56 protein-coding genes (2 of these 56 only partly in view) are annotated in these 55328 nt (G+C 67.9%); 36 read left to right on the top strand and 20 right to left on the bottom strand.

The window, feature by feature from the left end; genetic code table 11:
* The 4 genes in view from tssK to tagF are tightly spaced (at most 53 nt apart) and all read left to right on the top strand, a layout consistent with a single transcriptional unit that may run on beyond the window.
* On the top strand, nucleotides 1-1084 hold the 3' portion of the coding sequence (tssK, locus tag QM732_RS13335; protein WP_415656616.1) for a type VI secretion system baseplate subunit TssK. 260 nt of this gene lie to the left of the window's left edge; only the last 1084 of its 1344 coding nucleotides appear in the window; its start codon lies beyond the left edge, outside the window; it ends in the stop codon at nucleotides 1082-1084.
* Between the two features lie 12 nt (nucleotides 1085-1096).
* Nucleotides 1097-2407, top strand: coding sequence for a DotU family type VI secretion system protein (locus QM732_RS13330; RefSeq protein ID WP_415656615.1), 1311 nt, complete (start codon nucleotides 1097-1099; stop codon nucleotides 2405-2407).
* Nucleotides 2408-2438: 31 nt separating this feature from the next.
* On the top strand, nucleotides 2439-5999 hold the full coding sequence (gene tssM, locus QM732_RS13325) for a type VI secretion system membrane subunit TssM (protein WP_415656614.1): 3561 nt from the start codon (nucleotides 2439-2441) through the stop codon (nucleotides 5997-5999).
* 53 nt (nucleotides 6000-6052) lie between these two features.
* Nucleotides 6053-6718, top strand: coding sequence for a type VI secretion system-associated protein TagF (tagF, locus tag QM732_RS13320; protein ID WP_415656613.1), 666 nt, complete (start codon nucleotides 6053-6055; stop codon nucleotides 6716-6718).
* A 40-nt stretch (nucleotides 6719-6758) separates the two neighbouring features.
* Here the strand turns inward: tagF and QM732_RS13315 are convergent, their stop codons facing one another.
* From QM732_RS13315 to nirK, 3 genes are read right to left on the bottom strand one after another with little or no spacing between them, the layout of a single operon-like run.
* Nucleotides 6759-7322 carry an SCO family protein gene (locus tag QM732_RS13315; RefSeq protein ID WP_415656612.1) on the bottom strand — a complete coding sequence of 188 codons (564 nt, stop codon included), beginning with the start codon at nucleotides 7320-7322 and terminating at the stop codon, nucleotides 6759-6761.
* Entirely contained in the window at nucleotides 7319-8041 is a 723-nt protein-coding gene (locus QM732_RS13310; RefSeq protein WP_415656611.1) for a formylglycine-generating enzyme family protein, read from the bottom strand. Before QM732_RS13310 ends, QM732_RS13315 begins: the two co-directional genes overlap by 4 nt.
* Nucleotides 8041-9495 carry a copper-containing nitrite reductase gene (gene nirK, locus QM732_RS13305; RefSeq protein ID WP_415656610.1) on the bottom strand — a complete coding sequence of 485 codons (1455 nt, stop codon included), beginning with the start codon at nucleotides 9493-9495 and terminating at the stop codon, nucleotides 8041-8043. Before nirK ends, QM732_RS13310 begins: the two co-directional genes overlap by 1 nt.
* 137 nt (nucleotides 9496-9632) lie before the next feature.
* Between nirK and QM732_RS13300 the strand changes: the two genes are divergently transcribed.
* The 3 genes from QM732_RS13300 to QM732_RS13290 all read left to right on the top strand — a co-directional run bounded on the left by QM732_RS13300 (nucleotide 9633) and on the right by QM732_RS13290 (nucleotide 10715).
* Complete coding sequence (locus tag QM732_RS13300; RefSeq protein WP_415656609.1) at nucleotides 9633-9851, top strand: hypothetical protein; 219 nt, start codon at nucleotides 9633-9635, stop codon at nucleotides 9849-9851.
* A gap of 11 nt (nucleotides 9852-9862) precedes the next feature.
* Nucleotides 9863-10408, top strand: a complete 546-nt coding sequence (locus tag QM732_RS13295) for a 2'-5' RNA ligase family protein (protein ID WP_415656608.1) — start codon at nucleotides 9863-9865, stop codon at nucleotides 10406-10408.
* 91 nt (nucleotides 10409-10499) lie between these two features.
* On the top strand, nucleotides 10500-10715 hold the full coding sequence (locus tag QM732_RS13290) for a hypothetical protein (RefSeq protein WP_415656607.1): 216 nt from the start codon (nucleotides 10500-10502) through the stop codon (nucleotides 10713-10715).
* On the opposite strand, the gene QM732_RS13285 is transcribed toward QM732_RS13290, so the two are convergent.
* The 6 genes from QM732_RS13285 to pxpB are packed head-to-tail and all read right to left on the bottom strand — an operon-like array spanning nucleotide 10702 to nucleotide 15688.
* Entirely contained in the window at nucleotides 10702-11688 is a 987-nt protein-coding gene (locus tag QM732_RS13285; RefSeq protein ID WP_415656606.1) for a DUF72 domain-containing protein, read from the bottom strand. The two genes, QM732_RS13290 and QM732_RS13285, sit on opposite strands and share 14 nt — an antisense overlap.
* On the bottom strand, nucleotides 11688-12653 hold the full coding sequence (locus QM732_RS13280; RefSeq protein WP_415656605.1) for a DUF979 domain-containing protein: 966 nt from the start codon (nucleotides 12651-12653) through the stop codon (nucleotides 11688-11690). Before QM732_RS13280 ends, QM732_RS13285 begins: the two co-directional genes overlap by 1 nt.
* Nucleotides 12650-13357 carry a DUF969 domain-containing protein gene (locus tag QM732_RS13275; RefSeq protein ID WP_415656604.1) on the bottom strand — a complete coding sequence of 236 codons (708 nt, stop codon included), beginning with the start codon at nucleotides 13355-13357 and terminating at the stop codon, nucleotides 12650-12652. Before QM732_RS13275 ends, QM732_RS13280 begins: the two co-directional genes overlap by 4 nt.
* Before the next feature lie 2 nt (nucleotides 13358-13359).
* Complete coding sequence (pxpA, locus tag QM732_RS13270) at nucleotides 13360-14094, bottom strand: 5-oxoprolinase subunit PxpA (RefSeq protein ID WP_415656603.1); 735 nt, start codon at nucleotides 14092-14094, stop codon at nucleotides 13360-13362.
* Nucleotides 14079-15017: a biotin-dependent carboxyltransferase family protein gene (locus QM732_RS13265; RefSeq protein WP_415656602.1), complete on the bottom strand. Its 939-nt coding sequence runs from the start codon at nucleotides 15015-15017 to the stop codon at nucleotides 14079-14081. The genes pxpA and QM732_RS13265 overlap by 16 nt, the downstream gene beginning before the upstream one ends.
* Nucleotides 15014-15688: a 5-oxoprolinase subunit PxpB gene (pxpB, locus tag QM732_RS13260; protein WP_415656601.1), complete on the bottom strand. Its 675-nt coding sequence runs from the start codon at nucleotides 15686-15688 to the stop codon at nucleotides 15014-15016. The genes QM732_RS13265 and pxpB overlap by 4 nt, the downstream gene beginning before the upstream one ends.
* A 36-nt stretch (nucleotides 15689-15724) precedes the next feature.
* On the opposite strand from pxpB, the gene tadA reads away from it, so the two are divergent.
* The 13 genes from tadA to QM732_RS13195 all read left to right on the top strand — a co-directional run bounded on the left by tadA (nucleotide 15725) and on the right by QM732_RS13195 (nucleotide 31735).
* The gene (tadA, locus tag QM732_RS13255; RefSeq protein WP_415656600.1) at nucleotides 15725-16291 is read left to right on the top strand and encodes a tRNA adenosine(34) deaminase TadA; all 567 of its coding nucleotides are present in this window, start codon (nucleotides 15725-15727) and stop codon (nucleotides 16289-16291) included.
* Nucleotides 16291-17238, top strand: a complete 948-nt coding sequence (locus QM732_RS13250) for an LD-carboxypeptidase (RefSeq protein WP_415656599.1) — start codon at nucleotides 16291-16293, stop codon at nucleotides 17236-17238. The genes tadA and QM732_RS13250 overlap by 1 nt, the downstream gene beginning before the upstream one ends.
* A gap of 113 nt (nucleotides 17239-17351) precedes the next feature.
* A complete protein-coding gene (locus tag QM732_RS13245; protein ID WP_415656598.1) occupies nucleotides 17352-19586 on the top strand; it encodes an ABC transporter substrate-binding protein in 2235 nt (744 codons plus the stop codon).
* Nucleotides 19586-20569, top strand: a complete 984-nt coding sequence (locus QM732_RS13240; protein WP_415656597.1) for an ABC transporter permease — start codon at nucleotides 19586-19588, stop codon at nucleotides 20567-20569. The genes QM732_RS13245 and QM732_RS13240 overlap by 1 nt, the downstream gene beginning before the upstream one ends.
* Nucleotides 20566-22005, top strand: coding sequence for an ABC transporter permease (locus tag QM732_RS13235; RefSeq protein ID WP_415656596.1), 1440 nt, complete (start codon nucleotides 20566-20568; stop codon nucleotides 22003-22005). The genes QM732_RS13240 and QM732_RS13235 overlap by 4 nt, the downstream gene beginning before the upstream one ends.
* Nucleotides 21998-23830 (top strand): dipeptide ABC transporter ATP-binding protein, encoded by a 1833-nt coding sequence (locus tag QM732_RS13230; protein ID WP_415656595.1) that lies wholly within the window; start codon nucleotides 21998-22000, stop codon nucleotides 23828-23830. The genes QM732_RS13235 and QM732_RS13230 overlap by 8 nt, the downstream gene beginning before the upstream one ends.
* Before the next feature lie 251 nt (nucleotides 23831-24081).
* A complete protein-coding gene (locus QM732_RS13225; RefSeq protein ID WP_415656594.1) occupies nucleotides 24082-26760 on the top strand; it encodes a TonB-dependent receptor in 2679 nt (892 codons plus the stop codon).
* Nucleotides 26761-26832: 72 nt separating this feature from the next.
* The gene (locus QM732_RS13220; RefSeq protein WP_415656593.1) at nucleotides 26833-27534 is read left to right on the top strand and encodes a 2OG-Fe(II) oxygenase; all 702 of its coding nucleotides are present in this window, start codon (nucleotides 26833-26835) and stop codon (nucleotides 27532-27534) included.
* Nucleotides 27535-27926: 392 nt separating this feature from the next.
* A complete protein-coding gene (locus QM732_RS13215) occupies nucleotides 27927-28571 on the top strand; it encodes an ABC transporter substrate-binding protein (RefSeq protein WP_415656592.1) in 645 nt (214 codons plus the stop codon).
* Nucleotides 28572-28648: 77 nt separating this feature from the next.
* Nucleotides 28649-29482, top strand: coding sequence for a MotA/TolQ/ExbB proton channel family protein (locus QM732_RS13210; RefSeq protein WP_415656591.1), 834 nt, complete (start codon nucleotides 28649-28651; stop codon nucleotides 29480-29482).
* A gap of 34 nt (nucleotides 29483-29516) precedes the next feature.
* On the top strand, nucleotides 29517-29945 hold the full coding sequence (locus QM732_RS13205; protein ID WP_415656590.1) for an ExbD/TolR family protein: 429 nt from the start codon (nucleotides 29517-29519) through the stop codon (nucleotides 29943-29945).
* Nucleotides 29946-29960: 15 nt separating this feature from the next.
* Nucleotides 29961-30398, top strand: coding sequence for an ExbD/TolR family protein (locus tag QM732_RS13200; RefSeq protein WP_415656589.1), 438 nt, complete (start codon nucleotides 29961-29963; stop codon nucleotides 30396-30398).
* 83 nt (nucleotides 30399-30481) lie between these two features.
* Nucleotides 30482-31735 carry a hypothetical protein gene (locus QM732_RS13195; protein ID WP_415656588.1) on the top strand — a complete coding sequence of 418 codons (1254 nt, stop codon included), beginning with the start codon at nucleotides 30482-30484 and terminating at the stop codon, nucleotides 31733-31735.
* 154 nt (nucleotides 31736-31889) lie between these two features.
* Here the strand turns inward: QM732_RS13195 and QM732_RS13190 are convergent, their stop codons facing one another.
* The 7 genes from QM732_RS13190 to QM732_RS13160 form a co-directional block, all read right to left on the bottom strand.
* Nucleotides 31890-32648 (bottom strand): 3-hydroxyacyl-CoA dehydrogenase, encoded by a 759-nt coding sequence (locus QM732_RS13190; RefSeq protein WP_415656587.1) that lies wholly within the window; start codon nucleotides 32646-32648, stop codon nucleotides 31890-31892.
* A 104-nt stretch (nucleotides 32649-32752) separates the two neighbouring features.
* Nucleotides 32753-33406 carry an adenylate kinase gene (adk, locus tag QM732_RS13185; protein WP_415656586.1) on the bottom strand — a complete coding sequence of 218 codons (654 nt, stop codon included), beginning with the start codon at nucleotides 33404-33406 and terminating at the stop codon, nucleotides 32753-32755.
* Nucleotides 33407-33518: 112 nt separating this feature from the next.
* Entirely contained in the window at nucleotides 33519-34256 is a 738-nt protein-coding gene (gene kdsB / locus QM732_RS13180; protein WP_415656585.1) for a 3-deoxy-manno-octulosonate cytidylyltransferase, read from the bottom strand.
* Complete coding sequence (locus tag QM732_RS13175; RefSeq protein WP_415656584.1) at nucleotides 34253-34477, bottom strand: Trm112 family protein; 225 nt, start codon at nucleotides 34475-34477, stop codon at nucleotides 34253-34255. The genes kdsB and QM732_RS13175 overlap by 4 nt, the downstream gene beginning before the upstream one ends.
* Nucleotides 34477-35451: a tetraacyldisaccharide 4'-kinase gene (lpxK, locus tag QM732_RS13170; protein ID WP_415656583.1), complete on the bottom strand. Its 975-nt coding sequence runs from the start codon at nucleotides 35449-35451 to the stop codon at nucleotides 34477-34479. Before lpxK ends, QM732_RS13175 begins: the two co-directional genes overlap by 1 nt.
* Nucleotides 35452-35485: 34 nt before the next feature.
* Nucleotides 35486-35902, bottom strand: coding sequence for an ExbD/TolR family protein (locus QM732_RS13165; RefSeq protein WP_415656582.1), 417 nt, complete (start codon nucleotides 35900-35902; stop codon nucleotides 35486-35488).
* 19 nt (nucleotides 35903-35921) lie between these two features.
* Nucleotides 35922-36539: a MotA/TolQ/ExbB proton channel family protein gene (locus tag QM732_RS13160; RefSeq protein WP_415656581.1), complete on the bottom strand. Its 618-nt coding sequence runs from the start codon at nucleotides 36537-36539 to the stop codon at nucleotides 35922-35924.
* Between the two features lie 373 nt (nucleotides 36540-36912).
* Between QM732_RS13160 and xseA the strand changes: the two genes are divergently transcribed.
* Both xseA and QM732_RS13150 read left to right on the top strand, forming a co-directional pair.
* On the top strand, nucleotides 36913-38214 hold the full coding sequence (xseA, locus tag QM732_RS13155; RefSeq protein ID WP_415656580.1) for an exodeoxyribonuclease VII large subunit: 1302 nt from the start codon (nucleotides 36913-36915) through the stop codon (nucleotides 38212-38214).
* A 59-nt stretch (nucleotides 38215-38273) separates the two neighbouring features.
* The gene (locus QM732_RS13150) at nucleotides 38274-38855 is read left to right on the top strand and encodes a superoxide dismutase (RefSeq protein ID WP_415656579.1); all 582 of its coding nucleotides are present in this window, start codon (nucleotides 38274-38276) and stop codon (nucleotides 38853-38855) included.
* A 46-nt stretch (nucleotides 38856-38901) separates the two neighbouring features.
* On the opposite strand, the gene QM732_RS13145 is transcribed toward QM732_RS13150, so the two are convergent.
* Nucleotides 38902-40116, bottom strand: coding sequence for a polyhydroxyalkanoate depolymerase (locus QM732_RS13145; protein WP_415656578.1), 1215 nt, complete (start codon nucleotides 40114-40116; stop codon nucleotides 38902-38904).
* Nucleotides 40117-40220: 104 nt separating this feature from the next.
* Between QM732_RS13145 and QM732_RS13140 the strand changes: the two genes are divergently transcribed.
* Nucleotides 40221-40958 carry a glutathione S-transferase family protein gene (locus tag QM732_RS13140; RefSeq protein WP_415656577.1) on the top strand — a complete coding sequence of 246 codons (738 nt, stop codon included), beginning with the start codon at nucleotides 40221-40223 and terminating at the stop codon, nucleotides 40956-40958.
* Between the two features lie 17 nt (nucleotides 40959-40975).
* Here the strand turns inward: QM732_RS13140 and QM732_RS13135 are convergent, their stop codons facing one another.
* Nucleotides 40976-41416, bottom strand: a complete 441-nt coding sequence (locus QM732_RS13135) for a cupin domain-containing protein (protein ID WP_415656576.1) — start codon at nucleotides 41414-41416, stop codon at nucleotides 40976-40978.
* A gap of 148 nt (nucleotides 41417-41564) precedes the next feature.
* Between QM732_RS13135 and QM732_RS13130 the strand changes: the two genes are divergently transcribed.
* The 9 genes from QM732_RS13130 to QM732_RS13090 are packed head-to-tail and all read left to right on the top strand — an operon-like array spanning nucleotide 41565 to nucleotide 49131.
* Nucleotides 41565-43778, top strand: a complete 2214-nt coding sequence (locus tag QM732_RS13130) for a heavy metal translocating P-type ATPase (RefSeq protein ID WP_415656575.1) — start codon at nucleotides 41565-41567, stop codon at nucleotides 43776-43778.
* A 7-nt stretch (nucleotides 43779-43785) separates the two neighbouring features.
* Entirely contained in the window at nucleotides 43786-43935 is a 150-nt protein-coding gene (gene ccoS / locus QM732_RS13125; RefSeq protein ID WP_415656574.1) for a cbb3-type cytochrome oxidase assembly protein CcoS, read from the top strand.
* 46 nt (nucleotides 43936-43981) lie between these two features.
* Nucleotides 43982-45427: a cytochrome-c oxidase, cbb3-type subunit I gene (gene ccoN / locus QM732_RS13120; RefSeq protein ID WP_415656573.1), complete on the top strand. Its 1446-nt coding sequence runs from the start codon at nucleotides 43982-43984 to the stop codon at nucleotides 45425-45427.
* Nucleotides 45428-45437: 10 nt separating this feature from the next.
* The gene (gene ccoO, locus QM732_RS13115) at nucleotides 45438-46061 is read left to right on the top strand and encodes a cytochrome-c oxidase, cbb3-type subunit II (RefSeq protein ID WP_415656572.1); all 624 of its coding nucleotides are present in this window, start codon (nucleotides 45438-45440) and stop codon (nucleotides 46059-46061) included.
* A gap of 12 nt (nucleotides 46062-46073) precedes the next feature.
* Complete coding sequence (locus QM732_RS13110) at nucleotides 46074-46205, top strand: cbb3-type cytochrome oxidase subunit 3 (RefSeq protein ID WP_415656571.1); 132 nt, start codon at nucleotides 46074-46076, stop codon at nucleotides 46203-46205.
* A complete protein-coding gene (gene ccoP, locus QM732_RS13105; RefSeq protein WP_415656570.1) occupies nucleotides 46202-47119 on the top strand; it encodes a cytochrome-c oxidase, cbb3-type subunit III in 918 nt (305 codons plus the stop codon). The genes QM732_RS13110 and ccoP overlap by 4 nt, the downstream gene beginning before the upstream one ends.
* A 5-nt stretch (nucleotides 47120-47124) precedes the next feature.
* Nucleotides 47125-48561 carry a cytochrome c oxidase accessory protein CcoG gene (gene ccoG, locus QM732_RS13100; RefSeq protein WP_415656569.1) on the top strand — a complete coding sequence of 479 codons (1437 nt, stop codon included), beginning with the start codon at nucleotides 47125-47127 and terminating at the stop codon, nucleotides 48559-48561.
* A gap of 16 nt (nucleotides 48562-48577) precedes the next feature.
* The gene (locus QM732_RS13095; RefSeq protein WP_415656568.1) at nucleotides 48578-48841 is read left to right on the top strand and encodes a hypothetical protein; all 264 of its coding nucleotides are present in this window, start codon (nucleotides 48578-48580) and stop codon (nucleotides 48839-48841) included.
* Nucleotides 48838-49131, top strand: coding sequence for a hypothetical protein (locus tag QM732_RS13090; protein WP_415656567.1), 294 nt, complete (start codon nucleotides 48838-48840; stop codon nucleotides 49129-49131). Before QM732_RS13095 ends, QM732_RS13090 begins: the two co-directional genes overlap by 4 nt.
* Here QM732_RS13090 and QM732_RS13085 read toward each other — a convergent pair.
* The gene (locus QM732_RS13085; RefSeq protein ID WP_415656566.1) at nucleotides 49094-50413 is read right to left on the bottom strand and encodes an NAD(P)/FAD-dependent oxidoreductase; all 1320 of its coding nucleotides are present in this window, start codon (nucleotides 50411-50413) and stop codon (nucleotides 49094-49096) included. The genes QM732_RS13090 and QM732_RS13085 overlap by 38 nt on opposite strands.
* A gap of 208 nt (nucleotides 50414-50621) precedes the next feature.
* Between QM732_RS13085 and QM732_RS13080 the strand changes: the two genes are divergently transcribed.
* The 4 genes from QM732_RS13080 to QM732_RS13065 all read left to right on the top strand — a co-directional run bounded on the left by QM732_RS13080 (nucleotide 50622) and on the right by QM732_RS13065 (nucleotide 54866).
* Nucleotides 50622-52088, top strand: a complete 1467-nt coding sequence (locus QM732_RS13080) for a sensor histidine kinase (protein WP_415656565.1) — start codon at nucleotides 50622-50624, stop codon at nucleotides 52086-52088.
* Nucleotides 52078-52536 (top strand): hypothetical protein, encoded by a 459-nt coding sequence (locus QM732_RS13075; protein ID WP_415656564.1) that lies wholly within the window; start codon nucleotides 52078-52080, stop codon nucleotides 52534-52536. The genes QM732_RS13080 and QM732_RS13075 overlap by 11 nt, the downstream gene beginning before the upstream one ends.
* Before the next feature lie 178 nt (nucleotides 52537-52714).
* Nucleotides 52715-54067 (top strand): sigma 54-interacting transcriptional regulator, encoded by a 1353-nt coding sequence (locus QM732_RS13070; protein WP_415656563.1) that lies wholly within the window; start codon nucleotides 52715-52717, stop codon nucleotides 54065-54067.
* A gap of 469 nt (nucleotides 54068-54536) precedes the next feature.
* The gene (locus QM732_RS13065; protein ID WP_415656562.1) at nucleotides 54537-54866 is read left to right on the top strand and encodes a BON domain-containing protein; all 330 of its coding nucleotides are present in this window, start codon (nucleotides 54537-54539) and stop codon (nucleotides 54864-54866) included.
* Nucleotides 54867-55001: 135 nt separating this feature from the next.
* On the opposite strand, the gene fnr is transcribed toward QM732_RS13065, so the two are convergent.
* Nucleotides 55002-55328, bottom strand: the end of a protein-coding gene (gene fnr, locus QM732_RS13060; protein ID WP_415659380.1) for a fumarate/nitrate reduction transcriptional regulator Fnr. Its footprint extends 411 nt past the window's final position; the window shows 327 of its 738 coding nt (coding positions 412-738); its start codon lies beyond the right edge, outside the window; its stop codon occupies nucleotides 55002-55004.

Here is a 55328-nt window from a genome sequence, read left to right as displayed (position 1 = left end):
GGACGTGCCGCCGGACTTGAACGGCGAGCTGGTCTGCCTGGTTGCGCCGCTGGCCCGTACGGGAGCGACCGAGGTGGACTTCGGCACCACACCCAGCGGCGGATCGCCGCTGCGCTACAGCGTCGTCGATGCCGAGCTGCGCGACGCCGCCAACGCCGCCGACGACCCCGAGCCCGTGCAGCTCGGCGCGGTCAACTTCCGGCTGGTGCGTCAGCGCGACGCCAGCGATGCCTATGCAGTGCTCGGCGTCGCGCGCGTGCTGGAGCGGCGTGGTGACGGTACGGTGGTGCTAGATCGTGGCTACATCGCGCCTCAGACGCGCATCGATGCCAGTGCCCAGCTGTCGGCCACCGCGGCCCTGCTGCACGGCCTGGTGCAGCAGCGCGCGCGCGAACTTGCCGCGGGCATGGGGCAACTGGGCCACGGTGTGTCTGAGGTGGCGGATTTCCTGACGCTGCAGATCCTGAACCGTGCCGAGCCGCTGCTGCGCCAGTACGCTGGCGCGCCCAGTGTCCATCCCTGGTCTGTGTTTACTGCGCTGCTGCAGTTGGCTGGCGAACTGGCCACGTTGTCGAGCCCGGAGCGCCACCCACCCGAGTACCCCATTTACCGTCACGACGACCTGCAGAACGTCTTCTTGCCCGTGGTGCGCGATCTGCGGGACTACCTGTCCGCCGTTATCGAACGCCATGCGGTCCAGATCGAGTTGAAGGACCGCAACCGCGGCGTGCACACGGCAGTCGTCCAGGATGGCGAGTTGCTACGCAGCGCCGGCTTCGTGCTGGCGGTGCGCTCGCAACTGCCCGCCGAGCAGTTGCGCCAGCGTTTCCCGGCGCAGGCCAAGCTGGGGCCGGCAGACCGCATCAAGGACATCGTGAACCTGCAGCTGCCGGGTATTGCGATGCACGCGTTGCCGGTGGCGCCGCGTCAGTTGCCCTATCACGCAGGTAGCAGCTACTTCGAGGTTGAACGTCAGGGCGAGCTCTGGAAACAGTTCGAGCGAAGCGGCAGCATCGTGCTGCATGTCGCGGGTGACTTCCCCGGCCTGGAGCTGGAGCTCTGGGCGCTGCGCCAGGGTGCATGAACGGTGGCATCAATGGCGACCGATCCGTCCTCCTTCACTGACCCCTTCGCCTCGCTGGAGCCGACTACGTTCGTGCGCCCGCGGCCCGGTGGTTGGGCCGCCGGGCCAGGCACCGAGGCCGCGCCGCCCCAGGCACCCGAAGAAGATGCGCCACCTGATCATGGCCTGAACCCGCTGCTGGCGCTGGCCAACCGCCTGCTGCTGCTGGTGCCGCCGCTGCGCGCCAGCCAACGAATGTCTGACCCGGCGGCGCTGCGCGCCAGCCTGGCGCAGGGCATCCGCGACTTCGTCACAGCAGCCCAGCGGCAGGGCATCGCGCCTGAGCGCGTGATGGCGGCGCGCTATGTGCTGTGCACCTTGCTCGACGAGGCCGCTGCTGACACGCCCTGGGGCAGCGCAGGCGTCTGGGCCCGCCACAGCCTGCTGGCAGAGTTCCACAACGAGGCCTTTGGCGGTGAGAAGCTGTTCCAGCTGATGGCCTGGCTGGCTACCAACCCGGCCGCCAACCTGGACTTGCTTGAGCTGATCTATGCCGCGCTGGCGCTGGGATTCGAAGGGCGCTACCGCGTCATCGACAACGGCGCCGTGCAGCTCGAGGCGGTGCGCGCCAAGCTGGCGCAGATCATCCGTCAGCAGCGCGGTGCCTACCCGGCGGCGTTGGCCCAGCACTGGCAAGGCCAGCCGGCGTTGCAGCGTCGGGCGCTGTCCTGGCTGCCGTTGTTGCTGAGTGCCACGCTGGCGGTATTGCTGCTTGGAGCGGCTTATGCATTCTTCGTGAAGTCGCTCGCCGAGCGTGCCGATCCGGTGTACGCGCGCATCCAGTCGCTGCGCCTGCCGCCGCCCGTTGCCACCGTCAGCCAACCGGCACCGCAACCGCGGCTGGCGGTGTTCCTCCAGCCCGACATCAAGGCTCAGCTGGTGGCGGTGCGCGACGAGGTGGACCGCAGCATCATCACGATCCGAGGCGACGGCCTGTTCGCGCCAGCCAGCGCCAGTCTGCAGCCCGACCGTGAGGCGCTGATGCAACGCATCGCCGCGGCCCTGGTGCGCGTGGGCGGTAGCGTGCTGGTAACCGGGCATACCGACAACACGCCCATCCGCACTGCGCGCTTCCCGTCCAACTGGCACCTGTCGGAGGAGCGCGCGCGCGCGGTGCGCAGCCTGTTCATCGACGCCGGCCTGCCGGCCGAACGCGTGCGTGCCGAGGGGCGTGCCGACGGCGAGCCGGTGGCCGCCAACGACGGCGAGGCGCACCGGGCATTGAACCGACGCGTCGAGGTCACGCTGTTCGCTCCGCCGTCGGGCGCTGCGGCATCCCGTTGACGCGGTTGCACGAGACGCGACGAGAGGCGCCATGATCCGCAAGCTGCTGGCCTGGATCTTCAACCGCTGGACCCTGCTGTTGCTGCTGGTGCTGGCGCTGCTCGCCGGGGTCTGGCTGGTCGGGCCGCAGGTGGCCGTGGGGGAATGGCATCCGCTGGACACGGCACGGGCTTGCTGGATCGTGACCGGCATCATCTTGCTGGTTGTCGTGGCGCTGCTGGGCTGGCGCTGGTGGCAGGCACGGCGTGGCAATGCCAGGGTGATCGAGCAGCTCGCTGCTGCACCTCCCGGCGGGGAGGCCGTCGAGAGCCCCGACATGCTGGCGGTGCGCCAGCGCTTCGAGGGCGCGCTGGGCAGCTTGCGTCAGCAGCGCTTCGGCGCGGCCGCGGGTGGTGGCTGGTGGCGGCGCCTGACGGCCCGGCTGGACGGGCAGTACTTGTATGAGCTGCCGTGGTACCTCATCATCGGCGCGCCCGGTGCTGGCAAGACGACCGCGCTGCGCAATGCGGGGCTGCGCTTCCCGCTCGCAGAGGACCTGGGTGACCAGGCGGTGCGCGGCGTTGGGGGCACCCGTCAGTGCGATTGGTGGTTTGCGGACCAGGCCGTGCTGATCGACACCGCCGGCCGCTTCACCACCCAGGACAGCGACCAGGCCAATGACCGCGCCACCTGGGCCGGCTTCATGGCGCTGTTGAAGCGCTCGCGCCCGCGGCAGCCGCTCAACGGCGTGCTGGTGGTCGTGTCGGCCACCGATCTGCTGGCTCGCGGCGAGGCGGAGCGTCAGCGGCACGCCCAGCTCGTGCGGGCGCGCGTGCAGGAGCTGCACGAGCAGCTCGGCATCCGGCTGCCCCTCTACGTGCTGGTTACCAAGTGCGACTTGCTGGCTGGCTTCGGTGACTACTTTGCCGGCATCGACAAGGAGTTGCGTGCCGCGCCCTGGGGCTTCACCTTCAACATGCAGCCGCAGGCGTTCGCGCAGGCGCTTGGGCCGGAGTTCGATGCGCTGCTGGCGCGTCTTGACGAGGGCCTGATCGACCGTCTGCAGGCAGAACCCGACCCGCAGCGCCGGGCCCGTATTTACGGCTTCCCGGCACAGTTCGCCAGCCTGAAGGCACCGGTGGCAGACTGGGTGCAACGTGTCTTCGCCCCCTCGGCCTTCGAGGCGGACCCGATGCTTCGCGGCGTCTATTTCGTCAGTGGTACCCAGGAGGGCACACCTATCGACCGCGTGCTGGGCGCCGTCGCGCGGCGCTACCGCATGGAGCAGGCCGTGCTGCCGCCCCAGCGCGCCAGCGGGCGCAGCTACTTCCTGGAGCGGCTGCTTGGCGAGGTGGTGTTCGCCGAGCAGGGGCTGGCCGGCACGCGCAGGGCCTGGGAGCGCCGGCGCGGCCTGCTGGCCGGCGCCGGGTATGCGGCCATCGGGGCGCTCTCGGTGCTGGCGCTGGGCGCCTGGTTCGTCAGCTGGCGCAGCAACGGGGCCTACATCGAAGCCGTGGCGTCGCGCGTCGAGGAGGTGCGCCGCCTCGTGCAGCAGACCCCCAATCGTGCCGACCCTGACCTCAACCCGCTGCTGCAGGCGCTGGACGCGACGCGCAGCCTTGCCGAGGCTGGGGGGGATCCGCAGTCGCCGCCGCTGTCGCAGGGCTTCGGCCTGTACCAGGGGCGCAAGCTGGACGGCGCGGCCCGCACAGCCTACGAACGCATGCTGCGCGACGCCGTGCTGCCGCGGCTGGCCTTGGGCTTCGAGCGTCAGCTCAAGACCGGCGAACATCCGGAATCGCAGTACGAGGCGCTGAAGTCCTATCTGATGACCTACGACCTGCAGCACTTCGACGCGGAGGCGCTGCGCCAGCAGGTCGAAGCCGACTGGGACGCCGGCCCGGGCCGTGATCAGGCCCCCGCGGAGCGCGCCGCACTGAGCCGCCATCTCGCGGCCTTGCTGGCCCAGGGGCCAGCGGTGTCGCCGCTGGAGCAAGACAAGGCGCTCGTTGAACTGGTGCGCAGGCAGCTCGCCGCCGTGCCGTTGCCGGAGCGCGTCTACAACCGCATTCGCCAGCGCGGCCTGGGTGAGGAGTTCCCTGAGTTCACCGTCGCCAAGGCGGCCGGGCCCAATGCAGAACTGGTGTTCGAGCGCGTGAATGGCCAGCCGCTGACGCGGGGCGTCTCCGGCCTCTACACCTATCGGGGTTACTACGATGGCTTCCAGAAAGTCGTGGGCGACGCGACCGCACAACTGGCTGGCGAGAAGACCTGGGTGCTGGGCCTGCCGTCTGGCGCACCGGGGCTGCCGGGAGAGGACCGCCTCGTCAATGACGTGCGGCGCCTGTACCTGCTGGACTACCGCGACCGCTGGAAAGACCTGATCGCCAGCGTCCGGCTGCGCCCCATCACCTCGACCGATGCCGCCATCGAGCGTGTGCGTTTCCTGTCCGCAGCGGACAACCCGCTGGTGCCGCTGATGAAAGCCATCTCTCGCGAGACCACCTTGCTGGCCGGCCAGGACGCGCTTGGCACCGCCCGCCTCGCCGCCGAGAACCAGGCCCGGGCGTTGCGGGACCGGGTGCTGGGCAAGTTCGGCACCAAGCCCGCGACACTGGGGGCGCCCGGAGAGCGCATGGAGAGCATCGTTGACGACGAGTTCGCCTCGCTGCGCCGCGTCGTCACGGCGCCCGAGGGTGGCAAGCCACCCATCCAGGCCACGGTGGAGCAGCTAGGACAACTGCAGGTCGTGTTGATCACAGCCAAGCAGGCCGCCGCCGGCGGCGCCGCACCACCGCCCAGCCCCTTGCCCACGCAGATGAAGGCGGATGCCGCCGGCATGCCTGAGCCGGTGCGCTCGCTGCTCAACACGCTGGGTGACGCCAGCGCACACGCCACCTCGGCGCAACTGCGCGAGACGCTGGCGCGGGAGGTGCGCTCGCAGGTCGGCGAGTTCTGCATGCAGGCCGCACGCGGGCGCTATCCGCTCGATCCCTCGTCCACGCGCGACGTGACGCCTACCGACTTCGCACAGTTGTTCGGCCCCGGCGGGCGTTTCGACGCGATGCAGCAGAAGCTCGCCGCCTACATCGACACCAGTACCCGGCCATGGAGCTTCCGTCCTGTGGACGGTACGCCACTGGGCCGCGATGTGGGCAGCCTGCCGCAGTTCCAGAACGCGCAGGCCATCCGCGAGGCGTTCTTTGCTGGCGGCAACGTGCCGGGCATGCAGCTCACGTTCAAGCCTGTGGAGATGGATCCGCAGATCCGCCAGTTCCAGCTCGACGTTGACGGCATGATCGTCAAGTACGAACACGGCCCTCAACTGCTGCAGACTGTGCGCTGGCCGGGGCCGCGCGGCAGCAACCTGGTGCGCGCCAGCGTCGAACCCATGAGCGGCAGCGCGCTCGCCGCCGAGGGGCCTTGGGCACTGTTGCGGCTGTTCGACCGCGTCGACCGTGTCAGCATCCAGTCCGGCAGCGCGCCGGAGAAATTCCGAGCAATCTTCGACTTCGATGGCCGCAAGGTCAGCTTTGACGTGACGGCCGCCAGCGTGCGTCACCCTTTCCGCATGAAGGAGCTACACGGCTTCTCATGCCCGAACGGGCTTTGACATGAGGCTGTGCCGCAGATCTTGCCGTCGCGTCGAATGCACCGGGTGCGCGCATGACTGACGACGCCCCAGGTTGGTACGGGAAGCTTGCGATGTTGGGTGACTTCGCATCGCGCAGGTTGGCAGCGGACTGTGTGGTGGCCTGCGACCGGTGGCTGGCCGAGTGCGTGCTGGGCAGCCAGCGCGCACTGGGCGAGCAGTGGCTGTCACGCTACCTCGCCGCGCCAGCGTGGCGCTTCGCCTGGGCGCCTGGCGTCATGGACCAGCGCTGGTGGTTCGGCGTGCTGATGCCCAGTTGCGACAACGTCGGTCGCTATTTCCCGCTGCTGGTTGCTCAGCCGAGGGCGGCGCCGCCGGCCGATCGCATCTCGCTGGACCATCTCGACCTGTGGTGGGCACAGTTGGTGGACGCAGCGCTGGCGACGTTGGCACCCGGCGCGACGCTGGAGTCCTTCGAGGCTGCGCTGGAAGCGCTGCCGCCCTGGCCGGGTGCGCTGCCTGTCGTGACGCGAGCGCTGCCCGCCGCGGCCGGACGCGAGGCGTACGCGGTGGCGCAGGGCGCGGCGCTGGCTGGTGTCGTCCGTGGACTGGCTGCTGCGGCCTTGCAGCAGCGCCTGGCCGGTGGCAGCTTCTGGTGGTCGTGCGCGCAGGGGGACAGCGAATGTGCGCTGTTGCCGGGCCTGCCCGCGGCTGACGGGTTTGCAGCGATGCTCGCGTAGCGCGGGAAGCGTGGCTCGCGCAGGCCGCGCCGCGACGGATTCAAGGCTTGGCTGGCGCGGTGAGTTGCCGGCGGATCGCGCCGACGACCCGGGAGTCAGCGCCTGCCAGCATGGCGGTCCGCGCCGCGATGCGACCTTCGCCGTCGAGCAGGATGAGCTCCGCACTGTGATTGAACTCGCCATCGGGCAGGGCGCGGTACTGGAACTTGAGCAGCGCGGCGATCTTGCGTACGGTGGCGGGATCAGTGCGGGCCAGCGTCCACTGGGAGGCGTCCAGGCTGCGCTCCCTGGCCAAGCTCTCCAGCTTGGCGGGTGTGTCGCGTGCGGGGTCGAAGCTGATCAGCAGTACCTTGACGCGCTTGCGCTCCGTCTCGCTCAGCTCGGCTTGCGTGTCGCGTGCGGCGTCGATGAGCATGGGGCAGACGAACTGGCAGGATGTGTAGAACATGCTGACCAGCACCGGCTGGCCGCGTGCGATATCGAGCTTGACGGTACGACCGCGCTGGTCGGTGAGCGTGGCGTCGAGCTGGTAGACGGAGTCTCCAGGCAGGGCGACGGCCAAGCTTGCGAGCCATAGCCAGGCGCAGGCGAGCAGTCGTTTCATCGCGGGATCTCCTGTGCACAGCGAAAGCCCAGGCTGCCGGTGCTATCGGCGGCGCTGAGCGATGAAAGCAGGGCGATGCGCATCAGCACCGCATAGTTGCGGCGGTCCTGCAGGTCGATGGCGCCGGCACCGCAGAACTTGAGCCGGTCGGGGTCACCGGCGCTGCGGCTGTCCGCATTGACGAGCAGGGCGTTGAAATCGTCCACCCATTCCCACACCAGGCCGTGCAGGTCGCGCACGCCATAGACATTGGCCTGGCCGCCCACCGCCGGCAGCGGCCCGCTGGCGGGCCGCGCGTACCAGCCGAGGATGCGGGCGAGCCAGGCGGGGTCGTCGCGCGCATCGATTCGCGTCGGGTCGGCAGCCGCTGCATACTCCCATTCGTACCAGGTCGGCAGCCTCCCGCCCTCGGCTTCGCAGTACGCCTGAGCCGCAAACCAGCTGACCTCGGTCACCGGCGCCGAGGCGTCGTCCAGCTCATGCTGCAAGTAGCCGGCGCCCGCGAACACCGCTGGCGCCCGGCCGGGCTTCCACTCGGGGTGGCTGGCGAGGAAGCGGCGGAACTCCGCGCGGGTGACAGGCGTCTCGCGCAGCTTGAAGGCGGCCACCTGCGTCGGCTCGCGGTCGGTATCACGAGCCAGCACGCTGTTCAGCGTGCCGGCCGGCAGCGCCACATAGGCCGCACCGGCTAGCCCGATCAGCGCGGTGGCGACGCCCATCAATGGCCTGCCTGGTTGGCCGAGGCGGGCTTGGCCGAGCGTTGCTTCTTGACTTCCGCGGCCGAGATGCTGCCGCCCGGGTTGCCCCAGCTGTTCAACACATAGGTCAGGATGTTGGCAACCTCGTCATCGTTGAGCTGGTTCATGGGCGGCATGACGGAGTCGTATTCCTTGCCGTTGACCTTGACCTTGCCGGACAGGCCGTGCAGCACGACATCGATGGCGCGCTTTGGATCCTGGCCCAGCCAGTCGGATTTGGCCAGCGGCGGGAACACGCCGGCCAGACCCGCGCCGTTGGCCTGGTGACAGACCGAGCAGGTGCCGGCGAAAAGCTCGCGCCCAGCAGCGATCTGATCCTGCGGCGTCAGCGTGCCGGTGGCGGCGGCCTGCGTTGCTGTGGCCACGGCCTTCAGGTTGGGGGCGGCGCGGTCACCGAGGTAGACCGAATCGACTTCCTTGCCCGAGTAGATCGCCTTGTCCTCGGGGCCGTCGACCTTCAGGATGGCAAGGGCTCCCTTGTTGAACGCGCGGAAGATGGAGTGATCCACCAGCACGTAGCTGCCGGGAACCTTGGTCTTGAAGTCCACGATGGCGGCACCGCCAGCGGGGATCAGCGTCGTCTGCACGTTCTTTTGTGCCAGCGTGCCCCCCTCGAAGCGCACGTTGTCGAAGATGGCGCCGATGACGTGGAAGCTTGACACCAGGTTGGGCCCACCGTTGCCGACGAACATGCGCACGGTTTCGCCGGTCTTGGCCGTCATCGCGCGCTCGCCGGTCAGGGCGCCTTCGGCGCCGTTGAACAGCACATAGGTCGGACGCTCGTCGATGGCCTTCTCCATGTCGAAGGGCTGCAGGCCCTTCTCGCGGTATTTGCCCGTCGTGTAGAAGTCGCCCTGCATGACGTAGTACTCATGGTCCACCTTGGGCAAGCCCTGGGGCGGTTCGACGAGGATGAGGCCGTACATGCCGTTGGCCACGTGCATGCCCACGGGTGCCGTCGCGCAGTGGTAGACGTAGATGCCTTCGTTGAGCGCCTTGAACGTGAACTGCGATTCGTGGCCCGGTGCCGTGAAGCTGGAGGCAGCACCGCCGCCCGGACCGGTCACGCCGTGCAGGTCGATGTTGTGCGGCATCTTGCTGTTCGGGTGGTTCTTCAGGTGGAACTCCACGGTGTCGCCCTGGCGCACGCGAATGAAGCTGCCGGGCACGGTGCCTCCGAAGGTCCAGAAGGTGTAGCTGACACCCTCGGAGATGGACATCTCCTTCTCGATAACCTCCAGCTCGACGATGACCTTGGCCGGCGACTTGCGCGCTGTGGGCGGCGGCACAAGGGGCGGGCTGGTCAACTGGGCGCGGACGACCGGCAGATTGCTGCCGGTCGGGGCGCTGTGCGCAGGTGCGCTCGCCACTACCCCAGTGGCAAGGGTGGCGAGCAGCAGCAGTCGCTCAAGCATCGGAGTCTCCTTGGTCTCTGGTTGCGGGGGGCAGGCTAGGGCGGTCCGCCCGGTATTGCCTTGCGCAAGATCAAGTTTGTTGACGCGCGTGCCGACGGCTATGCTCACTCCGCCCGTCACACTCCCAAGTACTTGGCATGCGCGCAGCTTTCAGCCTCCTCGCCCTCGTCGTCGTTGCGGCCATCGTGCTGACGCTGGCCAAGAAACAGGCCACGGCGCTGAAGCCGCCAGCGGCAGGCGCTTCCGCCGCCGGCACGACGGTGCCGCAGCCCCAGGCCGTCGGCCAGCAGGTGCAGAGCAGCATCGATGATGCGGCCCGGCGTGCAGCCGAGGCCGCGTCGGCCGCGACGAACTGAGGCCGGGGCCTGTGCCCGGCCACAAGCTCTTCTTCGCACTGCGGCCGGACGAGGAGACGGCCGAGCGCATCGCCCGCGTCGTCACAGTCGAGCACGAGGCGCGCGGTCTGCAGGCCCGGCTGCGGCCCAGCCGCATCTTCCACATCACGCTGCATTACTTCGGCTATTTCGATGGTGAGCCCGACGAACGAGTCGTCGAGCTGGCCAGCCGGGCCGCCGGCGAGCTGTCTTGGCCGGCCTTCGACCTGGGCTTCGACCGCTTCATGAGCTGGGGTGGTGAGCGTGCAGCCAAGCACCCTTTCGTACTAACCGGTGGCCAGGGCCTGGAGGCCGTTCGCGAGCTGCGCGACGCCCTGCTCCAGCGCCTGGTTGCCCACGGGCTGGCGGCGCCGGAGCGCGACTACGAGCCGCACTTGACGCTGCGCTACGACAAGCGCGCCGCGCCCGCGTGGGAGATCGCGCTGCGCGGATGGATCGCCAGCGAGTTCGTGCTGGTGAAGAGCCCCCAGGGCCTGACGCGACACGACGTCATTGCGCGTTGGCCGTTGCAGGCCTGAGGCCCGCTCCTACAAGCGGTGCCGCTTCCTGCCGACCGCGGCGTCGGCTGAGCATTGCCATCATGAACCGTCCGTGCAAGGAGATTCGGCCATGATCATCAAGCCCCTGATCGCACTCATCGCCACTTCGGCCCTGGCTTTGAAACTGCTCCAGCATATGGGCCGCAGTCAGCGGCAGCGCCGCGTGCGCCACGAGCGCCGTCAGCATCGCGACGACGTCGGCCGTTGGGAGGCCGAGGGTGGCAATCTGCCGCCGGCCGGGCCGGTGGGCGAGGCACCGCCCAGGCGTCGCGTCAGCCGTCGATGACGGCCTGGGCCAATGCCCGTACGCTCAGCGGCGCGGAGCCTTCCGCCTTGTTGGATATGGTGACGAAGGCATCCTGGCCCGCACCCGCCGTGCCGCGAATGACACGCGCCAACTCGGCGCGGGTGTCCGGGTCGGGGTCCAGCATCTTGTTGAATTCCCCGTAACGCTTCTCGGCATCTTCATAGCCATAGGGGCCGTGCAGGCGATTCAGGTTCCAGCGCACCACCAAAGGTCCGGGCCACAGCGCGCGCAGCAGCGGTAACTGCTCCGAGACCGGTGGCAGCTTGGGGTGCAGGCCCAGGCAGTAGCGCGCACCGGCGTCGCGCAGCAATGCGACGAGATCGGCCGTCAGCCATGCCGCGTCGCGCACCTCCACGGCGATGACGCCGGCCGGCGGTTTTGGCAGGCCTAGCAGCAGCGCATGTAGCAGGTCGAACTGCTCATTCATGCGTGCCAGCCGCTGGGCGGGCAGGGGACTGAGCTGGAAGACCAGGGCACCTATCGTCCGGCCCAGGCCCTCGTAAGCCGGGGCTATGAAGTCCTGCAGTGCCGTCGTGGGGTCCAGGAACAGCGGGTTGGGCTGCTGGCCGCGGCCGTCCTCGCTGCGCAGTAGTGAGTCCGTCACGAGGCTGGGCGCCTTCACCGTGAAACGGAAGCCCGCCGGCACTTGTTCGGCATGGCGCTGGAACTCCGCTGCTGCCAGCGGCCGGTAGAAGCCGCGGTCGATGCCTACGGCGCGCAGCAGCGGATGTGCAGCGTAGGCGGGGAGGCCGGTCTTGGACAGCGTGGCCTCGCCGTGCCGGCCGGTCCAGACCAGACCTTGCCATCCGGGGTAGCTCCAGGTCGATGTGCCCAGGTGCACATGGGGCGACAGCGCGGCGGCTAGCGCCAGGTCCTCGGGCGCGGGCCGCATGGGCAGCACGCCGCGCGGGCGTTTGGCGGGCAGTTCGCCGCCGAAGAGTTCGTCCTGCATCAAAACATGAGGAGTTTCAGCAGCACGAGGTTGACGCCCAACACGGCCAAGGCCGTGGGCCACTGTGCACGGATGACGGCGTTCCTGTCCTTGAGCTCCAGCAGCGCGGCTGGGATGATGTTGAAGTTGGCGGCCATGGGCGTCATCAACGTGCCGCAATAGCCACAGAACATGCCGATGGCTGCCATCACCGCAGGGTTGCCATGGTGCATGCCCAGCAAGATGGGAATGCCTATGCCCGCGGTCATGACCGGGAAGGCCGCGAAGGCATTGCCCATCACCATCGTGAACAGCGCCATTCCCAGCCCATAGGCGACGACGGCCATCCACGGGTTGTCGACAGGCAACGTGGTCGTCGCGATGCTGGCCACAGCCTTGCCTACGCCGGCATCCGTGAAGAGCAGGCCGAGCGTCGCCAGCATCTGCGGCAGGATGACGGCCGGTCCCATCGTCTCCAGCAGCCGGCGCGACTCGTGCAGGGCTTGAACCGGGCGCTCGCGCGTCATGCGCAGGGCGGCTACAAGGCCAACGAGGGATCCCAGGCCCACGCAGACCAGCGTCAGGTGCCGGGTTTCGATCAGTAGCAGGCTGCCGACATGCACCTCCTTCAGCGTCAGGCTGCCCACCAGCGCCAGCGTGGAAATGGCGAGGATGGGCAGGAAGAGCCTGTTGCCATGCCGGCTCGCGCTGGCTTGGCGCTCAACCGGCTCGCGAAGCGCGTGTCTGCCGATGCCGACGCCGCCCAGGCCGCCCAGTGCCGCGAGCGCGACGACGATGAGGCCGGCACTGATCGGCGGCAGCCAGTCGCCTGCGAGGTAGATGACGGCGTACAGGCCCCAGAACAAGCCACTGGTCCAGCGCCGCGGATTGCTGCGGTCGCGCCAGGTCAGCGCTGCAATGGCGGCCAGCGCCAGGCCCACCAGCAGCGTGAACTGGTCGAGATTGAGCAGCGATGGGGGCGTCATTTCTCCTCCCTGGCGCAGGCGTGGGCGATGTCCCGGGGCAGGCGATGATCCAGGTGGATCAGGCGCGCTGCGTGGATGAGGAAGGCGGCGATGGCCGTCGGGATGCCCCACAGCGCGATGTGCAGCGGGTCTGTGACGATGCCGTTCTCGGCCAGGAAGGTCTGCATCAGCACGATGGAGCCGAAGGCAACGAAGATGTCCTCGCCGAAGAACAGGCCCACGTTGTCCGTCGCTGCGGCCATGGCCTTGCAGCGGTCGCGCACCGCTTGCGGCAGCGGACCGTGGACTTTCTCCGCGGCGGCCTCGGTCATCGGCGCCACCAGCGGTCGCACCATGGGCGCGTGGCCGCCCAGCAGCGTCAGGCCCAGCGCTGCGGCGCCCTCGCGGACGAACAGGTAGACCACCAGCAGCCGGCCCGCAGTGGCTGAGCGGATGTCGGCGATCCAGGCCTGGGCACGCTCGCGCAGGCCGTGGCGTTCCAGCAGGCCGATGACGGCCAGGGGCAGCAGCAGCGTCAGCGGCAGGTTGCGTGTCTTCACGAAGCCGCTGCCGAGCTTGGCGAGGATGAGGTCCAGCGGAAGCCTGGCCGCAAGGCCCGTGGCGATGCCTGCCGCCGTGACGACCAGCACCGGGTTGAATCGCAGCACGAAGCCGATGATGACGACGGCGACGCCGATCAGTGGCCAGAGGGAGGCATCTTGCATGTTCAGGTGCGCAGCTCGACGCCGGCGTCGGTGAGGGCTTTGTGTATGGCGTGGGCGAAGGTGAGGGCGTGCGGGCCGTCGCCGTGCAGGCAAAGGGTCTGGGCCTGCAGCGGGACGGTCTCGCCGGAGACGGCGATGACGACGCCGTCGCGCACCATGCGCAGCGTGCGGGCGACGGCCTCGTCGACATCGTCGACGAGGGCGCCGGGCTGGCTGCGCGGTACCAGGCTGCCGTCGGCTCGGTAGCCGCGGTCGGCGAACACCTCGGCCACCGCGCGCAGGCCGGCACGTTCGGCCGCCCGGAGCAGTTCGCTGCCGGCCAGACCGTACAAGGCGAGGCCGGAGTCGACAGCGCGCACGGCCGTGGCAACGGCGTCGGCCAGTGCCGGATTGCGCGCGGCCTGGTTATAGAGGGCGCCATGGGGCTTGACGTGATGCAGCCGCCCCCCGGCCGCGCGTACTAACGCGTCCAGCGCACCGATCTGGTAGATCAGGTCGGCACGTACGTCGGCCGGGTCCAGCTGCATCTCGCGGCGGCCGAAGTGCTCGCGGTCGGGGTAGCTCGGGTGGGCGCCCAGCGCAACGCCGCGCGCCAGCGCTGCGACAACGGTGGATTGCATCAGCCGCGCATCGCCCGCATGCCAGCCACAGGCGATGTTGGCGGAACTGACGAGGGTCAGCAGTTCGGCGTCGTCGGGCGCGCCTTCGCCGAGGTCGGCATTCAGATCGACATGCATAAGGCAGTCCTCAGTTGGTCCAGCCTGGCCTGGCGCTCGCGCAGCGCCGCGACGGCCTCATCCACGCCGCAGGGTATGAAGCGCAGTGTGGCGCCCAGGCGCAGCTGTGCGAGCTTCCACAGGTCGGCGCGGATGACGACGGCGATCTTGGGATAGCCGCCGGTGGTCTGTGCATCGGCCAGCAGCACGATGGGCTGGCCAGCCGGAGGTACCTGGACCACGCCCGGCAGCACGCCATGCGAGGCCAGCTCGCCGCCGTGCGCGCGCTGCAACTCGGGGCCGGCGAAGCGATAGCCCATGCGGTTGCTCTGTGGTGTCAGCCGCCAGTCGGTGGCCCAGAACGCTGCGCGCGCGGTGGCTGGGAAGTCGTCGTGCTCAGGCCCGGGTAGCGCGCGCACGGTGGCGTCCCAGTCAGGCGGCGCCAGGCCGATGCGGCGCGAGGGCAGGTCGGTGGATGGTGCTGGCTGCACGGGCAGCCGGTCGCCGTCGCGCAGCGCCCGGCCATTCAGCCCGCCAAAGCCCGCCTTGAGGTCGGTACTGCGCGAGCCCAGCACCGGTTCGACGGCGATGCCGCCCGAAATGGCCAGGTAGCTGCGCATGCGCCCATGTGGCGCGGCAATCCTCAGCGTCTGGCCGGCCAGCACAGGCTGGCGCCACCCGGGCCGCAGCGCGCGGCCGTCCAGCAGGGCATCGGAATCGGTGCCGGTGACGGCGATGCAGCAGTCTGCATCGAAGCGCAGCGTGGCGGGGCCTAGCGTGAACTCCAGTCCGGCGGCGTCGGGTGGGTTGCCCACGAGCAGATTGCCGTGGATCAGCGCCAAGTCGTCGAGCGCCCCACAGCGGCTGATGCCGCGGTCGCGCCAGGCCTCGCGGCCGAGATCCTGCACGGTGGTCAGCGGACCGGCCCGCATCACTTCGATCATGGCAGCTCGGTCATGGCAACCCGGTCTGTGGGCTCGGGCACGAAGCGCACCCGGTCGCCGGGCGCCAGTAGCGTCGGCGGCTCGGACAGGGGGGCGAACAGGGACAAGGCCGTACGGCCGATGAGCTGCCAGCCCCCGGGCGTGGCCAGCGGATAGATGCCCGTCTGAGCACCACCTATGCCGACGCTGCCAGCAGGCACGCCCACGCGCGGCTCGGCACGGCGTGGCGTGTGCAGGGACTCGTCCAGGCCGCCGAGGTAGGCGAAGCCGGGCTGAAAGCCGATGAAGTAGACGACGTACTCCGCTGCGGTGTGGCGGCGCACCACCTCGTCGGTCGACAGGCCGCAGTGTGCGGCGACGTTGGCGAGGTCGGGGCCGTCCACGCCGCCATAGCGGACCGGGATGTCGATCCGGCGGCCGAGCCGGTGGGCGCGCAGAGGCCGGCCCCATAGTGCGCGGACGGTGTCCTCCAGGTCGGCGACCTCGGTCTGCAAGGGGTCGAAGAGCAGCGTCAGGTTGTTCATGCCCGGGACCAGCCCCTGCACGCCGGCCACTTTGGCGAGATCGGCGGCCAACTGCCAGAAACGCTGCTGCTGCGCCAGTGACGCGGGCGGCGGCAATGTGCAGCACAGCGCCGCTTCGCCGAGAGGGTGGACGGCCAGGGTGGTCATTGGCGAGAGCATGCCATGGGTAAACTGCCGGCCCTGATGACCGAGCCCCTCTTCACGCCCGCCGACGAGTACGCGATGCGTCTTGCGCTGGACCAGGCCCACAACGCCTGGCTGGTGGGCGAGGTGCCGGTGGGGGCCGTCATCACGCGTTCCACGCCCGAGGGGCCACAAGTCATTGCCACCGGCTACAACCGCCCCATCACGACGCATGACCCGACGGCCCATGCCGAGATCGTCGCGTTGCGCCACGCCGCCACGTTGCTGGAGAACTACCGGCTGCCGGAGTGCGAGCTCTACGTGACATTGGAGCCTTGCGCGATGTGTGCGATGGCGTTGATGCATGCGCGCTTCAAGCGCGTCGTGTTCGCCGCGCGTGATCCCAAGACGGGAGTGGCCGGCTCCGTCATCGACCTGTTCGGCCACGCGCAGCTCAACCACCATACGCGCATAGAAGGTGGGCTGATGGCCGAGCCCGCAGCCCAGTTGCTGCGGGACTTCTTCAACGAGCGCCGCGAGGCCGCGCGTGCGCGCCGCGCACGCAATGCCGAATCAGGTCAGGGCCTGATCCCGACCGGCGAAGCCACGCACCTGGACGAATCCTGATGTCATCCCTCACGTTGTTCACGCCGGCCGGCGCCGTCGCCAAGGCCGAGAACCTGAAGCGTGCCGCCAAGCGGCTGGCGCAACTGGGTTTCGAGGTCAGCATCGATGCTGACGCGCTGTCCAGGCACCAGCGTTTTGCCGGTGACGACGCGACCCGCCTCGCGGCCCTGCATCGCATTGCTGACGCGGCGCCGTCGGTGGCGCTGGCCACGCGCGGCGGCTACGGCCTGACCCGGCTGCTGGATCAGATCGATTGGGGCCGCATCGCGCACAGCGTCGAGCACGGCACGCGCTGGGTGGGGTACAGCGATCTGACCGCGCTGCAAAACGGCTTCATCGCCCGCCACAAGGGCCTGGCCATGTGGTCCGGCCCGCTGGCCTGCGATGACTTCGGCCGCAGCGATGCGGATGGCGGCGTCGACGAGGTCACGCGCGACTGTTTCCTGGAAGCCATGAGCGGCGCGCTGGAGGCTGTTGGCTTTCGGGCGCCGACCGCCGACTTCGACGGCCTGGAGGCGCGCGGACGACTGTGGGGCGGCAACCTGACGGTGCTTTGCTCGCTGCTGGGCACGCCGCACTGGCCCAAGGTCAAAGGCGGCATCCTGTTCCTGGAAGACATCAACGAGCATCCCTACCGTGTTGAGCGCATGCTGCTGCAGCTGCAGCAGGCTGGGGTCATCGACGCGCAGGCGGCCGTGCTGCTGGGCGACTTCAGCGGCGCAGCCAAGTCCCCGCTTGACCGTGGCTATGGCATCAAGGATGCAGTCGCTGCGCTGCGCGGCCGTACCAAGACGCCGGTGCTCACCGGCCTGCCCTTTGGCCATGTGCGCACCAAGGTCTGCCTGCCGGTGGGGGCGACGGTCGAGTTGTACGTGCAGGGCCGCGAGGCCATCCTGGGGTGGCAGTCGGACGCGCGGCTGGCCCACGGCCACCATCACCATCACTGAAGACACCCCGGGTTTCCACAGCGCCTTCGCTGCGCTGTCCAGGCGGGTTGTCCGTCTATGATTCCTGCCACCGCCCCGGCTCCGCCGGGGCGTCGTGTTTTGAGGGTGCTTCGGTGGCGGGAATCGGCAGGGGGTGGATCGGGCAGAGTCTGGGCGCGCTGGCGCTTGCCCTGCTGGCCGGCTGCAACAACAGCCCCTATCCCCATGGCGCCGAGCGGGAAAACACGCTCTACATGGCTTTCGCCGAGCGCTCGCCGCGTTACCTGGACCCCACGTCCTCCTACACGGCCCCCGAGAGCACCTATACCTACGAAATCACCGAGCCGCCCTACGGTTATCACCCGCTCAAGCGCCCCTACACGCTGATCCCGCGAGCCGCCTCCGAGCTGGCCAAGCCGTACTTTCTGGACGCCCAAGGCCGTCGCCTGCCCGACGATGCGCCCGATGAGCAGATCGCGCAGGCGGTCTACGACATCCCCATCCGCGCGGGCCTGAAATGGGCGCCGCATCCGGCCTTCGCCACGGACGCGGCGGGGCATTACCGCTACCACCACCTCAGGCCCGGCGAGCTGGGCGACAAGCGTAGCCCCTTCGAGTTCGACCATCTGGGCACGCGCGAGGTGGTGGCCGAGGACTTCGTCTACGCGCTCAAACGCCATGCCAGCCCGCGCATCGAGGCACCAGTGGCGGCGGTGTTCTCCGAGCATGTACTGGGCCTGCGCGACTACATGGCACTGCTCAAGCGTGAGAGCGACAAGCAGTTGGCAGGACTGCCCGAGAACCTGGCTGACAAGCCCTTTCTGGACCTGCGCCGCTGGCCGCTGGCCGGCGCCGAGGCGGTGAATGATCACCTGCTGCGTATCCGCCTGAAGGGCCGCTATCCGCAGTGGCAGTACTGGCTGGCCACGGCCTTCGTGTCGGCCATTCCCTGGGAGGTGGACGCCTTTTACTCCCAGCCCGGCATGGCCGCCAACTCGTTGACCTGGAACCAGTGGCCGGTGGGCAGCGGCCCCTTCATGATGACGGAGTACGTGCAGGACCGTCGGCACGTGATGAGCCGCAACCCCAACTACCGCGTCGAGACCTACCCCTGCGACGGCAGCCCCGGTGACGCCGAGGCCGGACTGCTTGCCGACTGTGGCAAGCGGGTCCCCTTTGTGGACAAGATTGTCGCCACCAACGTCAAGGAAAAGGTGCCCATCAAGGAGCTCTTCAAGCAGGGCTATCTGGACCTGCCCGAGATGGACCGCGCCGACTGGGGTGTCAACCTCGCCGTGGATCGCGACGACTCGGACGATGTGCATGCATTCTTCGAGCAGCGCGGCTTCCAACTGCCGATGGCTACCGACATCAGCAACTGGTATCTGGGCTTCAACTGGCTGGACCCGGTCATCGGCAAGGGCGACACGCCAGAGCAGCAGCGGCGCAACCGGGCGCTGCGCCAGGCCATCTCCATCGCCATCGACTGGGAGGAGGGCTATGGCCGCATTTTCCGCGACAAGGGTGGCGACGCGGCGCAGGGACCTATTCCTCCCGGTGTGTTCGGCTCCAAGGAGGGCCAGCCCGGTGAGTACAACCCGGTCACCCACCGTCTCGTCAACGGCAAGCCAGTGCGGCGGCCCATCGAGGACGCGCTGCAGCTGATGGTCGAGGCCGGCTATCCCGGCGGCCGCGACGCGAAGACCGACAAGCCGCTGGTGCTGAACTACGACTTCCAGCGCGTCATCACGCCCGAGCTCAAGGCCGAGAACGACTGGATGGTGCGTCAGTTCGCCAAGCTCGGAATACAGCTGGACATCCGCGCAACCGATTTCAACCAGTTCCAGGAGAAGATCCTCAAGGGCAAGCACCAGATCTTCTGGTGGGGCTGGTTCGCCGACTACCCGGATGCCGAGAACTTCCTGTTCCTGCTCTATGGTCCCAACAGCAAGAGCCTGCACGAGGGCGAGAACACGGCCAACTACGCCAGCCCTGAGTTCGATCGCCTCTACCGCAAGCTGCAGTCGCTGGAGGACGGGCCCGAGAAGGCCGCCGTGATGGCGCAGATGAACGACATTGCGCGCCAGGATGCGCCCTGGGCGTGGGGCTACTGGAGCTATTCCGGCCTGGCCTTCCAGCGCTGGGTACACAACGGCAAGCCGGGCGTTGTTGTGCGCGACCGTGCGCGCTGGCTGCGCGTGGACGTGGACGAGCGCGCGCGCAGCATCGCTGCGTGGAACCGCCCGGTCTGGTGGCCGCTGCTGGCGCTGGCGGCCGGGGCGCTGGCCGTTCTTTTCGCGACGCGGCGCGCCTGGCGCGCCCGCGAGGCCGCCACGGCGCTGGCGCCCGTCGCGAAAGGGGCGCGCTGATGCTTGGTTTCGTGCTGCGTCGCCTGGGCTATGGCCTGGCCATCCTTGTCGGTGTCAACCTCTTCACCTTCGTCCTGTTCTTCTCGGTCAACACGCCCGACGACATGGCGCGGCTGAACATCGGTGGCAAGCGCGTGACACAGGAGCAAATCGACAAGTGGAAAGTCGAGCGCGGCTATGACAAGCCGCTCTACTACGACGCCAGCAAGGTCGGTACGGAGCGCGTGACGCACACCATCCTGTGGGAGCGTTCGGTCAGCCTGTTCGCGCTGGACTTCGGCAGGAGTGATGCGCGCCAAGCCGTCAACATCGGCCACGAGATCAAGGTGCGCATGGGTGTGAGCCTGCAGCTGGCGCTGCCCCTATTCATCCTGCAAGTCATCGTCAGCGTCGCCTTTGCACTGCTGCTGGTGTTCTTCAGGCACAGCCGCATCGACTTCTGGGGCGTCGTGCTGTGCGTGCTGATGTTGTCGATCAGCAGCCTGTTCTACATCATCGTGGGCCAGTTCCTGTTTGCCCGCGTGCTCAAGCTGGTGCCGATGAACGGCTTTGCGCCGGGGCTGGATGCCATCAAGTTCCTCGCCTTGCCCATTCTCCTGTCGCTGCTGAGCCGGCTGGGCGGCGAGGCGCGCCTGTACCGCGCGATGTTCCTGGAGGAGATGGGCAAGGACTATGTGCGTACCGCGCGCGCAAAGGGCCTGTCCGAGGGGCGAGTGCTGAGTCGGCATGTGCTGCGCAATGCGCTCATCCCCATCATCACCAGCGCCGGCAGCTACCTGCCCTATGTCTTCCTGGGCAGTCTGGTGTTCGAGAGCTTCTTCGGCATCCCGGGCCTGGGCGCCTTCGTCATCGAGGCCATCACGGGCCAGGACTTCGCCATCGTGCGCACGATGGTTTTTCTCGGCGCGCTGCTCTACATCGCGAGCAATGCGCTGATCGACATCGCTTACACGTGGGTGGATCCCAGGGTGCGGCTGCAATGAAGTTCGTCCTCCTGTGGACCGACCTGGCGCTGTGGCTGCTGACTGCTGCCGTGCTGGCCTACGTCTGGCGCGTGAAGGCCCAGGTCCATCTGCGTGCGACTTGGCGCCGCGTGCTGCGCGACCCGGTCGCGGCCTGCGCCGGCGTCGTCATGGGGCTTTTCCTGCTCGTCACGCTGGTGGACAGCCTGCACCTGCGCCGCGCGCTACCGACGACGGACGGCAGCACGGTTTACGACACGCGCACGTTGTCCGTGCTGGACCTGCTGCTGCAACGCCAGATCGCCATGCGCGAGGTCAGCTACTCGCTGCCGCTGGGCACGCATGGCTTCAACAAGGAGAGCAGCGTTGGCGCGAATGGTGAGGTGCATCGTGCCTACCCGCGCCTGCAGTTCGGCGGCGCCCATCTGGCGGACCCGGCTATGCAGTGGACCGCGGACGTCGCGACCCGCGCTGGCGTTGGTTTGCTGGGCGGCCTGGCACTGGCCGTGGCGCTGGTTGCGCTGACCGCGGCAGGCCTGGCCCGGCAGCACGACGGTTGGCGGCATGCACTGGCCGATCTGGCGGCCGACCGCACGCTCTACCCGTTGCGCGCCATCCTGCTCACGCTGGCCGTCATCCTCTTGCTGGCCGGCCCGGTCATCGCGCTGATGCCGCATTACCACGTGTTCGGCACGGACCGCACTGGAAACGATGTGCTGGTGCAGGCGCTCAAGAGCGTGCGCACAGCCTTCGTCATCGGCGCGCTGTCCACGCTGGCGACGCTGCCGTTGGCGCTGCTGCTGGGTGTGCTGGCCGGCTACTACAAGGGCTGGGTGGATGAAGCCATTCAGTACGTCTACACGACGCTCAGCTCGGTGCCCAACGTGCTGCTGATTGCGGCCTGCGTGTTGATGGTGCAGGTGTTCTTCGACAAGAACCCGGAGTTGTTCGAGACAGCGGCAGAGCGCTCGGACGTGAAGATGCTGATGCTCTGCCTCATCCTCGGCCTGACCGGCTGGGCCGGGCTGTGCCGCCTGGTGCGTGCCGAGACGCTGAAGCTGCGCGAGCTGGACTATGTTCAGGCCGCCACGGCCTTCGGCGTGGGCGACCTGCGCATCATGGCTCGTCACATCGTGCCCAACGTCATGCACCTGGTGCTGATCACGGTGGTGCTGAGCTTCTCCGAACTCATCCTCTACGAGGCCGTGTTGACCTACATCGGCGTTGGCGTGGACCCCCTGATGAACAGCTTCGGCAGCATGATCAATCTCGCGCGCGCCGAGATGTCACGTGATCCGGTGGTCTGGTGGAGTTTCGCGGCAGCCTTCGGTTTCATGGTGGGGCTGGTGCTGGCTGCCAACCTGTTCGCCGACGGCGTGCGCGACGCCTTCGACCCCAAGGCGCGCTCGGTCCGGCCGCGCATCTTCCCGCGCAGGAAGGCGGCCGCGGATGCTTGAGATCGCAGATCTCCAGGTGGAGCTGGATGCCGACGCCGGTCTCGTGAAGGCCATTGCAGGCATGCGGCTCGCCCTGTCGCGCGGCGAAACCTTCGCGCTGGTGGGGGAGAGCGGTTGCGGCAAGAGCATGACGGCGTTGGCGTTGATGCGACTGCTGCCCGAGAACGGCCGTGTGGCTGGTGGCGCCGTGCGGCTGGACGGGCAGGATCTGCTGGCCCTGCCCGAGGGGCGTATGCGCGATGTGCGGGGTAGCCGCATTTCGATGATCTTCCAGGAGCCGTCGACCAGCCTGAACCCGGTCATGCGTGTCGGTGACCAGATCGTCGAGGCCATCGAGGCCCACACCAAGCTGCGTGGCAAGGCGGCGCGTGCCAAGGCCATCGACTGGTTGGCGCGGGTGGGTATCCCCGAGCCCGAGCGCCGGATCGACGACTACCCATTCCGCCTCTCGGGTGGCCAGAAGCAACGCGTGATGATCGCCATCGCTCTGGCCGCCGAGCCGGACTATCTGGTCGCCGACGAGCCCACGACGGCGCTGGACGTGACCATCCAGGCGCAGATCCTGGACCTGATCCGTGATCTGCAGCGCGAACGCCAGTTGGGCGTGCTGCTGATCACGCACGATCTGGCCGTCGTCAGCGGCATGGCCCACAGGGTGGCGCTGATGTATGCGGGGCAGATCATCGAGGTCGCGCCGGCAGCCGAGTTCTTTGCGGCGCCCAGGCACCCCTATGCGAGGCTGCTGCTGCAGGCGCTGCCGGATGCCAGGCGACGCGGCCAGCCGCTGGCGGCCATCGCCGGCACCGTGCCGCCGCTGTGGCAGGCCTTCGCGGGCTGCCGCTTCGCGCCACGCTGCGACAAGGTCATGCGCCATTGCGCTGGCACGCCGCCGGAGCTGACCGACGAAGGTCCGCAGCATCAGGTGCGCTGCCTGCTCTACAGCCAGCCCGGCGATGCGTTGCCGCGCGCACCGGCCTCGGCCAGGGACTCTGCGCCTGCGCCGCTGGCGCCGGGCGAGCCGCTGCTGGACGTGCGCGATCTGCGCGTGCGCTTCATGCTGAAAACGCCACTGCTGCACAGTGGGCCGCGCCACTTCGATGCCGTCGACGGCATCTCCTTCCAGTTGCAGTCCGGCCGCACGCTGGCCCTGGTGGGGGAGTCTGGCTGTGGCAAGACGACCTCGGGCAAGGCCATCGCGCAGTTGCTGCGCCGCCAGGCTCGCATCAGCGGCCAGGCCCTCTTCGAGGGGCAAGACCTGTTCAAGCTGCACGGCCAGGCCCTGCTGCAGGCGCGGCGCCATATCCAGATCATCTTCCAGGACCCCTTCGCGTCGCTGAACCCGCGCATGCGCGTCGCCGACGTGCTTGAGGAGGGCCTGATTGCACTGCGCCCCGAGTTGGACGCTGGCCAGCGCCAAGCTCGCCTGCAGGCGCTGGTGGACCAGGTCGGCCTGCGCCGTGACGCCTTGCAGCGCTGGCCCCACGAGTTCTCCGGCGGCCAGCGCCAGCGCATCGCGATCGCCCGTGCGCTGGCCGTCGAGCCCAGGCTCATCGTCTGCGACGAGCCCACCTCGGCGCTGGACGTGTCAGTGCAGGCCCAGATCCTGAACCTGCTGCGCGAACTGCAGCGCGAGCAGGGCCTTGCCTATCTCTTCATCACGCACAACATCGGCGTCGTGGAGTACATCGCCGACGACATCGCGGTCATGCAGGCGGGCCGGATCGTCGAACGGGGAGGCTGTAGCGAGGTTTTCGGACAGCCTCGCGAAGGCTTCACGAAAGCTCTGCTCGCGGCGGTGCCGCGATTGCTCGTACCCGCCTCGTAGCCTCGTCGCGCGCCGGCAACGGCGTGAGGGGTGACTCTAGGGGGGTGAGAGGTCTCATTCCCTTTTGAATCAATAACTTAGATGGGCATTTTGCTTGCCTAGAGGGCTTTCCTTGGGCTGCCGCAATGTTGCGCCCGCACAAACTTTCGGCACCTCAGATCTGAGCCGATCGCTCAGATCAAGGCATCGGCCCTACCCGGGCCTGCACCGCCGGAGAAACACGGCGGGTCCACCATCTTCAAGGAGTCCCCATGTTCAAGAAGACCACCATCACGAGTGCCGTCCTGGCGTTGGCCGCGACCAGTGCGATGGCCCAGGATGCACAGAAACTCGAGCGCATCGAGATCACCGGCTCCAGCATCAAGCGCATCGACGCTGAAACGGCCGTGCCGCTGACCGTCGTGACGCGCGAGTCCATCGACAAGTCCGGCGCGTCGAATGTGCAGGAGCTGGTGGATCGACTCAGCTCGAACAATGGTGGTGGCCGTTCGCTGGGCGAGTCCATCGGCGACTCCAACGCCACCGGCCAGACAGGTGCGTCGCTGCGCGGCCTGGGCCGCGAGCGCACGCTGGTGCTGCTGAACGGCCGTCGTCTGGCGATCTATCCCTTCGCCGGCGCGGGTGTCGACCTGAATGCCATCCCGCTTGCTGCCATCGAGCGCATCGAGATCCTGCGCGACGGCGCCTCGTCGACCTATGGCTCCGACGCCATCGGCGGCGTCATCAACTTCATCACGCGCAAGGACTTCCGCGGCGGCGAAGTGACGGCCGGCTACGAGCAGCCCCAGCATGTCGGCGGCAAGATCGCATCGGCCCAGGGGGGCATCGGCTTCGGCGACCTGTCCAAGGACAAGTTCAACGTACTGGGGACGTTCAGCTTCCAGGAGTACGACGTCATTCACGCGGCGGACCGCGACTTCGCCAAGACCGGCAACCGTCCTGACCTGGGCGTCGTCAAGTCCTCGGGTAACACCTTCCCGGCGAATGCCTACAACGCCCAGACCGGGGCCTACATTCCCGGCGTTGCCGGTTTCCCGAACTGCGCGCCGCCTGACAGCTTCCCTGGTGGGTCCAACTGCCGCTACGACTACACCAGCAAGATCGACATCGTGCCGGCGTCCACCCGTATCGGGGGCCTGCTGCGAGGCACGGCCGAGCTGAGCGCCGACCACCTGCTGTTTGCCGAGCTGTCCTACTCCAGGAACGAGATCATCCTGGGTTCATCGCAGACTCCGTCCAGCACTTCGGGCCGTGATGACTACTACTATCCCGCTGGCGGCAAGTACTACCCCACTGCTGCCGTGGACGCGTCGTCCAGCAAGGGCTACCGCGGCGACCTCGTCATCGCCTGGCGTATCGTCGATGGCGGCCAGCGCCTGACCAAGGTCACCAACGACATGACCCGCGCGCTGGTCGGCGCGGAAGGGGTGCTGGCAGGTTGGGACTACAAGGTCGGCCTGATGCGTGCCCAGTCCAAGGCCAGCGAGGACTTTCTGACCGGCAACTTCTCCGACACGCAGCTGGTGCGTGTGCTGAAGACCGGCAACGTCAACCCCTTCGGTCCCAACGATGCCACCGGCCTCGCGCTGTTGAAGGAGGCCGAACTGCACGGCAACAATCGTGCGTCCAAGACGACCCTCGACGCGTTCGACTTTTCGCTGTCGCGGGAGCTGTTTGCGCTGCCGGGCGGCAATGCTGCGCTGGCCGCCGGGCTGGACCTGCGCAAGGAAAAGTACCTCGACGGCTACTCCGAGATCGCCGGCTCGGGCGACATCGTCGGCGGTTCCGGCACGGCCGGCAAGGTCAACGGCGAGCGCAAGACCCTGGGTGTGTATGCCGAGATGAACCTGCCCGTCATCAAGAACCTCGAGCTGAATGCGGCCGTGCGCGCCGACCGCTACACCGGCGCGTCGGGCTCGTCGCGCGACGGTTCCTTCAGCTCGCCCAACCTGTCCTCCACCAGCCCCAAGGTCGGCCTGCGCTGGACACCGATGAAGGAGCTGCTCGTGCGCGGCTCCTACGGCAAGGGCTTCCGCGCCCCGGCGCTGGACAACCTCTACGCCCCGTCGTCGCTGACGAACACGGGCGGCAACTTCAACGATCCGTACTACAACACCCTGGTGGGCTGCGCCAGCAAGCCCAACACCAACTACTGCGACACGCAGCTGACGGTGCAGAACAACAGCAACCGCAACCTCAAGCCCGAGAAGTCCAAGACGGCCTCGTTCGGCGTAGTGTTCGAGCCGATGAAAGACCTCTCGCTGGAGGTCGGCTACTTCAGCATCAAGATCACCGATGGCATCAAGGCGCTGTCCGGGGACGACATCTTGAAGGACTGGTACAAGAACCAAACCGGCCCGACGACCAGTTCGTCTGTCTACGCCAGCCGCCTGATCAAGAACGCCCAGGGCTATCTCGACTACGTCAAAGCCTCGCTCGAGAACGTTGGCCAGGCGACGGCGCAAGGTTTCGACCTGTCGGCCAAGTACCGCGTGCGCACCGACGTCGGCACGTTCACGCCGGCCTGGGAGGCCACGGTCGTCACCAAGAGCAGCGAGACCAACGTCGTGACCGGCGAGGTCGAAGACAACCTGGGCAAGTATCTGCGCGGCGGTCCGGTGGTTCGGGTCAAGCAGAACATCAGCCTCGACTGGGACACCAGCGCCTGGGCGGCTGGCGTGCGCTACTTCCGCCAGAGCGGCTATCAGGACTACGACGAGGTGCATCATGTGCCCAAGTACGATCTGTGGAGCCTGCAGGGGCAGTACAAGGGCATCAAGAATCTGGTGCTGACGGCTGGCGTGCTGAACCTGCTCGACAAGAAGCCGCCGGTGACGGTCCAGGAGGACTATTTCCAGGTCGGTTTCGACCCGACCTACGCCGACGTCAAGGGGCGCAGCTTCTACGTGCGCGCCAATCTCAAGTTCTGATCCTCACTGGTTCAACGCAATCCGGCAGGCCTGCGGGCCTGCCGCTTGTGCTTGCTTGTGTCCCGCCTACCCATGGACTACCTCAATCCGGCCCTCGACCTGCGTCGGCTCAACGCGGAGTTCGGGCGCGATCGCCGCTTGCTGATCCGCGATTTCTTCAAGCCGGACGTGGCCGATGCCCTGGCTCGCGCCGTCGAGGCCATCGACTGGAGCCTGTGCTACCGCGACGCCCAGGGGGACAGGCGACTGACGGGAGAGCAGCTCCGCGGCCTTGATGCCGCCCAGCGGTCCTATCTGACGGATGGCATCGTCGAGGTCGCGCGCCGCCAGTTCCAGTTCTCCTTCTATACCCACTCCCTGGCTGATGAGCTGCACCGGGGTGATACCGGGCTGCTGGCTCGGTTCATCCGCTGGATGGCCGATGAAGCGTTCCTGTCGGTGATGCGCGGCATCACTGGCATCCAGGAGATCAATCGTGTGTATGCACAGGCCACCATGTATGCGCCAGGGAGCTTCCTGCTTGCCCACGACGACCACGTTGACGTGGAGGAGCGGCGACTGGCCTACGTCATCAATCTGACCCGGCAGTGGCGACCCGACTGGGGAGGGCTGCTGAATTTCAGCGACCGCGACGGCAGCGTGAGCGAGAGCTTCTTCCCGCATTTCAACTCGTTGTCGGTGTTTGCGGTACCGCAGACCCACTTCGTCTCCTACGTGCCTCCCTTTGCCCAGGGGCAGCGCAACGCCATCACGGGCTGGCTGATCGCGGCCTGAGCTGCGCTCATTTGTGACCGGATGCATGTAATCACCCTGTTCCTCTTGCCCGGGTTAGCCCCAGGCAGTAGCCGGAAACCCGGGGGCTAAGATGACGCGTGGCCAGGTTTGGCCGGAGGTGCGGTTTGCTGCACCTGGTTCGTGGCGATGAAACGTATGCCCGACGGCTCTGTGCCACCGGGCGTTTTTTTTGGCTCGAGCAGGTGTAAAGCTGCTTTACACACCCGGCCGGACTGCGTGTTTTCGACGAGGCGGATTCGTTCCCTCCGCGATCTAGAATGCACGCCCTTCGGGGACCAGTTGACGGCAGGAGCGCAACTTCCGCCGTGGCGGTGGCCGCTTCCAGAGAAGAAGTCATTGACTGTGATTTGTAGTTGCAAGAAGGAGCGCGCATGAATTTTGCGCAGGAGAAGCAGGGCGCGTCCCGGTTCACGGGCTTCGGTATCGTGGTCCTGATCCACGTCGTCGCCATCTATGCACTGGCCAGCGGCCTGGCGCGCGATATCGTCAAGAAGGTCACCGGCCCTATCGACGTCAAGGTCATTGAAGAGAAGGTCAAGCCGCCGCCGCCGCCCGAGAAGGTGGTGCCGCCGCCGCCGGATCTCAAGGCCCCGCCGCCGCCCTTCGTGCCGCCGCCCGAGTTTCAGGTGACTGCACCGGCGCCGCCGGCCCCGGCGATCCAGTCCACCCAGGTCGCTCCGCCGGCCGTGGCTGAGATTCGTCCCGCTCCGGCGCCGGCGCCCGCTGCGCCGGCGCCGGCGCCGCGCCCGGCCAAGATCACCGCTGGCATGGTTTGCACCAAGATGGGCAAGCCGGAAATGCCGTCGGTCAACTGGAGTGGCGAAGCCCTCTACAAGGCTGTGGCCACCGTCAAGGCAGGCCGTGTGACGGCCGTCGAAATCACCTCGCTGCGTGGCGGTGTGGATCGCAAGGCGCAACGTGCCTTGGTCCAGGCCATCGAGGCGACCCTGCGTGAGACCTATGAATGCCCGGGCGATCACGTGTTCGAGCAGGAGTTCCAGTTCAAGATCGAATAAGACCCGCTTCGAATCCGGCGCCAGTAGGGCGCATTCAGAACCGCATAAACCAGAATCTTTCCCTAGGAGTTGACTCCATGATTTCTCGCATCACCGGCTTCCTTGCCGCCATCGCCATGGCCGCGACCCTGGCTGTTTCGCCCGCCCACGCGCAAGATCAGAAGCCGGCCGACGCCGCCTCGGCCGCCGTGGTTGAAGACGCCGCTGCTCAAGCTCCTGCCGCTGCCGCCGCGCCCGCCAAGCAAGACAACCCCTACAGCCTGGCCAACATCGTTGCCCACGGCAACGTCGTCGACCAGGTCGTGCTGTTCATCCTGGCCATCATGTCCATGGGCTCCTGGTACATCCTGGTAGTCCGCCTGTGGGACACCAGCAAGCTGCAATCCGAAGCCAAGGAAGTCCGCGCCTCCTTCTTCAAGAAGGCCAGCCTGGCTGACGGCGTCAAGGCCCTGAAGGAAGAAAGTGCCTTCCGCTACATCGCCACCACCGCCATCGAGGCTTCGGAGCACCATGAAGGCGCCCTGACCGAGAACATCGACCACAGCAGCTGGGTCACGATGAACGTTGACCGTGCCGTTGCCGACGTCAACACCAAGATCTCGGCCGGCCTGGGCTTCCTGGCTACCGTCGGTTCGACCGCTCCCTTCATCGGCCTGTTCGGTACCGTGTGGGGCATCCTGAACGCGCTGACCGCCATCGGTGTGGCCGGCCAGGCTTCCATCGACAAGGTTGCCGGCCCCGTGGGCGCTGCGCTGATCATGACCGCCATCGGCCTGGTCGTCGCCGTGCCGGCCGTGCTGGGTTACAACTGGCTGGTCAACCGCAACAAGACCGTCATGGCCCTGGTCCGCTCGTTCGCTGGCGACCTGCACGGCGTGCTGATGGGCAACCGCGCCGTCGCCAAGCGCTAAACCCTGAGCTGAAGCTCGTACAGGAGCCAATGCAATGGGCATGAACGTCGGATCCTCCTCCGGCGAGGACGAGGTGGTCTCGACCATCAACACCACGCCCCTCGTGGACGTGATGTTGGTGATGCTGATCATCTTCCTCATCACCGTGCCGGTGGTGACGCAATCGATCGCGGTGAACCTGCCGAAGGAAACCAACATCATCCGCGTCACCAAGCCGGAGAACATCGAACTCTCGGTCAGCAAGGACGGCGACGTCTACTGGGGCACCAAGCTGATTCCCGACATGGAGGAGCTGGTACAGCGCCTTGGCAAGGAATCGGTCAAGAACCCGCAGCCCGAGGTGCATATCCGCGGCGACGACAAGTCGCGCTACGAGTCGGTCGGTCGCGTGATCTTCGCCTGCCAGCGCGCGGGCATCATGAAGATCAACTTCGTCACCGAGCCGCCGGCTCGTGGCGGCTGATCCCAGGAGTCAAGCATGGGAATGAATGTTGGAAGTTCTTCGGGAGGCAGCGAACCCGAAGTCATGATGGACGTCAACACGACGCCGCTGATTGACGTGATGCTGGTGCTGCTGGTGATGCTGATCATCACCATCCCGATCCAACTGCATACGATCAACCTGGACATGCCGCCGCCTAGCTCGAATCCGCCGCAGCAGGACCCGGTCGTGCACACGGTGATGATCGACTTTGACGGCACGATCTACTGGGACGAGAACGCGCTGCCTAACCTGGACGCGGTCAACGCCAAGATGCAGGAGATCGGCGCCATGACCATCAGCGATCAGCCGGAAATCCACATCAAGCCGAACAAGCTGGTGGACTACGGTGTCGTTGCTGCTGTGATGGCCTCGGCCCAGCGCAACAGCGTCAAGAAGATGGGCATGGTCGGTAACGAGCAATACGTCAAGTGACGTGACCTCGGGACCGCTGACACCGATACTGTGATGCGCGCTGCCCGAAAGGGCGGCGCGTTTTTGCTTTGCAGGAGAGCAAGTTGAAGACTTTGAAAACCATGGTGGCTGTCGCCGTTGGCGCCCTGGCCCTGTCCCTGAATGGCGCGCCCGGTGCCGAGTTCGGCTTCAGCCAGGCCGTCGCCCAGGACAGCGTGCGCAAGGAAGTCGGCACACCGCTGACCGAGGCCAGCAAGTTCGTCAAGGCCGGCAAGTACAAGGAAGCGCTGGCCAAGCTGCGCGAGGCCGAGGCCGTGGGTGGCCGTACCGCGGGCGAGAACAATGCGATCGAAGGCGTGCGTTTCTCCGCCGCGATGGGCGCCAACGAGCCCGACACGATGGCCCGCTCCTTCGACGTGCTGAAGGGAGCCGGCAAGCTGTCGCAAGCCCAGCAGCTGCAGTACATGGAAGCCATCGCCGGCACCTATCTGCGCAACCGTGACAACGCCAAGGCCCTGAACTGGGCGCAGCGCTACTTCAAGGAAGGCGGCAACAGCCCCACCATGAAGCAGGTGCAGCAGAACGCCCAGTTCCTGTCCGGCGACATGACGGCCACCATCAAGGACACGCTGGACGAGATCGCCGCTGACGAGCGCGCCGGCCGTGCCCCGTCCAAGGACAAGCTCAACCTGCTGCTGTTCGCGGCCCAGAAGAAGGGTGACGCGAATGCCGAGGCGGTCGCGACCGAGAAGCTGCTGAACTTCTACCCAGATCCCAAGCTCTGGGCCCAGATCCTGGGCAGCCTGCCGCAGAAAAAGAGCTTCGACAGCAACCGCTTCCAGCTCGACCTCTACCGCCTGCGCCTTGCCACCGGAAACATGTCGCGCGGTGCCGAGGACTACATGGAGATGGCACAGCTTGCGGCCCAGGCCGGCTATCCGGAGGAGGGCAAGCAGGTCGTCGACAAGGGCTTTGCCGCCAACGTGCTGGGCCAGGGTGCCGAAGGTGCCCGCCACAAGCGCCTGGCCGACCTGATGGTCAAGAAGATCGGCGAGGCCAAGGCTTCCGCAGCGACCAACGAGAAGGCCGCCAGCGATGCCAAGGACGGCAACGCCTTCGTGACCCTGGGCCTGGCCAATGCCTTCGGCGGTAACGCCAAGAAGGGCATCGAGCAGATCGAGCAGGGCATCGCCAAGGGCAACCTGAAGCGCCCCGAGGACGCTAAGCTCTACCTCGGCCTTGCCCACATGCTGGCTGGTGAGACGGCCAAGGCCCAGGCCGCTTGGAAGAGCGTCAAGGGCACGGACGGCGCGGCCGATCTGGCTCGACTGTGGATCATCCAGTCGCGCAAGCGTTGACCACCTGACGGCTGCGCCGGCCCCTCAAGGGGCCGCTGATGGCCTGGCAATGCCAGTTCCATGGCGGCCGCCGGGTTGTCGGCAGAGCTGAGATTGAAACGGAACGGGCCTGGTGAATCCAGGCCCGTTTCACTTTCGGCTCAGCGTTGGCGAATCACTTCGGCGCCATGCGGATCGCGCCGTCCAGGCGGATCACTTCGCCGTTGAGCATGTCGTTGGTGACGATCTGATGCACCAGCTTGGCGTAGTCCTCCGGCCTGCCCAGCCGGCTGGGGAAGGGCACGCTGGCAGCCAGCGCATCCTGCACCTCCTGCGGCATGCCGAACAGCATGGGCGTGCCGAAGATGCCGGGGGCGATGGTCATGTTGCGGATGCCGTTGCGGGCCAGGTCGCGGGCGATGGGCAGCGTCATGCCCACCACGCCTCCCTTGGACGCGGCGTAGGCCGCCTGGCCGATCTGGCCGTCGTAGGCGGCGACCGAGGCCGTCGAGATCAGCACGCCACGCTCACCGGTGGGCTCGGGTTCGTTCCTGGCCATTGCCTCGGCGGCAAGGCGAATCATGTTGAAACTGCCGATCAGGTTGACCGTGATGGTCTTGCTGAAGGCTGCCAGCGGATGGGCACCGTCCTTGCCGACCGTCTTGATGGCCGGCGCAATGCCGGCGCAGTTGACGAGGCCCGCCAGCTTGCCCAGGCCCGTTGCAGCGGCCACGGCCGCTTGGCCATCGGCCTCCTGGCTGACGTCGCACTTGACGAAGACGCCGCCGATCTCGGCCGCGACCTGTTGGCCGCGTTCGGCCTGCAGGTCGGCGATGACGACCTTGGCGCCGTGGGCGGCCAGCATGCGGGCCGTGCCTTCGCCGAGGCCCGAGGCGCCGCCGGTGACGATGAACACCTTGCCTGCGATTTCCATGATGAGGATCTCCTGGGTTGATTGGTTGACGTAAACGTCAATTGTGGACGACAAAAAAGCCGCGGGGCTGCTGCGCCGCGGCTTTGTTCGCTGAGAAGCTGTGCTCAGGCCAGCGCGGCCAATGCCTTCTTCATGATGTCATCCACCGAACCGACGCCCTCGATGCGGCGGTACTTGGGCGCGCTGGCGTCGCCGGTGGCGGCCCATTGCGAGTAGTAGTCGACCAGCGGGCGCGTCTGGGCCTGGTAGACGTCCAGGCGCTTGCGCACGGTTTCTTCCTTGTCGTCCTCGCGCTGGATCAGCTCCTCGCCGGTCTCGTCGTCCTTGCCAGCGAGCTTGGGCGGGTTGAACTTGACATGGTAGGTGCGGCCAGAGGCCACATGCACGCGACGGCCGCTCATGCGCTCAATGATGGCGTCGAAGGGCACGTCGATCTCAAGCACGTAGTCCAGCTTCACGCCGGCGGCCTTCATCGCGTCCGCCTGCGGGATGGTGCGCGGGAACCCGTCGAACAGGAAGCCCTTGGCGCAATCGGCCTGCGCGATGCGTTCCTTGACGAGGCCGATGATGATGTCGTCGCTGACCAGGGCGCCCGAGTCCATGACGGCCTTGGCCGCCAGACCAAGCGGCGTGCCGGCCTTGATGGCGGCGCGCAGCATGTCGCCGGTGGAGATCTGCGGAATGCCGAATTGCTTGCAGATGAAGGCAGCTTGGGTGCCTTTGCCGGCGCCGGGGGCGCCAAGAAGGATCAGTCGCATGGGTCTCCTCGTCCTATTCGTGCGTGAAGAGGGACCGTTAAGAACCCCGCCTCAGCTCAGCGGGCAAGTATCGCATGCGGACTTTCGCAGGCCTGACGCTGCGGTCCGGGGATCAGGCCTGCAGCAGCAGCCGCACGCGCTCCAGGTCCTCGGGCGTGTCGACGCCCGGCCCCGGCCGCTCGGCGCTCAAGTGCACCGCGATGCGCTCGCCGTGCCAGAGCACACGCAACTGCTCCAGCGACTCGATCTGCTCCAGCGGACTGACGGCCAGCGTGGGGAAGCGGCGCAGGAAGCCGGCACGGTAGGCGTAGAGGCCAACGTGGCGTAGCGCCTGGTTGGGTTGGCCGGCACCGTCGCGCCACCATGCGATGGGCGCGCGCGAGAAATACAGTGCCCGCCCAGCCTTGTCGGTGACGAGCTTGACGACATTGGGGTTCGCGAACTCGGAAGGGTCGGTCAGCGCATGCGCGACAGTGGCCATCACGCAATCGGGCTGGGCGGCCAGCGTCGCGGCGCAGGCATCAATCATGGCTGGCGCGATCAAGGGCTCGTCGCCCTGCACGTTGACGACGGCGGCCTCGTCCGCAAGCCCCAACTGCTCGATGGCCTCGGCCAGCCTGTCGCTGCCGGATGGGTGGTCGGCCCGTGTCATGAGCGCCTGCACGCCATGGGCTGCGCAGGCGGCTGCGACCTCCTGGGCATCGGTGGCCACGACGATCCGGCTCGCGCCCGACTGGGCCGCACGCCGGGCGACGCGCACGATCATGGGCAGGCCGGCGATGTCTGCCAACGGCTTGTTGGGCAGGCGGGTCGACGCCAACCGCGCCGGGATGATGACCGTGAAGCTCACGGCGCCAGTGGCGTGAGCGGCACGGGGGCGCTGGCCGTGTCGGGATCCCAGGGCTTGGCCTCGCTCTCCAGCATCAGCGGGATGCCGTCGCGGATGGGGAAGGCCAGGCGGTCGGCGCGGCAGGCCAGCGCCGGCAGTTCCAGCCCGGCACCCTCGCGCAGCAGCGTCAGCGGCCCCTTGCACAGCGGGCAGACCAGCATTTCGATGAGGCGTGGATCCATCAGGCGGGAGCGAAGAGTTTTTGCAAGTGTTTGTCGAGCGCGGCGGCAAAGCCGGAGCCGGGCGCGAAGTCTAGCGCCACGACCCACACGGGCAGGGTGCCGACGCGCTCTGGCGGCAGTTTCACGGCGTCCTTCTCGGTCAGCAGGATGCCGGCGGCATCGGCTGGCCAGGGCAGCTCGGCGAAGTCGGCGTGGTCGGGCAGGGCCAGCGTGTCGAAGGAAAGACCCAGGCCGGCCAGCATGTCGAAGAAGCGCTGCGGCCTGGCAATGCCGGCGACGGCGCGCAACCCGGGCCTGCCGCGCAGTGCCAGCAGCGTGTCCATGCGGGCCGGCCGTCCAGCCCACCAGTCGGCCAGCGTCACGGCGCCGGCCAGCCGGCGTTCGGCGATGAAGCCGGGCAGGGCGGTACTGGCCCGCGGTGCGTTGTAGACGACGAGCTGGTCTGCCGCGAGCGGCCGCGGAGGCTGGCGCAGGGGCCCTGCGGGCAGCAGTCGACCGTTGCCCAGGCCGCGTTCGTCGAAGACCAGCAGGCTCAGGTTCCGTGGCAGCCGCCAGTGCTGCAGGCCGTCGTCGCTGACCAGCAATTGCAGACCTGGCTCGGCAGCCAGCAGCGCGCGGGCCGCGGCGACCCGGTCGCGGCCCACGGCCACCGGCGCGCCGCTGCGCAGGTGGATGAGCAGCGGCTCGTCTCCCACCTCGCGCGCCGTCGACACCCGGGTGACGAGGCGCACGGCGTCGCCGTCGCGGCCGTAGCCGCGCGAGATGACACCAGCGCGCAGCCCGCGCTCGCGCAGCAGCGCCAACAGGGCCAGCGTGGTGGGGGTCTTGCCGGCGCCGCCGACGATCCAGTTGCCCACGACGATGACCGGCACGGGCAGCGCCTCGACCCGCTTGAGGCCGGTGCGGTAGGCCAGGGCGCGCAGCGCCAGCAATGCCCGGTACAGGCCGCTCAGCGGCAACAGCGCAGCGGACATCGCCCCGCCCGCCAGCCACTGCTCCTGCAGGCGGTCAGCGAGCGTCGGTCTGCGCGGCGAAAGTGACACGCGTCAGGCCGACGCGGCGCGCGGCGTCCATCACGTTGATGACCGCCTGATGCGGCGTGGCGGCGTCGGCGGAGATGATCAGCGAGGCCTCCGTGTTGCCGCCCGAGGCTTGGCGCAGCGCGCCGATCAAGATGTCGACCGAGCGGCCCTCCACGGCCTGGCGATTGACGACGAAGCGGCCATCGGCGGCGATGCCGACGATGACCTCCTGCGGCCTGTCCTTGAGCTTCTCCGCGTCGGCCGAGGGCAGGGTGATCTGCAACTCGGTGAACTTGGAGTACGTCGTCGACAACATCAGGAAGATCAGGATCACCAACAGCACGTCGATGAAGGGGATCAGGTTGATCTCCGGCGGTTCGCTGTGCGGGGGGCGAAAGCGCATGGCTTGCAATCCTTGGCGTTCAGGCCGTGTAGCGGCGCAACTGACCCAGCAGGCGGTCAGCGGCAGCTTCGAGCTCCAGCACGTACTCCTCGATCTTGCCGCGGAAATAGCGGTGCGCGATCAGCGCCGGGATGGCGATCATCAGGCCGAAGGCGGTGTTGTAGAGCGCGATGGAGATGCCGTGCGCCAGCTGGGCGGGGTTGCCGCCGCCGGGCGTCTGGCTGCCGAAAATCTCGATCATGCCAACCACCGTGCCCATCAGGCCCAGCAGTGGTGCGGCCGTGGCGATGGTGCCCAGTGTGTTCATGTAGCGCTCGAGCTGGTGCACGGCGCGGCGGCCGGCGAACTCGAACACCTGGCGCAGCTTGCCCTCAGGCATCTGCGGCTCAGCGGTCACGGCGCGCAGGCCGGAGGCCAGCACCTCGCCCAGGATGGAGTTCTCGGCCAGGCGGTCGACCATGTCGGGCGCCGGCAGTTGCTGGGCGCTGACGTTGAGCACGTCGTCCAGCAGCCGCGGCGGCATGATGCGGCTGGCACGCAGGCTGGACAGACGCTCGATGATCAGGGCCAGGGCCACCACGGAGCACAGGAGCAAGGGCCAGATTGGCCAACCGGCGGCTTGTATGATCGAAAACAAGGTCGTCCCCGTCGAGAAGGCGGCCGCTGGCCGGCCGCAAAAACGGCCGTTGACCGGCCGGGAAAGTGCGCGGGATTATGGCCCCAGGCTTGCCGGCCTCAGCCCAGTTCCCGACCCCGGCCCGGACCTCTTCACAATCCACCGTTGCTGTGGACAACTTTGTGGGCAAGACCGGGGTGCAGGCCGGCGGAGGCCGTCAAATCAAGGCCTTGGACAACTTGCCTCAAGTTTGAGCAGCGGAAATCGAATTGAAAAACAAGGCCTTATGTGCTCGTGACGGCGCCGTGACAGGCGCCATGCACCGGAATCGCCCGCCAGCCCAGTGCCGGCGCGGCTGTGGACTTCCCGGCCCGCGCCGGTATTGGGTTTGCGCGTGATTGAGCCTCGCGAGGCCGCATCGGGCCGACGTGTCTGGGGCGTGGCTGGCCTGCTGGAGGCGGTGAGCCAGAGTCTGGCCGAGCGCTTTTCGGTCGTCGTCGTGGGCGGGGAGATCAGCGGCTTCACGCGCGCCGCCAGCGGCCACTGCTATTTCGGACTGAAGGATGCCGACGGCCAGGCCGCCAGCCTGCGCTGCGCGATGTTCCGCCGCGCGGCGGCCCTGCTGGACTTCGCGCCAGGGGAGGGACTGTTGGTCGAGCTGCGAGGCCGCGTGGCCGTCTACGAGCCTCGCGGCGAGCTGCAGTTCGTCGTCGAAGCCATGCGCCGGGCGGGCGCGGGCACTTTGTACGAGCAGTTCCTGAAGCTGCGCGCTCGGCTCGCGGCTGAGGGCCTGTTCGACGCGCAGGCCAAGCGCGCATTGCCCAGCCACCCGAGGCGCATCGGAGTCGTCACGTCGGCGGCGGGCGCGGCCCTGCACGACGTGCTGACCGCGCTGGCGCGCCGCGCGCCGCAGGTCGAGGTCGTCGTCTACCCCAGTCCCGTGCAGGGTGCGGAGGCACCGCCAGCCCTCGTGCGAGCCTTGCAGACTGCCAACGCGCGAGCCGAGGTGGACGTGCTGCTGCTGGTGCGCGGCGGCGGCTCGCTGGAGGATCTTTGGGCCTTCAACGACGAGCGCGTCGTGCGGGCCGTGGTGTCGTCTGCCCTGCCCGTCGTCTGTGGCGTGGGCCACGAGACCGACGTGACGCTGTGTGACCTGGCGGCCGACCTGCGCGCGCCCACGCCTACCGCTGCCGCCGAGCTGGCCGCGCCGTCGCGCGAGGGGCTGCTGCAGCAACTCGCCAGCCTCGAGCGCAGCCTCGCGTTGCGCACCGACCACCGCCTGCAGACCCTGGCCCAGCGCCTGGACCGGTTGGCGCTGCGCCTGTCCCGGCCCAGCGACGCACTGGCGCGGCAGCGCCGGCTGCTCGAGCTGCTGGCCCAGCGGGCTGCCGCGGCGCCCCGACGCCGCGTCGAAATGCAGGGGCAGCGGCTGCTCCACCTGGAGCAGCGCCACGCGCGCGCCCATCGCGACATCCTGACCCGCCAGCGGACCAGGCTCGATGCGCTGGAGGCCCGCCTGCAGGCCCTCGATCCCCAGCATGTTCTCGCCCGGGGCTATGCCTGGCTGGACGACGGGCAGGGCGGCGCGATCACGTCCGTGCAGACCCTGCAGCCTGGGCGCGAGGTGCGCACCGTGCTGGCGGACGGTGCCGCCGACATGCAGGTCCTGCGGGTACGGCCTTTGCCGCAAGGGTGATTGACGCTCCCTACAATCCGCCGCGTTTCCCTTCCCCCCAACACTTTGAGGTTCACACCATGGAACACACGCTGCCCCCGCTGCCCTACGCAATCGACTCGCTGGCCCCGCACTACAGCAAGGAGACGCTTGAGTTCCACCACGGCAAGCACCACAACGCCTATGTCGTGAACCTCAACAACCTGCAAAAGGGCACGGAGTTCGAGGCCCTGACGCTGGAAGAGATCGTCAAGAAGAGCTCCGGCGGTATCTACAACAACGCCGCCCAGATCTGGAATCACACGTTCTTCTGGAACTGCATGAAGCCGCAGGGTGGCGGCGAGCCGACCGGCGCGCTGGCCGCGGCCATCAACGCCAAGTGGGGCAGCTATGCCGCCTTCAAGGAAGCCTTCGTGAAGAGCGCAGTCGGCAACTTCGGCTCGGGCTGGACCTGGCTGGTCAAGAAGCCCGATGGCACGGTCGACATCGTCAACACCGGCGCTGCCGGCACGCCGCTGACCAGCGCCGACAAGGCGCTGCTGACCGTCGACGTGTGGGAGCACGCCTACTACATCGACTATCGCAACCTGCGCCCCAAGTTCGTCGAGACCTTCCTGAGCAATCTCGTGAACTGGCAGTTCGCCGAAGCCAACTTCGCCTGAGCGCTCCGCTCCTCAGCAAAGGCCGGCAACAGCCGGCCTTTGCTTTTTACTGGGAGACCTGAATGACGTGGCGGACCAGCGGGTACACCTGACGCTGCCAGCGTCGCCCGCTGAACACGCCGTAGTGGCCCACGTTGGGCTGGATGTAGTGGGTGCGCATGTAGGCCTTCAGGCTGCTGGCCAGGTCCTGGGCCGCCAGTGTCTGGCCGACCGAGCAGATATCGTCGCGCTCGCCCTCTATGGTCAGCAGGGCCGTGCGGCGTATGGCTGCCGGGTTCACGCGTCGGCCCCTGAACAGCATCTCGCCGCGTGGCAGGTCGTAGGTCTGGAACACGCGCTCGACCGTCTCCAGGTAGAACTCTGCTGCGAGGTCGGCCACGGCCAGGTATTCCTCGTAGAACATGCGCGTGACCTCGGCCTTGTCGAACTCATCGGCGACGAGGTGCTTGTAATAGTCCTTGAAGGCGTTCGTGTGCCTGTCCTTGTTCATGCTCATGAACGCGGACAACTGCACGAAGCCCGGGTAGACGCGCCGACCCGCACCCGGGTGTTGCCAGGGCACGTGGCTGATCAGGTTCTTGCGGAACCATTCGATGGGCCGGCTGGTCGCCAGCCTGTTGACCTCCGTGGGACTGACGCGGCAGTCGATGGGGCCGGCCATCAGCGTCAGGCTGGCGGGCGTGGCGGGATGGTCCTCCTCCGCCATCAGCGCGACGGCCGCCAGCGCGCTGACGCAGGGCTGGCAGACGGCCACCACATGGGCCTGTGGGCCGATGGCGGCGAGGAAATCCATCAGGTGCGCCGTGTACTCGTCCAGCCCGAAGCGGCCGGCGGCCAGCGGCACGTCGCGCACGTTGTGCCAGTCGGTCACGTAGACGTCATGGTCCTGCAGCAGCGTGCGCACCGTGTCGCGCAGCAGCGTCGCGAAGTGACCGGACATCGGTGCCACCACCAGCACCTTGGGCGCGGAGGGCGCGCCATCCCGGCGAAAGCGCAGCAGCGTGGCGAAAGGCGTCGTCAGCGTGGCCTCTTCGGTGATGGGCCAGCGCTCGTCGCCATTGACGATCTCGCCGATGCGCCACGGCGGGCGGGTGTGGGTGATCTGGGCCAACTCGAAGAGCCGGCCTGCCGCCGACAGCTGGCGGGCCGGCAGCCAGCCGGCTTCGGCGATGCCGGGCTGCTGCAGCAGGGGCAGGGACAGGCGTGTCGCTGCACGCAGCGGCCACATCAGATCAACGTGGGCCTGGTAGGCGGGGTACATGGCAGCTCCTGCAAGGCCGGGATGGTGTGGGCAACGCAAGTAGCGCGCCAGCATGGCATGGGCCTTGCGTCGATGCGGCTGTCCAGACTGCCGAGGAGACGCCCATGCCTGTTGCCACGCCAAGCAAGCCCGCAGCCCGCAGGCCCGTCAAAGCCGCGCCGGCGCGCAAGTCCAAGGCTGCGCCCAAGCCTGCCGCCACGCTGACGCTGAGCAGCAAGAACTACTCGTCATGGTCGCTGCGCGGCTGGCTGCTGGCCCGCTTCGCCGGCCTGGACTTCGAGGAGCTCATGCTGCCGCCCGACGACGCGGATGCGCGCAAGGAACTGCTGCTGCTGGCGCCGTCCATCCTCGTGCCCTGCCTGCGCCACGACGGCGTGACGGTGTGGAACACGCTGGCCATTGCCGAGTACCTGGCTGAGACCTTCCCCAAGGCCGGGCTGTGGCCGGTCGACCGCGTGGCCCGGGCCCATGCTCGTGCGGTCTGCGGCGAGATGAACTCGGGCTTCGCCAACCTGCGTGCTTCGCTGCCCATGAATCTCAAGGGCCATTTCCCTCGCCACAAGATATGGGCCGGCGCCCGCCCTGACATCGAGCGCATCAGCGAGATCTGGACTGAATGCCTGGCCCGCTATGGCGGCCCCTACCTGTTCGGCACGCGACGCGGCGCGGCCGACGCGATCTTCGCGCCTGTGGTCACACGCTTCCTGACCTACGACGTGCCGTTGAATCCGGCTTGCCTGGCCTACTGCCGGAGCATTGCCGCCATGCCGGAGTTGCGGGCGTGGACCGACGCCGCCCGGCAGGAGCCGGACGAGATCGAGCAACTGGACATGGATTTCTGAGCGGGCCCGCGGGCCGATCAGGCCCAGGAAGAGGGCGTCGGCACCTCACAGGGTGCCGGCATGTCCACCGTGCCGAAGTTCGCGGGCGAGACGATTTCCAGGTACTCCATGTCCGCAGAGTAGTCGAAGAGGTAGTGGACGATGCCGGGTCGCTGGTGCACGCAGTCGCCGGCCTCCACCAGCGTCACCTGGTCGCCATACATGAACTTGGCCCAACCCTTGGTCATCAGGACGATCTGGAAGTCCGCCTCATGACGGTGCCATCCCGTGCCCTTTTCAGGGGCCATGTTTGCCTTCACAAGGTGCGCGATGACGCGCCCGCCGGTGGCAGCGGCCACGCCGAGGTCGCGGTAGAGGAAGAAGTCCCTCAGGCCGTCGCTGCGCCAGGGGGTGTCCCCGGGCTTGACGTGGGAGAACTGCGTGGTGGACGCGTCCACGGGTATCGAAAGATCCGACATGAGCAGGGCCTCCTGAAAAGCTGCAGGCGCAGGAGCACACGCAATATGTGTTCCCGCCGGCAGGTCGATGGGCGGGGCTTCAGGGAAGATTGCAAACGCCTTGATTCAGGTCATGCACCCTGCCGGATGGGCGGGCTAGATTGACGGCGTGAGCGCTACGCCCCCTGGCCTGCGCGCGGCCGATGCCGACGCCAGGCTCCTTGCCCCTTTCACGGCCTGGCCCGATGGCCCGGCCGGGGCGGCGCTGTCGCAGTTCCAGGTGGCTGGCATGCATTGCGCGGCCTGCTCCGGCATCATCGAAGCGGCCCTGCTGAAGCTGCCGGGCGTGGAGGGGGCCAGCGTCAATGCCGCGTCGGCACGCCTCGCGCTGCGCTGGCAGCCGTCCCGCGTCGCACTGGCCGATGTGCTGGCCGCGCTGCAGTCCGTCGGTTACCGGGCCACGCCGGACGTCGCCGCCCCCGCGCGCGAACTGCGCCGCCAGGAGAGCCGCCAGGCGCTGTGGCGGCTGTTCGTTGCCGGCTTCCTGATGATGCAGGTCATGATGCTGGCTACGCCCGCCTACGTGGCGCAGGCGGGTGAGCTGTCGCCCGACCTGGACCAGCTGTTGCGCTGGGGCAGCTGGGTGATGACGTTGCCCGTGATGGCGTTCGCGGCCGGCCCCTTCTTCAGTGGCGCTTGGCGACAGCTGCGCGCCCGGCGACTGGGTATGGACGTGCCGGTAGCCATCGGCATCGCCGTCACCTTCATTGCCAGCAGTGGGGCACTGTTCGATCCGACCGGTCCCCTGGGGCATGAGGTCTACTTCGATTCTCTGACGATGTTCATCGCGCTGCTGCTGCTGGCGCGCTGGTTCGAGCTAGGTGCGCGCCATCGTGCCGCCGAGGCATTGGAGGCCGTGGCCGGCGCGCTGCCGACGGCTGCCGAGCGGCTGCGCGACGACGGCACGACTGAGCGTGTGCCGCCCGAGGCGCTGCGCCCGGGTGACCGCATCCGCGTGGCTGCGGGCGAGGCCTTCGCGGCGGATGGCCGTATCGTCGAGGGGCAGGGCTGGGTCAACGAGGCGTTGCTGACTGGCGAGTCCGTGCCGGTGGTCAAGGTCACGGGTGACGCGGTGGTGGCCGGTAGCCTGAACATGGACGGTGTGTTGGTGGTCGACGTGAAGCGCGTGGGCGCCGACACGACAGCCCAGGGCATCGTGAGGCTGATGCGGCAGGCGCAGAGCCAGCGGCCACTGTCCAGCGGCGTGCTGGACCGCGTGGCGGCCGGCTTCACGGCCACCGTGCTGCTGCTGGCGCTGGCCGCGGGCCTGGCTTGGTGGTGGATCGAGCCCGCGCGCGCGGTCGCCGTGGCCGTCGCCGTGCTCATCGTGACCTGCCCCTGTGCGCTGACGTTGGCCGCACCCGCCGCCTGGCTGACGGCCAGTGGCGCACTGGCGCGACGCGGCCTGCTGCTGGCGGACCTGTCGGCGCTGGAGCGGCTGTGCGCGGTGGACACTGTCGTCTTCGACAAGACCGGCACGCTCAGTGAGGATCGCCTGCAGCTGCGCCGCTGGTGGACCGAGGGTGGCGAGGCGGACGCACTGCTGGCCTCGGCGCGCAGCCTGGCCGGCCTGTCCCGTCACCCGCATGCGCAAGCCCTGTCCGACGGCAGCAGCGGTGGCGTCTGGGTCGACGTGCGCGAGGTGGCGGGCCGGGGCGTTGAGGCCCGCGACGCGAGCGGGCAGCTATGGCGCCTGGGCGCGCCGGCCTGGGTCAGCGAGCGGCCCGACGCTGCGGCGCGGCTTGCGTTTGGTCCCGAGGGCGGTGGTGACCGCGTGCTGTGGCTGGACCTGGCCGAGGCACCACGGGCCGACGCTGCCGAGGCCGTGGCAGCGCTGCAGGCTCAAGGCCAGCGCGTGCGCCTACTGTCGGGCGACCAGCCTGCGGCCGTCGCGCGCATGGCTGTGCAGCTGGGCATCGCAGACTGGCTTGGGGGCGCGACGCCCGAATCCAAGCTGGCCGCGCTGCGCGGCTGGCAGGCTGATGGCGAGCGCGTTCTGATGGTGGGCGACGGCATCAACGACGCGCCGGTGCTGGCAGCGGCCGACGTGCGAGTCGCGATGGGGCAGGGCGCAATGCTGGCGCGCAGTGCCGCGGATGCACTGTTGGTCTCGAACCGGCTGATGGCGCTGCCGCAGGCCCTGGTGCTGGCGCACAAGACCCGCCGCGTGCTGCGCCAGAACCTGGCCTGGTCGGCGCTCTACAACCTGGCCTGCGTGCCGCTGGCGCTGGCCGGCTGGCTGCCGCCGCTGGCTGCGGGCATTGGCATGGCGAGCAGCTCGCTGTTCGTGGTGCTCAACGCCCAACGGCTTAACCGAGGCTGAACCAGCCATGGACATCTTGTACCTCCTCATCCCCTTCTCGGTGGTGCTCGTGCTGCTCATCGTGGCCGTGTTCGGCTGGGCTGTGAACTCCGGGCAACTCGAGGACCTCTCCAGGGAGGGTGAACGCATCCTGCTTGACGAGGATCAAGGCACCTAGGCCCGTCCCCACGAAGAATGGTTCGCATCAGACTGAAGGAGTCGCGATGGCGAACGAACAAGCCCTGGCCACCGGGGCGGCATACGAGGACGGACCGGTACGCGCATTTGCGCTGGCCGCCGTGCTGTGGGGCGTGGTGGGCATGCTGGTGGGGGTCATCATTGCCGCCCAACTGGCCTGGCCTGACCTCAACCTGGGCATCCCCTGGCTGAGCTACGGGCGCCTGCGACCGCTGCACACCAACGCCGTCATCTTCGCCTTCGGCGGCTGCGCGCTGTTTGCGACCAGCTACCACGTGGTGCAGCGCACCGGCCAGACGGCACTCTTCCTGCCCAAGCTGGCCTGGTTCACGTTCTGGGGCTGGCAACTGGTCATCGTGCTGGCAGCCCTGTCCCTGCCCATGGGCTACACGACCGGCAAGGAATACGCCGAGCTCGAATGGCCGATCGACATCCTGATCGCCGTGGTCTGGGTGGCGTACGCGGTGGTGTTCTTCGGCACCGTGGGCGTCCGCAAGATCCGCCACATCTACGTGGCGAACTGGTTCTTCGGCGCTTTCATCATCGCCGTGGCACTGCTGCACATCGTCAACAGCGCCGAGATCCCGGTCAGCCTCACCAAGAGCTACTCCGCCTACGCCGGCGTGCAGGACGCCATGGTGCAGTGGTGGTACGGCCATAACGCGGTGGGCTTCTTCCTGACCGCTGGCTTCCTCGGGATGATGTACTACTACATCCCCAAGCAGGCCGAGCGGCCCGTCTACAGCTATCGCCTGTCCATCGTCCACTTCTGGGCGCTGATCTTCACCTACATGTGGGCAGGCCCCCACCACCTGCACTACACGGCGCTGCCGGACTGGGCGCAGAGCGTGGGCATGATCTTCAGCCTGGTGCTGCTGGCGCCCAGCTGGGGCGGCATGATCAACGGCGTGATGACGCTGTCTGGTGCATGGCACAAGCTGCGTGATGACCCCATCCTGAAGTTCCTCATCGTCGCGCTGTCGTTCTACGGCATGTCGACCTTCGAGGGCCCGATGATGTCGATCAAGACGGTGAACGCACTGTCGCATTACACCGACTGGACGGTGGGCCACGTGCACAGTGGTGCGTTGGGCTGGGTGGGCCTGATCTCCATGGGCTCGCTCTACCACCTGATCCCGCGCATGTACGGCCGCACGGAGATGTACTCCAAGCGCGCCATCGAGCTGCACTTCTGGGTCGCGACGCTGGGCATCGTGCTCTACATCGCCGCGATGTGGATCGCCGGCGTCATGCAGGGCCTGATGTGGCGCGCGGTCAACCCCGACGGCACGCTGGTCTACACCTTCGTGGAGAGCGTCAAGGCGACCTGGCCCTTCTACGTGATCCGCCTGGGCGGCGGCCTGCTCTACCTGGGCGGCATGTTGATCATGAGCTGGAACGTCATCAAGACCGTGCAGGCCGGCAAGCCGCAGCCCGTGCGCATCCCCACCGCCGCGCTGGCCCACGCCTGAAGGAGATTCCATGAGCAACAACACCCAAGCCGTCTCCGGCCACCAGCGCATCGAGACCAGCAACCTGCTGATGATCGTGCTGGTGCTGCTGACCGTGCTGGTCGGCGGTGTCGTCGAGATCGTCCCGCTGTTCTTCCAGCGCTCCACGACGCAGGCCGCGCCCGGCCTCAAGCCCTACACGGCACTGCAACTGGCGGGCCGCGACATCTACCTGCGCGAGGGCTGCTACAACTGCCACTCGCAGATGATCCGCCCGCTCGCAGCCGAGACGCTGCGATACGGCAAGTACTCCACTGCGGGCGAGTTCGTCTATGACCACCCCTTCCAGTGGGGGAGCAAGCGCACCGGTCCCGACCTTGCCCGCGTTGGCGGCAAGTACAGCGACGACTGGCACCGCATCCACCTGACCAACCCCCGCGACCTGGTCCCCGAGTCCAACATGCCGGCCTACCCGTGGCTTGAGAAGTCGCCCGTGGACGCGGCCGGCATGCCGGTCCGCTTGGCGGCAATGCGCACGCTGGGCGTGCCCTACACCGAGGACGAGGTGAAAGCCTCGGCCGAGGACGTGAAGGGCAAGACAGAGCTCGACGCGCTGGTGGCCTATCTGCAGGTGCTCGGCACCGCGAACAAGTAAGGAGCCCGCATCATGGGCATCAACGAACTCCGTGTGGCCGTGACCCTGGTGTCGCTGGCCGTCTTCCTCGGCATCATCGCCTGGGCCTGGCGCGGCCGCTTCGACGACGCCGCCCACCTGCCCTTCGAAGGAGGTGAGCAATGAGCGACTTCTTCAGCAGCGGCTGGTCCCTCTTCATCGCCGTCGCCACCATCGGCGGCCTCATTGCCTGCGGCATCCTGCTCATCATTGCGAGCCGCCGTCAGGTCATGGCCAGTGACAACACGACGGGCCACGTCTGGGACGAAGACCTGCGTGAACTGAACAACCCGCTGCCGGCCTGGTGGATGGGCCTGTTCGTGCTGACCATCGTCTTCTCCGGCATCTATCTGGCTCTGTACCCGGGCCTGGGCAGTCAGGCGGGCAAGCTGGGTTGGACCAGCCTGGGCGAGCACGCGGCCGACACCGCCAAGGCGCGTGCCGCCATGGCGCCGGTCTACGCCGCCTTCGCCGACCTGTCGCCCGAGCAACTGGCCAAGGATCCCAAGGCCCACACCATCGGTGAGCGACTGTTCGCCAACAACTGCGCGCAATGCCACGGCGCCGATGCCAAGGGCTCCAAGGGCTTCCCCAACCTGACCGACAACGACTGGCTGTGGGGCGGTACGCCCGAGGCCATCACCGAGACCATCACCAAGGGTCGCGAGGGCAACATGCCGCCCATGGCCGCAGCGGTTGGCACCAGCGACGACGTGCGCAACGTCGCCCATTACGTGCTGTCGCTCTCGGGCAGCCCGCACAACCCGCTGTATGCCCAGCTCGGCAAGCCCAAGTTCGTCGTCTGCGCGGCCTGCCACGGTCCTGGCGGCCAGGGCAACCCAGCCCTGGGGGCGCCCAACCTGAGCGACAAGATCTGGCTGCACGGCTGGGGTGAGGCCGCCGTCATGGCCATGGTCAACAACGGCAAGCACAATGTGATGCCGGCCCACGGCGAGCGCCTGACGCCCGAACAGATCCGCGTGCTGGCGTCCTATGTCTGGGGTCTTTCGCAATCACAGAGCGTTGCCACCGCCCGCTGAGTCAGATGCCAGATCCCACCGCGCCCGGCCCGGGTGACGCCACCCAGGTCATCCGGCTCTACCGTTCGGAAGACAAGATCCATCCGCGCGCGGTGGATGGCTTCTACGCCCGCTGGCGCTGGGCCTTCGTCGCCCTGACGCAACTGGTGTTCTACGGCCTGCCCTGGCTGGACTGGGGCGACCGTCAGGCCGTGCTCTTCGACCTGGAGGCGCGGCGCTTCTATATCTTCGGCCTGGTGCTGTATCCGCAGGACTTCGTGTACCTCACGGCCCTGCTGATGATCTCGGCCTTCGGGTTGTTCCTGTTCACTGCCGTCGCTGGACGGCTGTGGTGCGGGTTCGCCTGCCCGCAGACGGTCTACACCGAGATCTTCATGCGGGTTGAGCACTGGTTCGAAGGCGACCGCAACGCGCGGCTGCGGCTGGCCAAGGCGCCCTGGTCTTTCGACAAGCTCTGGCGCAAGAGCGGCAAGCAGCTCGTCTGGATCGCGCTGGGACTGTGGACAGGCTTCACCTTCGTTGGCTACTTCACGCCCATCCACACGCTGGGCCGCGAGGTGTTCGCCCTGGGCCTTGGGCCCTGGGAGACCTTCTGGGTGTTGTTCTACGGGTTCGCCACCTATGGCAACGCCGGATACATGCGCGAGCAGGTCTGCAAGTACATGTGCCCCTACGCGCGCTTTCAGAGCGCGATGTTCGACCGCGATACCCTCATAGTCAGCTACGACCCGGTGCGCGGCGAGCCGCGCGGCAACAATGCCAAGCGTGGCAAGAAGGGCGAGGAGCGCGCCGCGCCGCTGGGCGACTGCATCGACTGTGGCTTGTGCGTGCAGGTCTGCCCCACCGGCATCGACATCCGCGACGGCCTGCAGTACGAGTGCATCAGCTGCGCCGCCTGCGTCGACGTCTGCAACGGCGTCATGGACAAGATGGCCACGCCGCGAGGCCTGATCCGCTTCGATACCGAGAACGGCCTGGAACAGCGGTTGAGCCGCGCTCAGCGCTGGCGCCGCGTGCTGCGGCCGCGCGTGCTGATCTACACGGGCGTGCTGCTGGTCATCTGCTCGGCGCTGCTGTGGAGTCTGGCGTCGCGGCACGGCTTTCGTGTCGACGTGGTGCGCGACCGCGCTTCGCTGGCCCGCCTCGTCGAGGATGGCTGGGTGGAGAACGTCTACCGGCTGCAGGTCATGAATGCGACCGAGTCGCCGCAGCGGTACCGCATCGAGGCCGAAGGTCTGCCAGGGCTGGTGCTGGCTCAGGCCACCACCGTGGATCTGGGGCCGGCGGAGGCCCGCTGGGTGGCGGTAGCCCTGCGCATGCCGCCGGACAGCGCAGGCCAGCTCAAACCGGGTGCCCATCCCATGCGCTGGCGGATCAGCCGTGTCGGCGCCGGCTCGGGCGAGAGCGTTGTCGAGAAATCTACTTTCGTGCTGCCGCGCTGACGGCGAGGAGAACCCCATGTCCGCAGTCAAACCCGATTCCGCCTGGCGTGAGCCCATGGTGTGGCTGGTGGTCGGAGGCCCGGCCACCGTCGTCGTCGCGAGCCTCCTGACGCTTGCGCTTGCCATCAAGCATCCCGATCCGCCGCTGGACCTGCACCCCACGGCGCAGCGCGCCGCGGACGATGCCGAGCCAGCTGACGTGCGCTCTCAGTCCGGTGACGTGCCGGCCATGCTGGGCCGCAATCACGCCGCCACGGGCGCGACCGGGGTCCAGCGGTGAACGGCGGGCCCGGCCCCTCGCGCATCGCGCGCTTCGCGATGGCGGTGGCCTGGTCGTCCTTTCTTGCGGCCGGCGTGATGGAGCTGCTGGTGTTTGCCGTGGTGGATCCCGGCGACCTGCGATGGTTCGGTGCCGCCCCGCTTGATCTCCCGGCGCAGGCGGTCTATACGGTTAGCTTCCTGATCTTCTGGGGCGTCACGGCGCTTGGCGCCAGCCTGACGCTGCTGCTGGCCAGCCTGCCGGCGGACGATGTCAAGCCTGCGCGTCGTGCGCCGGGCTGGCCTCGCTAGCCGTCGCCACGACGCGCGCGTGCCGATCGTGGGTCCAGTAGGCCCAGGCCCAGTCCAGCAGCACCACGAAGCGGTTGCGGAAGCCGATCAGGAAGTAGACGTGCGCGAACAGCCAGAACAGCCAGGCCGGATAGCCTGAGAAGCGCAGCGCCCCGACCGGGGTGCCCAGGTCCACGACGGCGCTGTTGCGGCCTATGGTGGCGAGGTTGCCGTAGTCGCGGTAGCGAAAGGGTTGGGTCGGCGTGCCGGCCAACTGGCGGCGTATGTTGGCCGCGGCGCAGCGGCCCATCTGCTTGGCGCCAGGCGAGACGCCCGGCACCGGTCTGGGCTCGCGCCCCGGAACATGGCTGCGCGCGGCGGCGAGGTCGCCGATGACCTGGATGCGGGGGAAGTCCTTCAGGCTCAGGTTGGGCTCGACGACCACGCGGCCCGCACGGTCCTGCGCGCAGCCTGTGGCGTCCGCCAAAGCGCGGCCCAGCGGCGAGGCGGCCACGCCAGCGGCCCAGACGATGCAGCGGCTGTGCAGCCGCTCGGCGCCTGTGGCGGTCGTGAGGTCCAGCCCTTCGGCATCGATGCCGGTGACGCGGGCGCCCAGCTTCACCTCCACGCCCAGGGCCGTCAGCTGCTCGCGGGCGCGCTCGCTCAAGGACTCGGGCATGGCCTGCAGCACGCGGGGGCTTCCTTCCACCAGCAGCACGCGGGCTTGCCGCGGATCGATGCGGCGGAATTCACCAGGCAGCGTGTGGCGGGCGATCTCGGCGAAGGTGCCGGCCAGCTCGACGCCGGTCGGCCCGCCGCCCACGACGACGAACTGCAGCAGCGCCTTGCGCTTGACCTCGTCGTCTTCCCGCTCGGCAGCCTCGAACGCCAGCAGCACGCGGCGACGGATCTCGAAGGCGTCCTGCAGCGTCTTCAGCCCCGGCGCGAAGCCGGCCCATTCGTCGCGGCCGAAGTAGCTGTGCGTGGCGCCTGCGGCGACGATGAGGTAGTCCCAGCGCAGCAGGGCACCATCCTTCAGGGTGGCCGTCCTGCCCTGCGCATCGATGGCGATGACCTCGCCCAGCAGCGTCGTCACATTGGGCTGGCGCCGGAACAGGTGGCGTATGGGCGCCGCGATGGACGGCGCCGACAGCCCCGCCGTGGCCACCTGGTAGAGCAGGGGCTGGAAGAGGTGGTGGTTGGTCTTGTCGACGACGGTGATGTCGACATCGGCGGCACGCAGGGCGCGCGCCGCCTCCAGGCCGCCGAAACCGCAGCCGATGATGAGGACTTGGGGACGCATGGGGCCATCCTACGCCTTGGATGCTGCGCCGCAGCATCGACGCGCCCGAGCAGGGTGGCGCCGGGTTGGGGCGGATGCAAAGGCGGCCTGCTCCTACGCAGCGCGCGCGCCTGTCCCCCTAGGATGCGGCGCGCCCGCGCGCACCCTCAGTCCGATGCCCCCACCCAACTTCGCCGCAGCCACTTTGCCGACCGCCACGACCGCGTCCATGTCTTCCCACGACTCGGCCTGGCAGCGTCCGCGTGGGGGCAAGTTGCGCGGCCTGTCCTTCCACCAGTGTCTGCTGGCGGCCTTCCTGCTCATCACCGCGGTGCTGGGCGGTGCGGCGGCACAGGCGATGTTCGCTCTGGAGCATGTCGCGCTGCAGGGGCGTCAGGCCTCGCAGGACGCCGCGGCCCTGACGGCGCAGGTGCAGCGCCTGGCCGAGCGAACCGTGGCCATGGAGCGCAGCGCGCGCCAGTTTCTCGTGCTGGACGACTCCAGCCTGCGCGAGCGCTACCAGGGCGCCTGGGCGGATGCCCGCGCGACACAGGCGGTGCTGGCCGAGCTGATGGGTGATGCGGTCTCGCAGCCCTTGCTGGCTGAATGGGTGACCCAGGCCGGTGCCGCCTGGGAGGTGCTGCAAGGCCCTGCGCGGGCCCGCGGCGCGGCTTTGAAGCGGCTGACTCCGCTGTTCGCCCGCCTGCACCGCCTCAACGAGCTGCTGACCGAGCACAGCCAGCAGGCCATGGACCGCCGCAGTGACGCCGTCCTCGCGGAGCTGGAGCAGCAGCGCAACCTCATTAGCGGTCTGGTGCTCGGGGCGATCGCGTTGGCCGGCCTGCTTGCGCTTGGCTTCGGCCACTGGCTGCTGCGGCCACTGGCCCATGTGGAGGCCGTCATCGGCCGGATGGGCGACAACCGCTTTGATGAACCCATCGCCGTCGGCGGCCCGGCCGACCTGCGCCGGCTCGGCCGCCAGCTGGAATGGCTGCGCCAGCGGCTGGCGACGTTGGAGTCCGACAAGACGCGCTTCGTGCGTCACATCTCGCACGAGCTGAAGACGCCCATGGCTTCCATCCGCGAAGGCGCGGCGCTGCTGCGCGACGGAGTCGCCGGGCCGCTGACGGCCGACCAGACCGAGATCGTGCGCATCCTCGGCGACAACAGCATGGCCTTGCAGCGCCAGATCGAGGACTTGCTGCGCTACCAGACGCTGGCGTCGGACTCGCAGCAACTGCAGCGCCGCGCCACCGACCTGCCGGCGCTGCTGGCCCGCATCGTCGACGACCAGCGGCTGCTGTGGCAGGCGCGCGGGTTGGATGTGCGCGTCGAGGCCCCGCCCTGTGTCGCCGTCGTCGATGGTGAGAAGCTGGGCGTCGTGCTGGCCAACCTGCTCGTCAACGCGGTGCGCTTCAGCCCGCCGGGCGGACGCATCACGCTGGCGCTGGGGCAGGGCGAGGGCAAGGTCCGCATCGACTGCGTGGACGGCGGCCCCGGCGTCGCGACCGAGGATGCCGAACGCATCTTTGACCCCTTCTACCAGGGCCGAAACCAGGCGCCCGGCGCACGCCGCGGCAGCGGCATCGGCCTGTCCATCGTGCGCGAGATCGTGCAGGCGCATGGCGGCAGTTGTCGCCTGCTACCCGCCGAGCGTGGCGCCCATTTCCGGATTGAGATTCCCCATGCGACTTGAGCGACGACTGCCTGTACTTGCCCTGCTGCTGCTCCTTGCGGGCTGCCAGACCCCGCCGCCGGCACCCGAGCCAGCCCCGCCGTCACCTGCGCCGGTCTGTCCCGCACCGCCACCACCACCGCAACAGACCGACGAGCTGCAAGCCGTCCTGGTCTATGCGGAGGATCTGCGCAAGGCCCTGGCAATGAGCCAGGGGCGCGGCGGTGCCGAACTGGCCCAGGCCACAGCTCAGCTGGAGCTCGCCGCCAATGCGACCGAGCCCCAGGCGGAACCTCTCAAGCCTCTGGCGACCCTACTGGCCGCGCGTCTGGCCGAGCAGCGCCGGCTGCAGGACAACGTCGACAAGCTGACCCAGCAGCTGCGCGACAGCCAGCGCCGCAACGAACAGCTCAACGAGAAGCTGGAGGCGCTCAAGGTCATCGAGCAGACCCTGCCGGTGAAGCGATGAACCCTTCGACCAGCCGTCCTGCCGCGCTGCAAGCCGCCCCGTGCAGGTCGGCCTGGGAGCCTCGGGCACCGGCAGTCCCTGTGGATTGCCTGTGCCCACGTAAGGCCACGGGCCTCTGGCCCGTGGCGGGCCCAGCCTTCGGCCGAAAGCCGGATGAATCACTGAAACGAGGCCTGGCATGACTACACAAGCCACCATCCTGCTGGTTGACGATGACGCCGACCTGCTGCGCCTGATGACGATGCGGCTCAGCGCCGCCGGCCACGCTGTGCAGGCCGTCTCCAGCGCCGAGGCTGCGCTGGCCCACCTGGCCGTACGTCTGCCATCCCTCGTCATCACCGACGTGCGCCTGCCGGGCATGGACGGCCTGGCGCTGTTCGACGAGGTGCGCGCCCGTCACCCGTCGCTGCCTGTCATCCTGCTCACTGCCCATGGCAGCATTCCGGACGCGGTCGAGGCCACGACGCGCGGTGCCCATGCCTACCTGACCAAACCCTTCGACGGCCAGGAGCTGATGGCCAAGATCCACCGCGCGCTGCTCGTCAACGCGCCCGGTCCGGCGGCCTTCGACGGCGACGGTGCCTGGCGCAGCGAGATCATCAGCCGCAGCCCGCGCATGGCCGAGGTGCTCGCCGAGGCGCGGCTGGTGGCGGCCACCGACGCCAGCGTGCTGATCTCGGGCGACAGCGGTACGGGCAAGGAACTGCTGGCCCGTGCCATCCACAACGCCAGCCCGCGCGCGCAGAGGCCCTTCGTGGCGGTCAACTGCGCGGCCATTCCCGAGGCGCTGCTGGAATCCGAACTGTTCGGCCACGTGAAAGGTGCGTTCACCGGCGCGCAAGGCCATCGCCAGGGGTTGATCCCGGCTGCACAGGGCGGCACGGTCTTCCTCGACGAGATTGGCGACATGCCGCTGGCACTGCAGGTCAAGCTGCTGCGAGTGCTGCAGGAGCGCGTGCTGAGGCCGGTGGGCAGCAACGAGACGGTGGCGGTCGACGTGCGCGTGCTGTCCGCCACCCACCGGGACCTGGAGCTGGCGATGGCCGAGGGGCAGTTCCGCCCCGATCTCTTCTATCGGCTCAATGTCGTCAAACTCAGGCTGCCGCCACTGGCCGAGCGGCGCGAGGATATTGCGCTGCTGGCCCAGCACTTCCTGCTGGCGCTGGCGGAGCGGCACCGCAAGCCGGTCAAGGGCTTCGCGCCCGATGCGATGGAGGCGCTGGTGACGGCGCCCTGGCCAGGCAACGTGCGCCAGCTCTACAACGTTGTCGAGCAGGTCTGCGTGCTGGCCACGGCGGCGCTGGTCCCGCTGGCCCAGGTGCAGCGCGCGCTGCAGATGCCAGTGGCCGAGGTGTTGAACTACCAGCATGCCAAGCAGCGTTTCGAGCGTGACTACCTTAACCAGTTGCTCAATCTCACGTCCGGCCATGTCGCCGAAGCGGCGCGCCTGGCCGACCGCAACCGCACCGAGTTCTACCGCCTGATGCAAAAGCACGGGCTGGACCCACAGCTGTTTCGTACCGACCCCTGACGTCGTGCAGCGGCTTGTCGTTTGCATTGGCGCCAATGCGGGGCGGCGGCATGACTGATCCGACGGGAGAACTGGCTTGACCAGGAGGCGGCCTACGCGCGTTACCGTCCCGAGTTGCCGCCCGAGCTGGCGAAGTTCCTGGCCGCTGGCCGGGGTGAGCACTTCATCTTTGACATCGCGCGTTGCCTGCCGGAGGTGACCGATGAGACAGGCGGCTTGCGGCGTCGGATTGCGGCGACAAAAAACTGTCAGGCAAATCAGGGACTTAGGTCTTTGCGTCCCGCAGCTGTCGCCGCCTGGCGACAAAAAACATGTGTTGCTCGGCCATTGGCGCCTCGCCTGACCATGTCCCGTGCCTCAAGTGATTGATCGGAAAGAGGAATCCGGAACTGGCACAGCCTTTGCGCTATGTCCGTTCGTGGTGCCGCCCCGGCACCGCGTTTGATTCACGCATCTTCAGGAGATCCGCATGCAACAAGCATCCACCGTCGCCCGTCTGCTGTCCGCCGTCCTGATGGCGACCGCCGCCACCGCCTCTTTCGCCGCTGAGCCCGCCACCGCACCCGCCCAGCAGTCAGCGCAGGCCAGCGACGACGCCGCCATCGCAGCCCAGGCTTCCGCCGCTCTGCAGCAGGACAAGGATCTGCAGGCCCTGCCGCTGACCGTCAGCAGCGCAGGCGGCGGCGTCATCGTCGTGAAGGGAGCCGCGCCCAGCGCCGAACTGGCTCAGAAGGCCATCAAGCTTGCCCAGGCCGTGCCGGGCGTGAAGGAAGTGCGCAACGAGATCAAGGTCGGCTGACCCTTCTCCCATGTCCCAAGCCTCGCCTGCGCAAGCCGGCGAGGCTTTTGCCTTTTTAATGCAGGTCGAGCGTGCGGGCCGAACGCCCGGCCCCGACATTGGCCGGAGGTCGAGGGGAGGGCCGGGGCTGTGGTTTCAGCAGTGGCTGTTGTTGACCAGGGCCTGCAGCCCCGCTTGATCAAGGATGCGCAGTTGGCGTTGCTTGACCTCCATCAGCCCATCTTCCTGGAACTTGGAGAAGGTGCGGCTGACGGTCTCGAGCTTCAGCCCAAGGTAGCTGCCGATCTCCTCGCGCGTCATGCGCAGCACCAGGCTCGATGAGGAGAAACCGCGCGCCTGCAGGCGCTGCGTCAGGTTCAGCAGGAAGGCCGCGAGGCGCTCCTCGGCGCGCATGTTTCCCAGCAGCAGCATGACACCGTGGTCGCGCACGATCTCGCGGCTCATGATCTTGTGGAACTGATG

Origin of the sequence: Roseateles sp., assembly GCF_047654805.1 — a bacterium.
GTDB lineage: Bacteria > Pseudomonadota > Gammaproteobacteria > Burkholderiales > Burkholderiaceae_C > Pelomonas.
Note: the sequence above shows the minus strand (reverse complement) of the source record. Positions and strands in the feature narration are given on the sequence as shown.

Bases quoted from the DNA above. Each gene is read 5' to 3' on its own strand.
- QM732_RS13330 (WP_415656615.1), top strand. From the start codon at position 1,097: ATGGCGACCGATCCGTCCTCCTTCACTGACCCCTTCGCCTCGCTGGAG.
- tssM (WP_415656614.1), top strand. From the start codon at position 2,439: ATGATCCGCAAGCTGCTGGCCTGGATCTTCAACCGCTGGACCCTGCTG.
- tagF (WP_415656613.1), top strand. From the start codon at position 6,053: ATGACTGACGACGCCCCAGGTTGGTACGGGAAGCTTGCGATGTTGGGT.
- QM732_RS13315 (WP_415656612.1), bottom strand. From the start codon at position 7,322: ATGAAACGACTGCTCGCCTGCGCCTGGCTATGGCTCGCAAGCTTGGCC.
- QM732_RS13310 (WP_415656611.1), bottom strand. From the start codon at position 8,041: ATGGGCGTCGCCACCGCGCTGATCGGGCTAGCCGGTGCGGCCTATGTG.
- nirK (WP_415656610.1), bottom strand. From the start codon at position 9,495: ATGCTTGAGCGACTGCTGCTGCTCGCCACCCTTGCCACTGGGGTAGTG.
- QM732_RS13300 (WP_415656609.1), top strand. From the start codon at position 9,633: ATGCGCGCAGCTTTCAGCCTCCTCGCCCTCGTCGTCGTTGCGGCCATC.
- QM732_RS13290 (WP_415656607.1), top strand. From the start codon at position 10,500: ATGATCATCAAGCCCCTGATCGCACTCATCGCCACTTCGGCCCTGGCT.
- QM732_RS13285 (WP_415656606.1), bottom strand. From the start codon at position 11,688: ATGCAGGACGAACTCTTCGGCGGCGAACTGCCCGCCAAACGCCCGCGC.
- QM732_RS13280 (WP_415656605.1), bottom strand. From the start codon at position 12,653: ATGACGCCCCCATCGCTGCTCAATCTCGACCAGTTCACGCTGCTGGTG.
- QM732_RS13275 (WP_415656604.1), bottom strand. From the start codon at position 13,357: ATGCAAGATGCCTCCCTCTGGCCACTGATCGGCGTCGCCGTCGTCATC.
- pxpA (WP_415656603.1), bottom strand. From the start codon at position 14,094: ATGCATGTCGATCTGAATGCCGACCTCGGCGAAGGCGCGCCCGACGAC.
- QM732_RS13265 (WP_415656602.1), bottom strand. From the start codon at position 15,017: ATGATCGAAGTGATGCGGGCCGGTCCGCTGACCACCGTGCAGGATCTC.
- pxpB (WP_415656601.1), bottom strand. From the start codon at position 15,688: ATGACCACCCTGGCCGTCCACCCTCTCGGCGAAGCGGCGCTGTGCTGC.
- tadA (WP_415656600.1), top strand. From the start codon at position 15,725: ATGACCGAGCCCCTCTTCACGCCCGCCGACGAGTACGCGATGCGTCTT.
- QM732_RS13250 (WP_415656599.1), top strand. From the start codon at position 16,291: ATGTCATCCCTCACGTTGTTCACGCCGGCCGGCGCCGTCGCCAAGGCC.
- QM732_RS13240 (WP_415656597.1), top strand. From the start codon at position 19,586: ATGCTTGGTTTCGTGCTGCGTCGCCTGGGCTATGGCCTGGCCATCCTT.
- QM732_RS13235 (WP_415656596.1), top strand. From the start codon at position 20,566: ATGAAGTTCGTCCTCCTGTGGACCGACCTGGCGCTGTGGCTGCTGACT.
- QM732_RS13230 (WP_415656595.1), top strand. From the start codon at position 21,998: ATGCTTGAGATCGCAGATCTCCAGGTGGAGCTGGATGCCGACGCCGGT.
- QM732_RS13225 (WP_415656594.1), top strand. From the start codon at position 24,082: ATGTTCAAGAAGACCACCATCACGAGTGCCGTCCTGGCGTTGGCCGCG.
- QM732_RS13220 (WP_415656593.1), top strand. From the start codon at position 26,833: ATGGACTACCTCAATCCGGCCCTCGACCTGCGTCGGCTCAACGCGGAG.
- QM732_RS13215 (WP_415656592.1), top strand. From the start codon at position 27,927: ATGAATTTTGCGCAGGAGAAGCAGGGCGCGTCCCGGTTCACGGGCTTC.
- QM732_RS13210 (WP_415656591.1), top strand. From the start codon at position 28,649: ATGATTTCTCGCATCACCGGCTTCCTTGCCGCCATCGCCATGGCCGCG.
- QM732_RS13205 (WP_415656590.1), top strand. From the start codon at position 29,517: ATGGGCATGAACGTCGGATCCTCCTCCGGCGAGGACGAGGTGGTCTCG.
- QM732_RS13200 (WP_415656589.1), top strand. From the start codon at position 29,961: ATGGGAATGAATGTTGGAAGTTCTTCGGGAGGCAGCGAACCCGAAGTC.
- QM732_RS13190 (WP_415656587.1), bottom strand. From the start codon at position 32,648: ATGGAAATCGCAGGCAAGGTGTTCATCGTCACCGGCGGCGCCTCGGGC.
- adk (WP_415656586.1), bottom strand. From the start codon at position 33,406: ATGCGACTGATCCTTCTTGGCGCCCCCGGCGCCGGCAAAGGCACCCAA.
- QM732_RS13175 (WP_415656584.1), bottom strand. From the start codon at position 34,477: ATGGATCCACGCCTCATCGAAATGCTGGTCTGCCCGCTGTGCAAGGGG.
- lpxK (WP_415656583.1), bottom strand. From the start codon at position 35,451: ATGTCCGCTGCGCTGTTGCCGCTGAGCGGCCTGTACCGGGCATTGCTG.
- QM732_RS13165 (WP_415656582.1), bottom strand. From the start codon at position 35,902: ATGCGCTTTCGCCCCCCGCACAGCGAACCGCCGGAGATCAACCTGATC.
- QM732_RS13150 (WP_415656579.1), top strand. From the start codon at position 38,274: ATGGAACACACGCTGCCCCCGCTGCCCTACGCAATCGACTCGCTGGCC.
- QM732_RS13145 (WP_415656578.1), bottom strand. From the start codon at position 40,116: ATGTACCCCGCCTACCAGGCCCACGTTGATCTGATGTGGCCGCTGCGT.
- QM732_RS13140 (WP_415656577.1), top strand. From the start codon at position 40,221: ATGCCTGTTGCCACGCCAAGCAAGCCCGCAGCCCGCAGGCCCGTCAAA.
- QM732_RS13135 (WP_415656576.1), bottom strand. From the start codon at position 41,416: ATGTCGGATCTTTCGATACCCGTGGACGCGTCCACCACGCAGTTCTCC.
- ccoS (WP_415656574.1), top strand. From the start codon at position 43,786: ATGGACATCTTGTACCTCCTCATCCCCTTCTCGGTGGTGCTCGTGCTG.
- ccoN (WP_415656573.1), top strand. From the start codon at position 43,982: ATGGCGAACGAACAAGCCCTGGCCACCGGGGCGGCATACGAGGACGGA.
- ccoO (WP_415656572.1), top strand. From the start codon at position 45,438: ATGAGCAACAACACCCAAGCCGTCTCCGGCCACCAGCGCATCGAGACC.
- QM732_RS13110 (WP_415656571.1), top strand. From the start codon at position 46,074: ATGGGCATCAACGAACTCCGTGTGGCCGTGACCCTGGTGTCGCTGGCC.
- ccoP (WP_415656570.1), top strand. From the start codon at position 46,202: ATGAGCGACTTCTTCAGCAGCGGCTGGTCCCTCTTCATCGCCGTCGCC.
- ccoG (WP_415656569.1), top strand. From the start codon at position 47,125: ATGCCAGATCCCACCGCGCCCGGCCCGGGTGACGCCACCCAGGTCATC.
- QM732_RS13095 (WP_415656568.1), top strand. From the start codon at position 48,578: ATGTCCGCAGTCAAACCCGATTCCGCCTGGCGTGAGCCCATGGTGTGG.
- QM732_RS13085 (WP_415656566.1), bottom strand. From the start codon at position 50,413: ATGCGTCCCCAAGTCCTCATCATCGGCTGCGGTTTCGGCGGCCTGGAG.
- QM732_RS13080 (WP_415656565.1), top strand. From the start codon at position 50,622: ATGTCTTCCCACGACTCGGCCTGGCAGCGTCCGCGTGGGGGCAAGTTG.
- QM732_RS13075 (WP_415656564.1), top strand. From the start codon at position 52,078: ATGCGACTTGAGCGACGACTGCCTGTACTTGCCCTGCTGCTGCTCCTT.
- QM732_RS13070 (WP_415656563.1), top strand. From the start codon at position 52,715: ATGACTACACAAGCCACCATCCTGCTGGTTGACGATGACGCCGACCTG.
- QM732_RS13065 (WP_415656562.1), top strand. From the start codon at position 54,537: ATGCAACAAGCATCCACCGTCGCCCGTCTGCTGTCCGCCGTCCTGATG.